The following is a 54,421-nucleotide window of genomic DNA, read 5'->3' as shown; positions in this document are numbered from 1 at the left end:
AGCTGCTGGCGCTGCTGCAAACCACGCTGGCGGCCCGGCCATTGGCGGCCTAGGCGTTGTATAGACGAGTCATCGCGCACGAATATGTTGCCGTGCGGAAAAAATATAGGTAGTCTGCATGGCATTTAACTACACAGGTGCATCATGGATTCCCTGGAACTTGCTGCCCAAACCCCGCAGCCGCACTTCGATACCGATCTTCCCCTGCCCCAACGCACCAGCGCCCCGCAAAGCTGGATGGTGCGCGTGGCCGACGCCAAATACTACTGGTACGACCTGCTGACCGGTTTCGGCGAAAAACCCGAGCTGCGCGATCCCATCGGCCGCTACCTGCGCCGCATGCAGTTCGAGCTGGACGCCACCGCCGAACAACGCCACCTGTTCTTCGCCATCGCCCGCCCGCGCGTGCGCTTCGACATCACCGGCGCGGTGCAATGGGGCTTCTTCTCGCTCAAGCTGACCCTGCCGCTGCTGCTGGGCGCGGAGCGCGTGAAAGACCATGTCACCGTCGAACTCAAGGTGCCGTTCGCGGCCACCATGAAAAAGCCGACCGTCATCCTGAGCGAGAATTTCATCAGCCTGAATTGGGGCGGCCTGGTGGAAGTGTTCTCCGTCCACGACCTGCTGCGAACCTATGCTCCCGCCAGCAAACTGCCCGGCAAGGTGGCGTATGTCGGCCATACGCGCGACCCCGACGGCCGCCTCGGCAAGGGCCGTCTACCGGCCATGCACAAGGTGCGCGCCCAGTTCGGCGACGACTACGACACCCTGCTGTTGGTGGTGGGCGTGGCGGTGGACGTGAGCTGCGCCGAAGGCGATCCGGCCGCGCAGCCGCAGAACGCCCATCCACACGAGGCGGAGGCCCTGCAGGACGAGCGCATCGATGTGATCGAGGCGGCCCTGATCCGCCACTTCGAAGGCGCCAGCCCGCGCAACCATCCCGCCGAGGAATGCAAGCTGCGCCGCGAACGCCTGGGCGCGGTCAAGGATGCCAACAACCTGGTCCAGTACACCATCGACCTGGCGCTGCCGGAAGGCGCCGGTTCCTACAACCAGCTCGGTTCCGAGTTCGCCGGGGCGGCCGATCGCCACCTGCTGAGCTGCTTCATCGCCGACGGCCAGGCCCACGTCAGCGCCATGCCCCTGCCTATCGTGACGAAGCGCGCCAAGGCCTGAGTAGTGTTACATTGAGTGATTTTCTTGCCGCTGCCGACTGTTTCCACATGGAAATGTCGCGCTGAAGGCACTATAATCACGGAACGATGAGACACTTGGAGCGCGCAACATGAGCAATGACGACGACGATTACCCAGATCCGTCGCCGGAAGAGCTGGGCATAGGCGCCCTGTTCGAAGAAGCGCCCGAGCCGTTCCACGACCTGGTCGCCCCGCCGCCCGATGCGATGGAGGAGCTGCTGCCGCTGATGCCGCAGCGCACCGCAGCGCCGCAGACCTGGGTGGTCACCGTGGCCGACGCCAAATTCCACTGGTACGACCTGATCGCCGGCTTCCCCGAGGTGCCGGATATCCGCGACCCGGTCGGCCGCCATCTGCGCCGCATGCAGTTCGACCTCGAAGCGACCAGCGAAAAACGGCTGATCTACTTCGCCGTCAACCGCCCGCGTGTGCGCTTCGATACCAACCGCAGCACCAGCTGGGGCTTCTTCTCGCTCAAGCTGACCGTGCCGCTGCTGGTGGGGCCGGAAGAAAAGAAGGAATCGCTGACCATCGAGCTGACCGTGCCGTTCGCCGCCACGCTGAAGAAGCCATCGGTGGTGCTGACCGACCGCTTCCTCACGCTCAATTGGGGCGGCCTGATCGAAGCGCTGTCGATCCACGACGTGCTGCAGCAGTACGAGAACAATCTCAACTACAAGACCGAAGTGCAGTACGTCGGCCAGACCAAGGATCCGGTGGGCCGGCTGGCGCGCGCGCGCCTGGTGCCGGTGCAGCGCGTGCACCAGCGCTTCAGCGAGGACAACGACATGCTGCTGCTGATCCAGCGCATGAACGTGGAAGTGATCTCGGACGACGGCGACCCGGCGGAAATGGAAGTGAACCAGAATCCGATCGCCGCCGACATGCTGCTCAAGGACCGCATCGACGTCATCGAATGCGCGCTGATCCGCTACTTCGAAGGCCCGGAAATGCACGGCCGCAGCGACAAGGAAGCCGAAGTCCGCAAGCAGCGCCTGCGCGAAGTCCAGCAGACCAACAATCTGGACAGCTTCCGCATCGACCTGCGGCTGGAGGACGCCGGCAAGTACCACGACCTGACCTCGCGCCACACCGGCCCCTCGCGTACCCACATCATCGACTGCCAGCTGGTGGACGGCAACGTCATCGTCACCCGCGTGCCGGACAAGGTCAAAACTTAGTACTTAAAGCAGATTGTGCGACTGCCATTTTGGGCTAGGATGGACCACCAACCACCCCTCCCGAAAGGACTCAGCATGCAGATCGATCTGAAAGGCAAGACCGCCATTGTCACCGGCTCCACGCGCGGCATCGGCTACGCCATCGCGGCGGGTCTGGCCGGCGCCGGCGCCACCGTCGTCATCACCGGCCGCAAGCAGGCCGACGTCGACCAGGCCCTGGCGCGGCTGCGCGACAAGGTGCCGGGCGCGCAAGTGCGCGGCGTGGCGGCCGACCTGGCCAACGCCGACGGTTTCGTCGTCCTGCAAAAGGCGGAGCCGGTGGCCGATATCCTGGTCAACAACCTCGGTATTTTCAAGCTGCAGCCGTTTGCCGAAATTCCCGATGAGGAATGGACCCGCTTCTTCGAAGTCAACATCATGTCGGGCGTGCGCGCCAGCCGCGCCTACCTGCCCGGCATGCAGGCCAAAAACTGGGGCCGCATCGTGTTCATCTCCTCCGAATCGGGCATCAGTATTCCGGCCGACATGATTCATTACGGCTTCTCCAAGACCGGCAACCTGGCCATTTCGCGCGGCCTGGCCAAGAGCCTGGCCGGCACCGGCATCACCGTCAACGCCGTGCTGCCGGGACCGACCTTGTCGGAGGGCGTGCAGGACCTGGTGGCGCCGGGCGCCGACTACGCGGCCGCCGAGCGCGAGGCCAATGCCTTCGTCAAGGAACACCGCAGCGGCTCCCTCATCCAGCGGGTGGCGACGCCGGAGGAAGTGGCCAATATGGTGGTCTACGTCTGTTCGCCGCAGGCATCGGCCACCACCGGCGCGGCCTTGCGGGTGGACGGCGGCGTGGTCGACACCATCGTCTGACGGCACGCTCGCGGGAGCGGTCGGCGAAATCGGCTATGCTTGTCACAAAACCGGACCTTGCTCCGTCTTAGGTTCATGATGACCGATACCGACATTTTCACGGCGCTGCGCACGCGCCTGTTCTCGATTGCCTACCGCATGCTGGGCACCCGCGCCGACGCCGAAGACGTGGTGCAGGACGCCTGGCTGCGCTGGCACGACAGCGACCGCGAAGCCGTGCAGTCGGCGGAGGCGTGGCTGGTGACCGTCACCACCCGGCTGTCGATCGACCGCCTGCGCTCGCGCATGGCCGAGCGTGAATCCTATGTGGGCTGGTGGCTGCCCGAACCGCTCGTCGAGCTCGACGAGCGCACGCCGGAAAGCAATGTGGAAATGGCCAGCGAAGTATCGATGGCCTTCATGTGGGTGCTGGAACGGCTGTCGCCGGAGGAGCGCGCGGCGTTTTTGATGCGGCAGGTGTTCGAGCACGACTACGCCGACATCGCCGGCATCCTCGGCAAAAGCGAAGCGGCCTGCCGGCAGATGGTGCACCGGGCGCAGGAACGCGTGCAGCAGCAAAAGCCGCGCTTCGCGGTGCAGAAAGAGCAGCACCACGCGCTGCTGGGCCGCTTCATCGCCGCCGCGCAACTGGGCGATCGCGCCGCCATGAAAACCATGCTGGCCGACGACGTGCAGCTGGTGGCCGACGGCGGCGGCAAGGTCAACTCCTACCTCCACATCCTGCACGGCGCCGGCCGCGTGGCCGGCTCGTTCTGGTCGTTGGAGCACCAGTATCCGCAACAGGTGGTGTACCGCCAGGCCCGCGTGAACGGCGAGCCGGGCCTGATCCGCTACGTCGACGGCAAACTGGAATCGGCCCAATCGTTCCGCATCGAGAACGACCATATCGTCGCCGTCTTCATCGTCCGCAATCCGGACAAACTGACCGGCGTGCCGCAAACTATTTTCTGAAAGCTGTCACAAGCTGGGCGGGTGGCCCGTCTAACAAGGTATGGAGACGCAATTGTGTGTGCTCCGCTTACCTTGAGAGACCCATCATGACCCAAACCGCCCGCCTTCCCTTCTTCCAACTCGCCCCGGCCAACCTGCAGGCCATGATCGCGCTGTCCGGCTCCGTCAAGAAAAGCTCGATCGGCGTGCGCCTGGTGGAGTTGATCAACCTGCGCGTGTCGCAGATCAACGGCTGCGGCGTGTGCGTCGACATGCACTGGCGCGACCTGATCAAGCAAGGCGCCGAACCGCGCCACCTGAACGCCGTCTCCGGCTGGCGTGAAGCCCCCTTCTTCAGCGCCCTGGAACGCGCGGCGCTGAACTGGGCCGAGGCGGTCAACGCCCTGCCCCACAAGCATCCGACCGACGACGATTTCGCCCAGCTGAAAGAACACTTCACCGACAACGAAATCGCCGAGATCAGCTACACCATCGCCACCATTCGCGGTTGGAACGTCATCAACGCCAGCCTGCTCAACCAGATCCCGGAAGTGCCGGCGCCGGGCTTCTAAGCGACTGACGCCGTCACTCCAGGGCAGCGGTCAGCACCTCGTGCAGCGGCCGGGCCGGCGTGCCGAGCAGGCGCTCCAGCGCCGGGTCGGGCTGATCGAAGGCGCCGGCCGCGATCGCCGCCAGCCAGCTGCCGAAGAACCCGGCCACGGACGCCTGTAGCCCGTCCGCCACGCGCTCGGCCACGTACTGCTCGGGCGTGATGGCGGTGTAGCTGATCGGCACTGCCAGCAACTCGGAATACACATCGGCCAGTTCGCGCATGGAATAGCTGACACCCGCGTTCAGGCTGATCTCGGTGTTCTCATGGCCATCGCGGGCCAGGATGGCGGCGCTGGCCGCAGCCAGGTCCTTGCGACCGGTCAGCGGAATGCGGCCCTCTCCGGCCGGCAGGCGCAGGCCCTTGCGCACCACGCGCTCGCCCACCAGCAGCGGAATCAATTCCGCATACAGCGGATGCTGGACGATCGTGTACGCCATGCCGGAAGCGCGCAGCAGCAGCTCGGTGCCGATGTCGCTGTCGGTCACGCCGTCGATCACGGCGGTCACGCCTTCGCGGCGCTGGATCGACGGATAGACGATGTGGCGCACGCCGGCCGCCTCGGCCGCGCGGATCACGTTGCCGTGCTGGGCCAGGCGGTCGCTGAAGGCCACGGCCGACACCAGGAACAACTTGTCAATGCCCTGCAGCGCTGTCAGCAGGCTGTCGTAGTCGTTGTAGTCGGCGCGGCGCACCTCCACGCCGAGCTTGCGCAGCCCGGCCGCCTCCTGCGGATCGCGCGCGCTGGCGACGATCTGCTGCGGCGGCACGTACTTCAGCAAGGCCTCGACGATGCCCTTGCCCAAATGCCCGGTGGCTCCGGTAACCAATATCTTTTTCATGACGCGACTTCCCATTAGACTTAAGGGAGTCAATATAGTCACGATATTGCGCTTAAAATAGAGGCAATTATTTAAATCACTTTCAAGCGAAATCGCGGAATCCCACGTTGGAAAAGCTCGCCAATATCGAATCGTTCGTGCGCACCGCCGAGGCGGGCAGCTTCACGGCGGCCGCACGCCGGCTGGGCCTGACGCCGGCGGCGGTCAGCCGCAACGTCAAGCGGCTGGAGGAAAGCCTGGGCCTGCTGCTGTTCCAGCGCAGCACGCGCAGCCTGGTGCTGACCGAGGCCGGGGCGCAGTTCCTGGCAGACGTCAGCGCCGGCTTGAGCAGCATCCAGGGCGCGGTGGACCGCCTGGGCAGCAGCGACGATGCCCCGGCCGGCCTGCTCCGGATCAGCGTGCCGATCGGCCTCGGCATGGGACTCTTGCTGCCGATGCTGCCGGCCTTCACCGCCCGCTATCCGGCGGTGCAGTTGGAGCTGAACCTGGACAACCGCCAGGTCGACCTGATTGCCGACGGCTACGACGTGGCGATGGGCGCCGCGCTGGAACTACCGCAAGGCATGGTGGCGCGCGAACTGTGTCCGATCCACGTGGTGGCGCTGGCCTCGCCCGCCTTCCTGCGCACGGCCGGCGTGCCGGTCACCATCGCCGAACTGGAACAGCTGCCGGCGATCGCCATGCGCTCGGGCAGCACCGGCAAGGTGCGCGTGTTTTCCCTGTGTAACGGCGAAGGCGAGAAACGGAATGTCGCCCTCAAGCCGGTGCTGATCGTCAACGATACCGAAGCGCTGTGCCGCAGCGCCGCGCTGGGCATGGGCGTGACGCTGGCGCCGCTGACGCTGGCGACCGCCTATCTCGAACGCGGCGAACTGGTGCACCTGCTGCCCGACTGGCACGGCGAGCTTGGCGTGGTGTCGCTGTATTTTTCCGGCCAGCGCCTGCTGCCGGCCAAGACCCGCGCCTTCGTGGACTTCCTGGTGGCCCAGTTCCGCGAGGCGCGTCTAAGCCAGCGTTTCAACTACGCCAGCGTGGCAAACAGCTCTGCGGACCAGTCGATGAACACCCGCAAGCGGTTGCTCACATAACGGTTGGACGGAAACACCACGTAGAACGGGTACGGCGCCGGCTGCCATTTTTCCAGGATCGGCACCAGCGCCCCGCTGGCCAGGTGCGGCGCCGCCATGTAGGCGAAGGTCTGCATCACGCCGAGCCCGGCCAGGCCGGCGGCGAGGTGGGCATTGCTCTCGTTGACGCCCACCGCGCGCGTGCCATGGATCGCCAGCTTTTCGTTGCGCCGTTCAAAGTTGAGCGGCACGTTGCGGCCGGTGCGCGTGGACAGGTAGTGCGCAATCAGATGGCCCTGTTCCAGCTCCGACGGATGCTGCGGCACGCCGTGCTCGCGCAGATAGGTCGGCGTGGCGCAGGTGACCCACGAGGCGCTGCCGATCTGGCGGCCGATCAGCGACAGGTCGGTCAGCTCGCCGCCACGGATCACGCAATCGACGTTGTCGCCGATCAGGTTGACATGCTTGTCCGACACGCCGAGGTCGATACGGATGTCGGGATAGCGCGCCAGGAAAGCCGGCAGCGCCGGCAGCAACACCAGGTTGGCGATCGAACTGCCGGTGTCGATGCGCAGGTGGCCGCGCGGCCGCGTTTGCGCGGCGCTGAAGCTGGCGTCCACGTCATCCAGCTCCTTCAGCAGGCGCTGGGTTTTCTCATAATACTGCGCGCCCTCGGGCGTGACCGAGACCCGCCGCGTGGTGCGCAACAGCAGCTTGACGCGCAGGTGCGCCTCCAGTTGCTGGATGGCCTTGGTCAGGCTGGCGTTCGGCATGCCCAGCGTATCCGCCGCCCTGGTGAAGCTGCCGGCTTCCACCACGCGGGCGAATGCGCGGATCGACTGCAATTGATCCATGATCCTTCCTTATTATTCATGAATGGAAATAATCCATTCGGTTATAGCTACTTTATTCAATAGTTCGGTCGGCGTAAAGTGGATTCCGTCGTCAACCACATTTGAAAAGGAAGTACATCATGAGCAACGCACAAAAACTGGCAGGTAAAGTAGCACTCGTCACCGGCGGCACCAGCGGCATCGGCCTGGCTTCGGCCCAGGACTTCGCGGCACAGGGCGCGGTGGTGTACATCACCGGCCGCCGCCAGGCCGAACTGGATGCAGCGGTCGCCACCCTGCGCGCCGGCGGCGCCAATGCCTACGGCATCCAGGGCGACGTCGCCAAACTGGACGACCTGGACCGCATCTACGCTGAAATTGAAGAACGCTCGGGCCACCTGGACGTGCTGTTCGCCAACGCCGGCGGCGGCGACATGATGGCGCTGCAAGACGTGACCGAAGAACACTTCGACCGCATCTTCGACAGCAATGTGAAAGGCACGCTGTTCACCGTGCAGAAAGCGCTGCGCTTGCTGAAAGACGGCAGCTCGGTGATCCTGACCGCCTCGACCACCTCGGTGCAAGGCACGGAAAACTTCAGCGTGTACAGCGCCAGCAAAGCCGCCGTGCGCAACTTCGCCCGCAACTGGCTGCTGGACCTGAAACCACGCAACATCCGCGTCAACGCCATCAGCCCTGGCCCGGTGCATACGCCAGGCCTGGCCGGCCTGGTGCCGGAAGAGCAGCAATCCGGTTTGCTGGGTCACCTGGCCTCGCTGGTGCCGATCGGCCGCCTGGGTCAGCCGTCGGAAGTGGCGAAGGCCGTCACCTTCCTGGCGTCGGACGACAGCACCTTCATCAACGGCATCGAACTGTTTGTGGATGGCGGCATCGCGCAGATCTGATGCGGCGGGCCGGCGCGGGGCGGGCCCAAAGCAAAAAGGCCGGACCTCAAAGAGGCCCGGCCTTTTCACATCCGCCCTACCAGGGGCAATGCTTAAGCTTTGCGGCGACGCGCTACCAGGCCCATCAGACCCAGGCCAGCCAGCAGCATGGCGTAGGTTTCTGGTTCCGGCACGGCGGCGGCGACGCTGACGTTGTCCACCAGTGCATCGGTGCTGTCGGTGGTCAGGCTGGTGTCGCGGAACAGCAGACGGGTGCTGGTGCCGGTGGCAACGAAGCTGAACGAGTACGGCGAAACCAGCGCGGCCTGGTTGGTGGTGCCGTAGGCGCTCACGCCCAGGGAACCCAGCACAGTCTGGCCGTTCGACGCTTCAACCGTCAGGGTCTGCAAGGCACTGCCGGAGATGGCGCCGTACGAGAAGTTCACGGTGTAGGTTTGGTTGGCAACGGTGGTCAGATCCTGGAAGAGCGTACCGCCGGCCATCTGGCCCCAGCCGAAGAACGCCGCAGCCACGCCATTGGCGGCTGGATAGGTGTTGCCATCGATGCCGCAGCAATTGATGTAAGCCGAGATCGGCGCAAAGCCTACGGTCGCGGTCGAATCCCAACCTGCGCCGCCGTTTTCAAAACCGCCGTTGGTCACCAGTTCAGCCGCGCTAGCGCCAGCTGCAGCAAAGGCCAGCAAGCTGGCAGCGATAATTTTCTTCATGGTGAGCCCTTCAGTAGTAGACATAGAAACAACAGTGATTTCTATTTTACATCGAAAATTTCCTTTGGGGTAAACTGAAAACCAATCGCCATAGTACGGACGATAGTTCAAGAAGCTCACTGTCCTCTGGCCGCGTTCGTCAATGCCCTCGGAATGAATGCTTATTTAACAACGCTAAGATTGTGAATCTTGCAATTTATTTTCCATGGACTACTCCAAGTATGGCTCCCGTGCGTTTCGATATATTTACCTCGGCCCCCCCTGTCGAGTGCTCGAACGAACCTTGGACAATCCACACCCCACCTCTTAACTCAGCGCGAAAGGGCTTTTGTTTATCAACCTCATCTCTGCCAAAAGGCTTTTGTTTATCAACCTCATCTCTGCCAAAAATTGGTTCAAGAATGGCAAGTGCTATCTTGGTGGCAATTGTCGCATCTGGAACAAATCCGCCGTTCGGTTTTATTCCATCATTTGGCACATGACCTGTTTTAGAAACCTGTCCCTGTTTGAACAGTGTGTCGTTAGCCGCGATTGCCGGCGACGAGATTAATATTAATAAAAAATTGCGAAAAAAGCACGACTCATTTGAGTTCTCCAATTTTAATTGCAATTCCACCATAAGGAATGCCGTTAGGCCCTTTGACAAGTTTATCAAATGGAAGTGTCCAAAGATCTCAGGCTACCTCATGGTCATTTTTCCGTTATCCGTCGCGCTATCAAAGGTCTTGGGACGGAGCGGCGTGCATTCCACTCAATGCTCCATGGCCTGCGCATCTACTACGTTTACGGCGCTACGCTATCGCTCGCGGCAATCGCCTGCGTGCTGCTGAAAATGCCGTTATATGTCGGAGCACTGGCAGGAGCACTCATCGAGTACATTTTCGACCTCCTCATTCTGCTGGAAGCGCGAAGAAGAAGCTAGCTAGGCGACTTGCGCTGCATCTTCAACTTTGATCGCGGAAGTCCACTTGGACTTCGCCTCGGTGAGGATAATCCGGGAATTGGCCACTTGGTCTATGGCGTTGAGCAGATCGACTGCTACGACTTGCTTACTGCCGTCATGCCGCTCGATAAAGACCAGACGAAGAGCAGCGTCCACCAGCTTGGGCACATGGTCATACTTCTCCCACTTGGCAACCGCTTGTTCGGAGTAGCCGAACAGCTTACCGAGCGATTTTTGAGAAAGCAGCAAGGTTCCTCGGATATACCGGAACTCCGCGCCGGTCAGCTTGCCGGGCTTTCGGCACAGCGCACCACAAATCGTCACTACCAGGCCATCAAGATCGTGAAAAGAAACACCGTCACCGTAAGGAGTCGTATGCTCCAGGTAGCCATTGCTCAGCCAAACATTATGCAAACCGCCATCCGTGAAGTGGTACATGCCGATGGACATATGCCTCCTGCTGCGCTTGTGACTGGTCGGCTAGCTTCTTCATCGCCGTGGACCCTATACAAAATATAGTCTCCGGACATGCAAAACACAATGCTGCACGGCTAACTCGCTCGGAACCAATTAGAAAGCTCGAGTCTCCAATGGTGGAGGAGGGATAAAGTCCAAGCTTTGAGCCGCATCAGTCGAGTACATTAGAAATACCAAAACGGACACGCAAAAAAGAAAAGCCGCTGTGGGATCAGCGGCTTTTCAAATTTGATGGTGGAGACGACGGGAGTCGAACCCGCGTCACATCGAGCATTCATGCGGGTTTGCCAAATATCATAGCTCGAATGTTGTCATTAGAGGCCCTTAATTAACGTGTACTCTCTCATACTTGAACTGACACGCAGTGTTCGACTCCCAACGGCAGCATCCCTCAAAGGGCAGTCGAGCCATTTCAGCGATAGAGATCAAATTTAAGTTCAGCCGCGTCCCAGCCGTCGGCGGAGATGTAAGAGAGGACGTCTAGATTACTTGTCTGTTAAGCACGGCAGCTCGAAACAACAAGCAAAACCTCGACCAAGTATTGCGCTAAAAGCTTCGTTTGAGTAAGGTAGCCAAGTTTTAAATAAAACTGGTCTGACTAATGAATACCACGAATAATTTTACTCAACCAAAAGAAACCGACAAGCTCCCACCAAACATCACCTTCTACGATCATGAACTGTATCCGCTCTATTGCGAAGGAAGGGTGACTTGGAACCGCTATATGCTATCGCAAATGATAGCAGGCATTACCGCCGTACCCGACGCAATGAAAGAATTTACTCCACTCAGCGGCATAGAGCGCGCGGCCCTAGCCAGCAAGATTGGAAGTCTTCCTGTTTGGGGAACTGTGATTGGCTTCGGCCAGATCGATTTTTGGGATGAGGTCAACTTTAGCGGATTCTTCTTCCCAACTAACGTTTCTTTTGACACCTGCAATTTTCATAGTCAGGCGAACTTTGACAATACCATATTTTCCAAGCAGGCGAACTTCACCGATTGCACTTTTCATGATAGTGCTTCGTTCGAAAGCTGCGAATTTAGCGGCTTACTCGCTTTTTACAGCGTACGTGCTTTGCAGGCCATATCATTTCGCCATTCGACGTTTCGCCAATGCCTTTTCAGCGCTAATGACACTTCGGCTAGTTTCTGTGATGTTGATTTTACAGGTGCGCGCTTCTTGGAAAGGGTAGGATTTGAAGATGTAGTTTTAGGCGGCGCGGCCAACTTCAACAACGTACATTTCTTGGATCGGACAAGCTTCGAAAGAGTCTCGTTCGTAGAAGTGCCTACATTCCACAACGCGTTGATACACCCTGATACGACATTTCACCGAGCTCGTTTCCCTACGCGCAATCCTCAGATTAGTCAGGCGGATGCGGAGGAAAGAGCTTGGCGTACATTAAAACAAGCGATGAATAAGGTGAACAACCAAGAATCTGAACTGAGATTTTTTTGTCGCGAGATGTCGGCAAGGATTTATAGGTTGCGTGACGAGGGCCGTGTTGCAGAATCGTTTTGCCTTATGCTGTATCGGACCGCGTCTGTGTATGGCACCAGTTTTTTACGCCCCTTGATAGCTCTTGGAATTATGAGCCTGGTGTTTGCGATTTATTACACTTTTGAAATAGTGTTCATTCTGGGTGTCGGCAAGATCGGACATATCTTTTGGCAAGCATTAAGGGTGTCGGCCTCCACTGCCCTGAATCCAACCAATCTGAAAGTTTCCTTCGATCTACTTTCAACGATGGCTGGTCCGACATCTATTACCTCACAATGGTATGTCGCACTATCCATCCAAGTGTTCTTATCGGCAATAGCGTTATTTTTGTTGGCACTGTCCATCAGAAATCATTTCAGCATGAAGTGACCTTGCAGTCCACTTACCGCCCAAAAAGCAGCAGGTGGCCTGTAATTTCTCTCTTCAATGTCAATTACTGAACCCGGTCAGCTCCTCCACTGGCAAATTGCCTCTCTGCCTTGATTCATGCTGTCGGGTTAGCGTCATCCATACAGGTTCCATATACCCTAACAATTATTGTCCAGTCTGTGTAGTCCATCTGTTCGCAACCCACATTGGATGCTCATCAAAGGATAACATCATAATGAGTATGTATGCTGCGTGGGAATAAGGCTTTCGATACCGACACCGATAGAGTTACTCAAAAAAAGGCAGCCTAGCTGCCTTTTTTTAATAATTGTTTTCTTTGAGCCACGCTTTATATTGATCGCTCGGATATCTAGCCTTTGCGAACAACGCAGCAGATCTTTCAACGTATTTTTCGGCTAACGCGGCATCTGACTGTAGATGTGCATCTACATCCAATACGTTTGAGATGAACGGCACTATTTCTGTCGCGAGATCGCACTCGGTTGGTATCTTAGCCTGTTTACCCTTAACCTTGGCAACTAGACCAAAATTATCTTCTGCTGAAATTTTAATAGGTGTAAATTCGAACGCCAATGAAAGCAAGTCGGGATACGTCGCCTCAGGATAAACAGTATAGTGGCATACAGTTTGCAACGAAACCTTCCATTTCGGAGTTGACGACAATCCTAAACTAATCAACCACTTACTAATTCCAGCTGAAAACAGGTTCGAAAATCCTTTTGCGTCTTTAAATAATTCGGCCGCCGCTTCCACATCTCCAAACCCTAGGTGTTTCTTTGCTGATTGAGCAAAGCTTTGACACTGCGCAAGATTATGATTGATCGCATTCTTTAATATTTCAACTGTATTAGGATGGACGTCCTTTATCCCTACACGTGTTGTCAAAAAAAGTAACCAGGGCTCACCACGGCCATCCTGAAGATTGACGAGTTCCTTAATGGCATTGTAATAAGAATCCGAAGTGACACCCGGTTTAGAGGTAAAAAGCCCATCGCACAAATCCACATTCACAATATCAAAGTGGCCAAATTTACGAGCGTTACTCCACGCCATAGAATTTTTTGTACCGAGTGACCGAAAATCGTCCGGCATGACCTTAGATTGTCCATCAACCCGGTCCAGTTCTTTAACTTCGACGGTAGATAACTCTAATTCAAACCCATCATCATCTTCGACTCCGCTGGCATTATTAAATCCCAAGAATCGCATACGGAGATTGTTTGGCTTGCAGATCAGTTCGTGTATCGTGCGGAGATCAAATAATTCATTTCCTGGTAAACCGATATATCTCAATGAGCGTTCATCGAAATCAATACTCTCTATGAGCGTACTAATAGCAGAACACCATTGTTCCTCACGGACGAATTGCTTTCGGGGACGATGCCAAGCACTAAATTCTTTAGGTTTCTTGTGGCCTTTGGGAGCATATGATGCATCCTGGCCAAAGATCGCGGCCATTTCATTTTGTTCGTCGTTGGGCTGTTGAACTTGGTCATTCATTCGTCAGCCCCCGTGCTCATAATGTCACCAATGGCCCGCAGGAGACGCTCTTGTTTACTTTTACTCATGCTATCAAAAACACCATAAGCGGCAAGAACCTGTGCTATCGATTTTAATTTTTCTTCGAAAACCTTCGATCCACTTGTACTAGCTGAAGCCCCACGTTTTCCAGACGTTTCTGAAAAAATAATCTCTCTGCTAAATACATAAGCACCTTCGTCTGACTGAGACGAGAGTAAATCTTTTTTTTCTGACGATTGGAAAACTATTGGTGGAGGTAATTCATCTGGATCATTACCTACATCAACCCATTCTTTCTCTACAACGCTATGTAATCTATCAATAGCATCATCTGTGCGCTGTACAATTGTCGTCTTACGAACATCGGTCGCTACCTTCTTCTGCGTATTGGTAACTTGCTTTAGAGCACTATGCAGCCATCTAGCAAGGAATACATAGTGTGGATGTGCAAAGTTAAAAGATTCACGGTCGATATTCAACGCGCCATCCAACCCTTGTCGGACAAATATTTCGCAAGTAATTTGGTTCATCCTAGCGATTTCAGCTGTCTGATATCGCATGAATGAAGGATCGAACAGGGTTCCACTCGCGCCATTAATTCTAACCAGTGCCCCCCGATGCTCACGAGGAGCTATTTTAGGTGTCCAAAATAGATACGCCTCAAATTCGAGTGGGCCACCGCTTATCTCCTTTGATATCGAAGAAAATGGCTGAAGGCACTTTCCGACGAATATTAATGGATTTTTAATTGCATGAGCAGTTGTTGGAAGATTAGCAAAACGTAATGGGCGAGCTAGTTTGAGCCCGTCCAAAAACACTTCAAATTTATCATGCCCCTCAATAGCATCGGAAAGCTGGAATGTCTGCCTAATTGTTTTTCCTGCGGGCACATCAACCTCTTGGGCAGCACCTTTTTTCTGATAGTTAACTACCGAGTAAGACTTTATATCTTCCTCAAAAGTGACATCAAACAAGTCCCCATCAACATATGGAATAGGAGCGGATAGGCCCAGATTCCATACCATTTGTAAGTAATTATCGAAAAGGTCAGTAATCTTTGGATTCGGATTCGAATGATGGACTTGCTCCCAAACGCTATTCACCAGCTTTTCAAACTTCAATTCGGGGGTATCATCCGTTTCCCACGGCAGCTGCGCAGTATTTGTTATTTGCTCACCCGTCTGCGGGTCAACATGACCAATATGATATAGAGGCGGGTCAATACCAACCATACCATCGTCTTCAGCATCGGCTTCTTCAATGCTTGTCCAGATATCTTTACTACGAAGCGTGTCCCTAGCTTGAGGTTTTAAGTCCGAAAGAATAATCGTTGTCCCATGAGATTCAACGTCCTCAGCATGTTCACTCCAGACTGTTACTCGTCCACTCTCAAATTTTCCACCTGACTCAATCGTTTTCAGGTCTTCTTCCGTATAAGTTTTCATCACCACGGATGCGACAGTACGATAACTGTCGCCTTGAACCTTGGTGATAATCTGGAATTTTTGAGTCAGTTGAGCTACAGAAAACAAACCGATACCGATTTTTCCGATAAGCTTGCGATTCTTGTTCTTGCTGATCGTTGGGTCTACACTTGAAGTAACGCCGTTCTCGCTCCCTTCCATAGTTCGCTTGGAGCTACCACCTATGTGCTCTAAAAGACGTGCTAAGACTTCTGGCGACATACCGACGCCGTCGTCAGTGATCTTTATGGAGCTGAAACGAGGCGCATCCGTGTCAATATAGATCTTCGATGCATCTGCATCATAGGCGTTGGAGATCAGCTCCCGAAGCGCCGATCCTGGCTGCCGATAGATGCCATCGGTAACCCGTGCAATAACGCGATCATCGGTTTTAAGCACTGTCTCGACAGAATTGCCGCTTTCACGGGCGTCGATGATTTTCGCTGAAAGTGGCTTTTCCTTAGCTTTAACATGTTCTTGCGAAGACTTATCAGTTAAATTTTCCATGATCAAATTATCAAAGATTTTCTATTATCGAATACTTGATAGAGAGCGCAATTTCCTTGGCTAATGGGGGCGGAACCGCATTAGACACCTGAGTAACTTGAGCGCTCAATGTGCCTAACAGCTTAAATTTCTTTGGGAAGCCCTGTAAAAGCATTGCCTCGTAAATACTTAAGCGACGAAGCCCAGATGGGTGGACCAAAATTTCTCGATTGCCAAAAGCAATGGTTTTACTTGGTTCGTGCCACTCAACTTTTTTAAAACTGCGTGAGCCTGCTGGAGCCACATAATCAGATGTAAATTTTTTAGATCTTGGCATCATGGTCCAATGATTGGGATGAAATACACTCTCCTCAACTTTTGTACCGCGATTACAGAACACAGGCGACGGAAAATCGGCAATAACATCGCCAACAGTTTTTATTTTTTTATTTTTTTTGGGAAATGAAAATTTAGCAGCCTGATCTTTCCGTAGCCCTACAATCAGCATTCTTTTTCGGTGTTGCGGAACGCCATAATGTACAGAATTCAAAATTTCATGATGAGAACCGAAATTAAGGCTCTCTATTTCTGCAATTATTCCATCAAACGTTTCGGAATGCTTCTCAGCTTTTATGCCGCCGACATTTTCAATCAACAAAAAATGGACGTTATAAACCCCCATCAGTGCCTTAACGATTTGCAGATAGGTTTTAGGTAATGCGTTTCTAGGGTCATCGGCTTTAGAATTGGGATTTGCGCGAGAAAACCCTTGGCAAGGAGGGCCGCCGATGATCCCAATATCTGAACCTCGTGGAATTTTTTTGATAACCAACGACAAAATTCCATCAGCGCCGGCCTTTTCAATGTCAACGACGGTAGCGACTTTTCCGGGATGATTTTTATTAAAAGATTCCACGGCGGACTGATTAAAATCAAAAGCAATTGCGGTAGAAAAGCCGGCCTGTTTGAAACCAAGATCCAATCCACCTGCACCACAAAATAAACTAACTAATTTAATTTGCTTAGAATCCTTAATTAATTTTTTTTCGTAAATATCAATTAGCTCATCTTTTGAGGAACTTTTTTCAGCCGATGATTTATTCATGGATGGCGTGCTATCCATGACGGTAGAGACTGAATTCTCAGTTTCGATCTTAAACATTTGAATCTTATAGGTGAGTGCGCTAAGCACTGTTTCTTGCGGGGATGCGGACATGATGCTCTTGCACAATTATATTACAGCTGCCTGAGTAATAAGTGGCAGTTCATCAATACAGTAGAAAATTATTGCATTTTTTGCATTTCCGCGACAGAAAATATGGTTAGCATATGGCAACTAGGGCACTCGCGAACATAGCACAGTGCGGGGAATTCAAGTGAGCGAGGATGACTTTGTCAATCGTAGAGAGAACAAAAAAGGCTGTCATTTTGTTGTCATTATGGAGCCTGATCCGCCCCAACTGACCCTAAAATTGACAGCCTTCGAACTTCTAACTTACTGATTTGAAAAGAATTATTGGTGGAGACGGCGGGAATCGAACCCGCGTCCGCAAGCACTCTACAGACAGTTCTACATACTTAGCACTATCATTTAATTTAACCAGTACAACACGGATGTGCACGTTTTGGACTAGCGATTCACCTTAGATTTAGCGCGGCTTCAAGTGACCCGTCACAGCGCGATTCCCTGTAAATGACTCCTTGACTTTTAACGGTCCGCCCCAGGGAAGAAGCGTTTAGGAGCTAACAGCCCTTAGGCTGCCAGTGCGTACGAGTTATCGTTTGCAGTTATTGATTTCTGGGTGTATTTACGAGGTAACCAGGCCTCGGTATGCCCTGTTCTGCTTTGCAACCCACGTCGAAACCAGGTCGTCCCCACAGACTTCGTATTCTACAGCACTTTGCACGCCCCTGCCACGCACGTCAAACGCCCGTCATATTTGGCCGTTATGATGGCTGCAGTTCTCACATGGAACGACAAATTAGCGCCCTCCCGGGCGGCTACTACCGGCGCCGGCGGTCGGGAAATATACCGGCACCATATTCCTCACATGACTTTCACCACCAGTGCGGCCACGCCCAGCACGGTGGTGAGCATTAAACCGACCAGCCAGCGAAACTGGGCATCCTTGCTTGAGCTCATTTGGTCCATCCTCGCCTGGAATTCCGTGCGCGTTTGATCCATCCTGGTCAAGAACTCCCTGCTGGATTGGTCCATTCTTGCTAAGGATTCGGAACGCATTTGATCTATTCTCGCTATAGATTGGTCGATCTTCGCTTGGGATTCCTTGCTGGATTGATCCATCCTCGCCAAAAACTCCGAGTGCATTTGGTCCATTCTCGCCTGAGACTCCTTGCGGGACTGCTCTATCGCCGCCCAAGAGTCAGAATGCAGTTTGTCCATCCTCGCCAAGGAGTCGGCGCGCATCTGGTCTATCTTCGCCAGGGATTCGCTAGTCGCATGGTCCATCCTCGCCAAGAACTCTTTACGCGATTGGTCGATACGATCATATGATTCTGTGCGAAAGGCGTCGATTCGGGCATTGACCTCACGAAAGCCTTGCTGTGTCTCGGCCCGCAGGGTATCGACTCGCGCGTTGACCTCACGGAGGCCTTGCTGTGTCTCGGTGCGCAGGGTATCGATCCGCGCGTTGACCTCGCGGAATCCGGCGTCCATTTGGGCGCTTAGCATGTCAATTGCCGTGTCCATCTCTTCATCCTCCGCAGCACAATTGACGCTGTCAAGCTGAGCCGGTGCGTTCATATCGCCTCCTGTGTACCGCCCAGCTTAGGAGGGCCGACATACCACATCCTGATCTGCCGCAAACGTGCGCTGTTGTTGCGCCGCAGCACACGGTAGCGCCGTTTTGTGTTTTCGTTCGAACAGTGCATTAAAATGGACTGTATTCACTCCAGCTACCGACACCGCCATGCCCGATGCCGCAGTCCATGCTGTGCCCCACGCGAAGAAACGCGGGCGTCCCCAGAAGGGCGAAGGCGGTGGCCTGCGCGCCGAGTTGATCGAGAAATCCGCCCAACTGTTCCGCACCAAGGGCTACGAGAACACCACCGTACGCGATATCGCGGCCGCCGCCGGCATCCAGGCCGGCAGCTGGTTCTACCACTTCAAGACCAAGCAGGAGATCCTGGCCGCCATCATGGAGCAAGGCATGCAGCGCTCGCTGGCCGAGATCGAGGCCATCGCCGCCGAACCGCTGTCGCCCAGCGCCATGCTGCACCGCCTGGTCGAAGCCCATCTGCACACCCTGCTCGCCCCGGACCACCATTTCATCGCCGTGCTGCTGTACGAATGGCGCTCGCTCGACGACGCCTCGCGCGAACGCATCACGGCCCTGAAGGACCGCTACGAAGCGGTGTGGGACGATGCCATCGCCGCACTGCACCATTCCGGCGTCTGGGGCGTGCCGTCGCAATTCGACCGCCTGTTGATCTTCGGCGCGCTGAATTGGACGGTGCAGTGGTACAAGCCGGGCAGTGGCGCCGACGTGGCGGAACTGGCGCAACAGGCCATGCGTTTCATCTTGCGCACGCCGGCCGCAGTTGAGGCACAATAGAGCATTCGCCCACTCCCAGGAATGTTCATGATTTACGAGATCGCCGAGCTGTACATCAAGCCCGATGCCCACGTCGCCTTCCAGGCGGCGGTGGCCGAGGCGGTGCCGATTTTCAAGGCGGCCACCGGCTGCCTGTCGATGCGCCTCGATCGCGATATCGAAACGCCGGATACGTATCATCTGGTGATTACCTGGCAGACGCTGGAAAACCATACCGTCGATTTTCGCGGCAGTAGCGGTTTCCAGGCGTGGCGCGGACTGGTCGGCAGTCATTTCGCACTGCCGCCGAAGGTGGAGCATTTCCAGACCGTGGTAGCCGGTTTCTAACGGCCGCCACGCACCATGTGTCTCAGCAGGAGGCCATCATGACCCGCAGCATTCATCGCAATTTCGAGCAACTGGCGGACGCCGAGAGCGCCCGCAGCGCCCTGCTCTCCAACGGTTTTCCACAGTCGAGCGTGAAGCTGACCAAGCACACCACGCTGCCGCCCAATGTGGCCACCAGCACGGTCGGCAATCTGCTGGACGCGCTGACTCCGGGCGGGCCGGCCGCCGCCGCCGCCGCGCGCCAGCGCAGCGGCGCCATGCTGACAGTCGATATCTATGACGAGGATGAGCGCGACAAGGCCGATGCCATCATGGGCGGCTTCGGCGCCCACGACGCCTGACGACGCCGCTCCCGCTGCGTCGGATTAACCGGCCAGCGCGGCCTGGTCGTCATCGGCCGCGCAATCGTCACCGTTGCCATGCTGGCGCTGCATCCAAGCGCCCGCATCGGCCACAGTGAGCGGTCGCGCGTAAAAGAAACCCTGCAAGGCGTGACAACCGGCGTCGCGCGCGGCGATGGCTTGCTCCATGGTTTCGATGCCCTCGGCCACCACTTGCAATTCCAGCGCACTGGCCAGTTGACAGATCGCCCTCACCACCGCCACCGCATCCGGCGCCGGTAGCGGCGAAATCAGGCCACGGTCGATTTTCAGCGTGCTCAAAGGCAGTTCACGCAGCATGCTCAGCGACGAGAAACCTGTGCCGAAATCGTCCATCGCCACCTGGATGCCCAGCGCGCGCAGCTGTTGCAGCTGGCTCTGCGTGTCTTCCAGGTTTTCCACCGCCGCGCTTTCCGTGATTTCCAGCGTCAGGCAATGGGATGGAATGCCTATCTCGCGCAGCATCTGCTCCACCAGTTGTGGGAAACCTTTGTTCAGCAGCTGCATCGGCGAAACGTTGACCGCCACCGGCACGCAGAAGCCGATCGCGCTGCGCCAGGCGGCGATCTGGCGGCAGGCGCGTTCCAGCAGCATGGCGCCCAGCTCGGAGATCAGGCCGGTGCGCTCGGCGATGGCGATGAACTCCACCGGGCTGACCAGCCCGATGCCGGGCCGCTGCCAGCGCGCCAGCGCCTCGAAGCCCAGCAGCGCGCCGCTGACGGCGTCGATCTTGGGCTGGTAGTCGAGATAGATTTCCTGGTTGCGGATGCCCTTGCGCAGCGCCTGTTCGTTTTCCAGCGCGGCGCTCGACATCTGCGCGAAGCGCCGCTCGGCCATGGCCAGCGAGGTGCCCGGTATGCGCTTGGCCTGGTACATGGCGGCGTTGGCGGCGCGCAGCAGCGCGTCGGCATCGACCGCGTGGTCGGGGAAGATGGCCATGCCCATCGAGGCGTCGATCACATACTCGCCGCCGTCCAGCTTGACCGGCCGCGCGCAGGCGAGCTGCAGCCGGTTGGCCAGCTCGCGCGCCTCAAGCACTCCAGCACCGTCCGGATCGACGATGGCGAATTCGTCGCCGCCCAGGCGCATCAATTCCGCGCGCACGCCCAGAACTTCCTTCAATTGTTCGGCGAACTCTTTGAGCAGCTGGTCCCCGGCCAGCAAACCCTGGCTTTGGTTGAACAGCTTGAAGCGGTCGATGTTGAGTACCACCAGCGTGCAGTGCAGCGAGCCTTCGGTCAGGTAGCAGTAATCCTTCAGGCGCTGCATCAGCACGGCGCGGTTCGGCAGGCCGGTCAGCTTGTCGTGGCTGGACTGGTACAGCAACTCGCGTGCGCTGGCGTTGCGCTCGGTGTCGTCGGTGATCAGGACTTGCGTGGCCGGCTGGCCGTCCCACTCCACGCGCCAGGCCTCGAAGCGCAGTTCCAGTTCGCGTCCGCCGGCCACCACGCGCCGGCCCTCCCAGTTGGCCAGCTCGATCTCGCCGCGCTTGATCTGGCCGTGGTAGCGCTGCAGCAGCTCGTCGCTGAAGCTTTCCGGCGGCAGGTCGGCGAACGTGATGTAGTTGCGCAGGCCCAGCGGCATGCCGTAGATCTGCCGCACCGCCGGATTGGCGTACAGGATGTGCGCGCCATCGGTCACCACCACGCCTTGCACCGAGTGCTCGGTCAACATCTGGAAGCGGGTCGCCAGCTTGCTCGACTCGCGCAGCGCGCCGTCCAGCGCCGACAGCAGGAACACCACGCCGATCGCGGTGCGCAGCAAGGTGGCGACGATCAGGTTGAACGCGAAGCCCTGCTCGCCGTACAGCACCAGCGGCAGCTGGTCGACGCCGAGCGCGATCAACAGCAGTCCGGCCAGCCGCACGCTGGCGCCTGTACGCCAGGTCCACAGCGTCACGAGCGCACCCAAGGTGACCAATACCGTCATATTGAAGCTGGCCCAGTAGCGCAGCTTGTCGCCGGTGGGCGGCACCAGCAATACCAGCAGCGCCAGCAGCACGATCACGCCGGCGCCGACGCGCGACAGGCGGCGTCCGGACAACTGCAGCACGCCGGAGGTGAGAAACAGCAGATTCGGAATCGCGCCCAGCACCACCAGCGGCAGGCCCAGCGCGCGCCACGGCGCGGGCAAGACCAGGTGCACCAGATAACCGACCGGCAGCAGGCCGGCAAACAGGGTCGAGCAGCCCATGTCGCGCGCGAAGGTCTGCGCACGGTGGCGCTGCCACACCAGCAGCAGCGTCGTGCCGATGATCAGGTAGACGCCGGCGTTGATGAGGTAGAGGGCGTTCATCCGGCGGCCGGGTGGTTGAAGACCTGGCGCAGGTAGGCCAGGAAGGTTTCATCCTTACACACGGTCTTGCCGGGCGAGTCGGACAGCTTGGCCACCGACTGGCCGTTGCAGCACACCAGCTTCATGACGATGTTGAGCGGCGCCAGGCCGACGTCGTTGGTCAAATGGGTGCCGATGCCGAAGCCGGTCATGATGCGGTCGGCGAAGTGGCGGTACAGGTCCATCGCACTGTGCAGGTTCAGGCCGTCCGAGAACACCAGCCGCTTGGTGCCGGCGTCGATGCGCAGCGCGGCGTAGTGGGCGATGGCTTTCTCGCCCCAGATCACCGGGTCGCCCGAATCGTGCCGCAGGCCATCGAACAGCTTGGCGAAATACAGGTCGAAGTCGTCAAGGAAGGCGTCCATGCCGACCACGTCGGTCAGCGCCACGCCAAGGTCGCCGCGATATTCCTGCACCCACGCCTCCAGCGACGCTTTCTGGAAATCGCGCAGGCGCACGCCGAAGGCCTGGAACGATTGCATGTATTCATGCGCCATGGTGCCGATCGGGATCAGGCCGAAGCGCATGGCCTGGTAGACGTTGGAGGTGCCCTTGAAATACTCGGGCACTTCGCGCGCCAGGCGCTGCACCACTTCGTCGTGCCACACGCCGGAGAAGCGGCGGCGCGTGCCGAAGTCGGAAAACTCGAACGGGAAGCGCCGCGCCGGCTCGGCGCTGAATGCCTTCAGCGCGGCGATCTTGGCGCCCAGGCGCGCGCGCCCTTCCACCAGAGCGGCTTCCTGATCGAAGCGCCGGAAATACAGTTCGTTGACGATGTAGAGCACATAGATTTCAAAGCCCATCACGTGCACTTGCGGGCCGCTGGCGTGGATCACCAGTTGCTCGCCGTCGGCGCGCACCTCGATGAACTTGCGCTGGAAACGGAACACGGTGAGGAAGTCGACGAAGTCGCTCTTCATGTAGCGCAGCGAACGCAGGTAGGCCAGTTCCTCGTCGCGGAAACTCATCGAACAAAGATGGTCCAGCTCGCGCTCGACGTCGGCGCACAAATCGGCCAGAGGAAAGGTCGGCGTGTTGCGGCAGACGAACTCGTACTCGGTGTGCGAATTCGGCTGGCCGTGCAGCAGCGCCTGCCACATGGTGAACTTGTATAAATCCGTCTCCAGCAGGCTGCGGACGATCGGCTCCCTCATGCGCTCTCCAGGGCGCGGCCGGCGTTGTCGAGCAGTTCGGGCAGCACATCGCCCGCTTGCATCAGTTGCACGCCGCGCGCCTGCATCGCTTGCAGGAAAGCCTGATATTGCGCTTCAAAGCCGCCCACCGGGCTGATGCAGTCGGTGATCAGCACCAGCTTGCCGAGCGAGGCGGCGCCGTATTCCCGTTCGAAGTAATCGGCGATGTGTTCGACCGTGGCTTTGACGCAGTGGCTGCCGGCCTCGCCGGCGATGTAGATGCGGTCGGCCTCGGCCAGCCCGCGCACGAACTTGACGTTGAACTGCGTGTCCGGATCATCGGCGTAAGGCACTTCGGCCTGCACAGCGGAGTAGTGTTCGGTCCACGGGTTGGAGCCCTTGGCCAGCTTGGCGACGATGCCGAGCGAGGCTTCCTCCCAATGGCCGTAGGCGGCGCGCACGTCGGCGTGGACGTTGTGGCCCCAGCTGCCGATTTCGCAGTGCACCGGCCACACCATCAGCTTGTAACGGCCGGCCGCTTCCAGCTGGTCCAGATAGTTGAGCGCCAGCGGCAAGGCGGCGGGATGGCGCGGCAGGTATTGCTGCGCGCGGACTTGGGCGGCGGTGATCTCGGTGTACGGAGCGACCGGCATGCCGTCGGCGGCGATCCAGAAGGTCGGATGGGCGATGTCGAAACGGTGGTGGGAATCAAGCGTGAGGCTGATGGCCGTGAGGCCGGCGCGGCCGCGATTGATCAGGCCGGCGAGACGCAACATGTCCTGGTGCGCGCCCGTGACGGGCAGCGCCGGGGTCAGCGGCTGGAGGCTGACCGGGTCCAGCGGGCGGTAGGTATCCGGCAGGTCGCAAAAATCGTTTTGCGGGTCTATCATCAAAAGATGCAGATTCCGTTTCATGGAGGCTCCATTGCTGTGAGCCTCCATGATACCGCAGGTGCTACTTAGGCGGCGATGGCCTCGATCTGGGCACGGCTCTTGGCGATGGCGCTGGCCACAGCTTCTTCACCCATGGCCACGCCTTCGGCGACCACGAAGGTCACGTCGGTCATGCCCAGGAAGCCCAGCACCGAACGCAGGTAGGTGGTGGTGTGGTCGTAGGCAGCCGCAGGGCCTTCGCTGTAGGCGCCGCCGGTGGCGACGAAGACGATGACTTTCTTGCCGCTGACCAGGCCTTCAGGGCCGTTGGCGCCGTACTTGAAGGTGCGGCCAGCGCGCGCCACGTGGTCGATCCATGCCTTCAGGCCGGAGGTCACGGAGAAGTTGTACATCGGTGCGCCGATGACGATGGTGTCGGCGGCCAGCAGTTCGTCCACCAGGGTGTCCGAGGTTTTGATGGTGAAAGCCTGCTCGGCGTTGCGCTGCTCGGCCGGGGTGAAGTAGGCGCCCAGCATTTGCTCGGTCAGGTGCGGCACAGGGGTGCTGGCCAGGTCGCGGGTGACCACGGTGGTGGCTGGGTTCGCCGCAACCAGTTTGGCGATGAATTCGCCGCCCAGTTGGCGGGTCAGGGAGCCGGTGCTGCGCACGCTGCTGTCGATGTGGAGTACGTTTGCCATGATGCTGTTTCCTTTCGGTTAGGGATTGGATGCATCATAAAACGATTATAATATCGATGAAACTGTCTAAATTTAAATCCTACCTATCGATAAAATCGATCATGCGAGATCCCGGCCTCCCCTCCCTCGACCAGTTGCGCGTCTTCATCGCCGTCATCGACCACGGCGGTTTTGCCCATGCCGCGCGCGCCCTGCACCGTACCCAGTCGGTGATCAGCTACACCATCGCCAACCTTGAGGAGCAGCTGAACGTGGCGCTGCTCGACCGCACCAAGCGCAAGCCGACCCTGACCGAAGCCGGCAAGGCCCTGCTGGCCGACGCCCGCGCCGTCTCGCTCAAGGTGGACGGCATGCGCGCCCGCGCCAAGGCGCTGTCGGCCGGGCTGGAGGCGGAAGTGTCGCTGGTGGTGGATGTGATGTTCTCGACCTGCAAGCTGGTGCGCATCCTGCACGCCTTCCAGAAGGAATTCCCCACCGTCTCGATGCGCCTGCGCACCGAAGCGCTGGGCGCGGTGACGCAGCTGGTGGCCGACGGCACTTGCCGCATCGGCATCAGCGGCTGGATGCCGGGCACGCCGGACGTGATCGAACGCCAGGCCTGCGGTTTCGTCACCATGGTACCGGTGGTCGCTCCCGACCACCCGCTGGCGCAGATCGAAGGCATCGTGCCGACCGCCATCCTGCGCGAACACACGCAACTGGTGCTGACCGATCGCAGCACCCTCACCGCCGGCCAGGACTTCGGCGTGCTGGCCCTGCGCGACTGGCGCCTGGGCGACCTCAGCTCCAAGCACGCGCTGCTGCGCAACGGCATCGGTTGGGGCAATATGCCGCTGGAATTCGTGCAATGGGATCTGGATGCGGGTCGGCTGGTGCAGCTGCAGATCGCCGAAGGCAATTCCTTCAGTTTCCCGCTGTACGTGATCCGCCGTGGCGACGAGGAACCGGGACCGGCCACGCGCTGGCTGATGCAGCAATTCCTGGAACTGGACCAGGCCGGCCCGCTGACGCCGCTGAACGAGCGCGAAGCGGCCGAACTGGCCGCCCATCAGGCGCAGATGGCGGTGCAGGCGCTGGCCGCGCCTATTTCACTCCGGCCGCGCTGAGCTTGCCGCGCAGGCGGCGGATTTCTTCCGACAGGTCGACCACCAGCGCCGCCACGTCGTCATTGGCCTCGAACGCGCGTTCGATCTGGCACAGCCGGCGTGCGCGCACCAGGTCGGCGCTGGTGAAGCGCCAGCCGCCCGTGTGTTCGGGCGCGTCCTCCAGCAGGATGCCGGTGCGCACGTGCTGCACCACCCACTCCGTTTCAACCGCACACGCCTGCGCCAGTTCTTCCAGCGTCAGCGCGGCGTCGTCGACCACCACGGCCGTCAAGATAGCCTGTCCCATCATGCTCCTCCCGCGCGCGGATTGAATGCCATCTCGCGCGCCATGGTTTGATACAGTTCGCGGTTCTTGTCGCTATTGGCCGGCGGTAGCACCACCTCCAGCAGCAAATACAAGTCGCCTGGTTCTTTTCCTGGAATGCCGCGTCCGCGCAGGCGCAGCTTACGGCCGCTTTGTGAACCGGCCGGCACCGTCACGGTGACCTTGCCCGAGGGCGTGGCCACGTCGATCTCGCCGCCCAGCGCCATTTCCCACGGCGTCACGGGCACGGTTTCAAACACGTCGCGGCCGTCGATGCGGTAGCGCGTGTCGGGGCGGAACTGGATTTCGAGATACAGGTCGCCAGGCCCGGCGCCGCCCGGCTGGCCCTGTCCTGTCAGGCGCAACTGCTGGCCGGCAGTCACGCCCTTCGGAATATTGACGCTGAGGTTGCGTTCTTTGGTGACGATGCGGTCCTGCGCATCGCGCTCGGCCACCATCAAGCTGATGGTGCGGGTGGCGCCGTTGTAGCTGTCGGCCAGGTCGATGGTGATGCTGGCGTGGCTGTCCTCGCCACGGCGCGGGGCCTGCTGATGCGGCCGGCGCCGTCCGCCGCCCAGATTGGCGAACAGGTCGGCAAAGAAATCGCTGCCCATGGGATCGCCGCCGAAGCCGCCCTGGCCGCCCGCGCCACCACCGGCGCCGCCGAAACCGCGCCCCCAGTCCGGCGGCGGACGGAATTCCTGCCCGGCGCGGTACTGATGGCCGCGTCCCAACTCGTCGTAGGCGGCACGTTTCTCGGCGTCGCCAAGGACACCGTAGGCCTCGTTGATTTCCTGGGTTTTGTTTTGCGCGTCGGCTTCCTTGCTGACGTCCGGATGATATTTGCGCACCAGCTTGCGATACGCTTTCTTGATCTCATCCTCGGAAGCCGTCTTGGCCACACCCAGGGTCTGGTAATAATCCTTGTATTCCACGTTGCGCACTCCCGTTTGGCTAGCCATCAGTCTAACGAAAATCGAACAGGCACGCCGGACTATTAGCAACATAGTAAAATTGACCGTTTCCGCAATACAATTCCCCCATGCCGCATACCTTCACCCTGCCCAACGTCCGCCGCGAAATCTCCTCCCTGTGGAAGCTGGCGTGGCCGGTGCTGATCGGCCAGCTGGCCAATGTCGGCATGGGCGTTGCCGACGTCGCCATGACCGGCCACACCAGCGCCGACGAACTGGCGGCCGTGTCGCTGGGCGCCTCGGTGTGGGGCATCATCCTGGTGACGGTCACCGGCATCATGATGGCGGTCAACAGTATCGTCGCCCACGACGTCGGCGCCGGCGCGCTGGAGAAGGTTCCGCACACGGTGCGCCAGGCGCTGTGGACCAGCCTCGGCGTCGGCCTGGTGTCGGCGCTGTTGGCCAACGTCGCCACGCTGGTGTTCGATTACCTCTACCTGTCCGAGCACGTGCACCACCAGGCTTCGCTGTTCGTCCATATCATCAGCATCGGCCTGTTGCCGCTGGCCGCCTACCGCGCGCTGTACGGCTACAGCACCAGCATCAACCAGACCAAGCCGGTGATGGTGATCGCCCTGCTCGGCCTGATCTTCAATGTCTTCGTCAACTGGTTGCTGGTGTTCGGCAACTGGGGCTTTCCGGCTATGGGCGGGGTCGGCTGCGCGGTGGCGACCGGCTTGTGCATGTGGCTGATGCTGGCCGCCATGCTGCTGTGGATACGCTTCGCGCCGGCCTATCGCGCCACCTACCCGTTCACGCATTGGGAATGGCCGCACTGGCCGGAGATCCGCTCCACCCTGCGCCTCGGCCTGCCGATCGGCGTGACCTACTTCGCCGAAGTGAGCGCCTTCGGCGCGGTCAGCCTGCTGGTGGCGCGTTACGGCGTGGTGGAAGTGTCGGCGCACCAGATCGCGTTGAATTTCAGCTCGCTCACCTTCATGGTACCGCTCAGCTTTGGCATCGCCTTGATCACGCGCGTCGGCCAGTCCATGGGCGAAGGCGACGCGGTGCGGGCGCGCTTTGTGGCCTGGGTCGGGGTCGGCATGTCGCTGGCGTTCGGCGTGCTGTCGGCGCTGCTGATGGTGCTGTTCCGCCACCAGATCGCCGCCGCCTACACCTCCGATCCGGCGGTGCGCGTGCTGTGCGCCTACCTGCTGGTGTACGCCGCCCTGTTCCAGCTGTCGGACGCCACCCAGGTGGCGACGTCGAGCGCGATACGCGGTTACAAGGTCACGCGCCAGCCGATGCAGATCCAGCTGCTGGCGTTCTGGGGCTTTGCCCTGCCGCTGGGCTGCTGGCTGGGGCTCGGCCACGACATGGCGGCGGCCGGCTTCTGGATCGGCCTGACCATCGGCCTGACGGTGGCGGCGGTGCTGCTCAGCTGGTCGCTTAAGCGGCTGTCATGGCGCAAGGTGGCCGAAGGAAAAACGGTTTTCTAGCGCGGATTCAGAATCTTGCCGTCTCGCCACAGGCGGGTCGGTCTGGTATCGTCTTGGATTCCGCAACTGAAAGATACCTATGCGCTTCATACTTTGCTTCCTCGCCCTGCTGGCCGGCACCGCCTCGGCTGAAAAACTCACGCTCGACCGCATCCACAGCGACCCGTCGCTGAGCGGTCCCGGCGTGCGCAGCCTGAAAGTGTCGCCGGACGGCGCCCGCGTGACCTTCCTGCGCGGCCGCGAGGACAACCAGTTCCAGCTGGATCTGTGGGAATTCAACCTGAAGGACAAGACTACGCACCGCCTGGTCGATTCCAAGATTCTGGTGCCGGAAGAAAACCTGTCCGATGCCGAAAAAGCACGCCGCGAGCGCGAGCGCACCGCCAGCCTGAAAGGCATCCTCAGCTACAGCTGGTCGCCGGACGGCAAGCGCCTGCTGGTGCCGATCGCCGGCAACCTGTACCTGATCGACGCCGCCAAGCCCGATGAAGCGCGCATGGTCGCCTCGGGCAATGTGCTCGATCCAAAGATTTCGCCGCAAGGCCGCTACGTGTCCTTCGTGCGCGACCAGAACCTGTTCGTGATCGAACTGGCCACCGGTAAGGAAAAGCAACTGACCACCGACGGCAAGGGAACCATCCACAACGCCGAAGCCGAGTTCGTGGCGCAGGAAGAAATGAGCCAGACCACCGGCTACTACTGGGCGCCGGACGATTCCGCCATCGCCTACAAGCGCTACGACGAAGCGCCGGTGCCGGTGGTGCGCCGCTTTGAAATCTTCGCCGACCGCACCGAAGTGGTCGAGCAGCGCTACCCTGCCGCCGGCGATCCGAACGTGCTGGTGCAGCTGAAGATCGTCTCGCCGACCACCGGTGAAATCCGCGACGTGGCGCTGGGCGCCGAGCAGGATATCTACCTGGTGCGCGCCGACTGGAGCGCCAACAGCAAGGCCTTGCTGTTCCAGCGCCAGACCCGCGACCAGAAGAAGCTGGAGCTGATCTCGGTCGATGCCGCCACCCTGGCGCAGAAAGTACTGATCACCGAAACCTCGCCGACCTGGGTCAGCATCTTCGACGACCTGCGCTTCCTCTCGGATAACAAGGGCTTCATCTGGGCTTCGGAACGCAGCGGCCGCAAGCACCTGTACCTGTACGATATGAACGGCAAGCTCAAGCACGCCATCAGCGCCGGCAACTGGGGCATCGACCGTCTGCTGGCGCTCGATGAAAAGAACGGCCGCGTCTACGTGCAATCGAACCGCGACGCGGTGATCGACAGCCAGACCTACGCGCTCAAACTCGACGGCGGCAGCGCCGACAAGCCGGTACGCCTGACCCAGGGCGACGGCTGGCACGATTCCTCCTTCGCCCGCAACGGCGAAGTGTTTGTCGACACCTATTCGAGCCCGGACACACCGCCGCAAGTGAGCATCCGCCGTCCCGACGGCGCCATGATCCAGTGGCTGGAGCACAACGAACTGAACGCCAGCCACCCTTACGGCAAGTACCTGGACGCGCACCTGAAAACCGAATACGGCACGCTGAAAGCCAAGGACGGCCAGACCCTGTACTACTCGATCGTCAAGCCGAGCGGCTTCGACGCCTCGAAAAAATACCCGGTCTACCTGTCTACCTACGGCGGCCCGCATTCGCAGCACGTCTCGCGCAAGTGGGGCAACTTCTTCGACCAGTACATGGCGCAGCAAGGCTTCGTGGTGTGGCGCCTGGATAACCGTGGCTCCTACCGTCGCGAGCGCGCCTTCACCGACGCCAACTACCTGCAACTGGGCCGCGTGGAAGTGGAAGACCAGTTGACCGGCATCGAGTGGCTGGGCCAGCAAAGCTTTGTCGACGCCAAGCGCATCGGTGTGTTCGGCTGGAGCTACGGCGGCTTCATGACCTTGCGCCTGCTGGCGGAAGCTTCGGACAAGATCGCCATGGGCGTATCGGTGGCGCCGGTCACCGACTGGACGCTGTACGACACCCACTACACCGAGCAGTTCATGGGCACGCCGAAAGACAATGCGGCAGGCTATGCCTACAGCGGCGTGTATTCGCATCTGGATGGGTTGAAGTCGCCGCTGCTGCTGATGCACGGCATGGCCGATGACAACGTGCTGTTCACCAACACCACGCGCATGATCGACGCGCTGGTCAAGCGCAATGTGCACTTCGAGCTGATGACCTACCCGGGTGGCAAGCACGGCATCTCCGGCCGCGCGCCGCAGCGCCATGTGTACGGCAACATCGAAGCCTTCTTCAAGAAGAACCTGAAGCCAGGTGAATAAAAACGAAAAAAGCCGCTGAAATCAGCGGCTTTTTTTTCGAACTTTTTCGAACATCAGCAACGATTAACGGTTGCCTTTGTTGATTTCGTTCACGGTGTCCTTGACGGCTTCTTTAGCGTCGCCATAGCCCTTCTGGATTTTGCCTTCAGCCTGTTTGTTCAGGCCCTTGGCTTGCTGTTCGGAGCTGCCAACCAGTTTGCCGGCTTCTTCCTGAATTTTACCGCCGACGTCTTTCAGTTTACCTTCGACTTGATCCTTGTTCATGATGAACTCCTTTGTAGCGGATGGTCACTCAGCCCAGTGCTGTGTGCATGGATTCCACTATAGGCCACTCATCACTTCGTTTCTGTGCGGTCCCGTACGCAACGCCAAACACTGGCCAACCACGGCTGCTGGTCGCACGGTAAACCAGGTGGACGGTAGTAATGTTGGACTTCGACAAAGCCTGCTGCGGTCAAGTAACGCTTCCAGGTTTCATAGTCGTAGTAGCTGCCGTAACGCGGCCCGTTCCATCCCTCGCGATTGTCGCCGCGCGGATTGGAACTGAACAGCACACCGCCGGTTTTCAGCGTCGCATGCAAGTCACGCAGCACGTGCGGCAAGGCCGCGCTCGGCACGTGGAACAGCGAGGCGTTGGCGTAGACGCCATCAAAATATTCGGCCGGCAAATCGAGCTGGACGAAATCCTGGTGCCACACGTCGCAACCGCTGAACGCACGGGCCATTTCCACGAACCGCGCCGAGCCGTCGATACCGACCGCCTCGTGACCCATGGCCGTGAACGCCTTCAAGTCGCGGCCCGGCCCGCAGCCCAGGTCCAGCAGGCGGAACGGCGCCGCCACCTCGATCGCATCAAGCAAGGCGGCGATGTTCTGGCTCACGTCATGGTCGATGGTGCCGGCAAAGAATTGCTCGGCCGTTTGCTCGTAGTGGCGCAGCGTGGTCTGGGTAATGTCTTCGATATTTTCGGTGCTCATGGCCGCAGTATAAGTGGGCGCATACTGAAAAGCGACGCTTCCCCACCAAATCTCTTCTGTCACGCGAGGAATCGCTATATAGTTAGCCTATAGCAACGCGCTTATCAACGAGGAGATAAATATGAAACTTGATGCCCTGTTCCAGAATCCAACTGCGTTGCCCACCGCGCCTAAAGTCGTGGAAGAGCTGATCAGCAGTTTCGACAAGGCCAGCGTCTCGACCGAAGAGATCGCAAAGAAATTGTCGACGGATCCGGTGCTGAGCGCCAAGCTGCTGCGTCTGGCCAATTCCGCGTACTATCACGTATCGCGCAGCATCGGCACCGTCGAAGACGCCGTGCTGATGCTCGGTTTTGTCACCGTCCGCACGCTGGTCATCAGCTCCGGCCTGGTCAGCGGTTTCAAGACCGTGCCCGGCCTCGACCTGAAGCAATTCTGGAAGTACAGCCTGTACACCGCCGTCTCGGCTAAATGGATCGCCAAGAAAACCAAGGAAAACACCGACCTCGCCTTCACCATCGGCATGATGCACGCCATCGGCCAGCTGGTGATCCACTCGGCCGCGCCGGAACAGGCCATGGCGCTCGACAAAGTGGCCGGTCCGCTGGACTCGCGCCGTCTGGATGCGGAACAGGCCTCGCTGGGCTACACCTTCGCCGACGTCGGCGCGGAACTGGCCAAGCGCTGGAAGTTCCCGACCACCTTCTCGGAAACCATCCTGGCCTTCCCCGAGCCGCACCACAATGGCGAGCTGAACCGTTTGGCGGCCGTGGTGTCGCTGGCGGCCTGGCGCGCGCGCGTGGCGCTGGCCGAGCTGAACGATGACGAAATCGCCGCCTGCTACCCGACCGATCTGGCCGAAGAACTGGGCCTGGAAGACAACGCCCTGATCGACGACATGCCATCGCCGGACGAACTGTCTGCAGGCCTGGAAGAGCTGGTCAAATAAACACGATTGGTTTTAAACCATCGGAATCCGCCTGTTTTTGGTTGCAGGCGGATTTTTTTTCGACTTTTTTCAATTATTTTTCAAAAAGGCCTAAAGTTCCCGTTTAAGGCGACGTTAATCAGGACATGCGGTAATCCGTTTAACCAAGCCAGGTGGAATTATGACCTCTTCCGAAGTTCTCTCGATGTACGAAAATATTGCCGGATTGACCAATCAAATGGCGGCCGCTGCACGCATGGGAGATTTGGACAGTCTGGGCCAGCTGGAAACCCAGTGCGCCGCTGAAGCGCGCGCGGTGAGCACCGGCGTACCGGCATTGGGCGGTGCGCAGCGCCTGCGCAAGATCGACCTGCTGAAACAGATTCTGGCCAACGACCGCGAAATTCGCGACGCTACCGATCCTTGGATGAACAACATCCCTGGCATGTCCCGTCAATAAAAACCGCAGCACCAAAGATAAAAGCGCCGAATCCGGCGCTTTTTTTTCGTCTTGCTAAAAGGTTAGGCAGTCAGCGTCAGACGCAGCGATAGTGCGATGCCCTGCGCCGCTTTGTTGATTTCGTCCAGCGACGGGAAGCTCGGGGCGATACGGATGTGACGGTCCTTCGGGTCCAGGCCATATGGGAAGGCTGCGCCGGCCGGCGTCAGCGTGATGCCGGCTTCCTTCGCCAGCGCCACCGTGCGCTTGGCCGCGCCGTCCGGGGTCACCAGATCGATGAAGTAGCCGCCTTTAGGACGGGTCCACGACACGCCTTCAACGTCACCCAGCAAAGCCTCGAACTGTTCCAGCACCGCATCAAACTTCGGCTTGAGCAGTTGGCGATGTTTTTCCATTAACGCTTCCACGGTCGGCAGGTCTTTCAGGAAACGCACGTGGCGCAGCTGGTTGATCTTGTCCGGGCCGATACTGCGCAGGCCCGCATACTTGGTCCACCACGCGATATTGGCCGGCGAGCCCGCCAGCGCCGCTACGCCCGAACCGGCCCAGCTCACCTTCGACGACGATGCAAACACGATCGCGCGGTCCGGGTTGCCGGCCTGGACGCACGCATCCAGAATGCTGGCCACGGCTTGCTTGCCTTCGCCCAGATGGTGGAAGCGATAGGCGTCGTCCCACATCAGGCGGAAGTCCGGCGCTGCGGTTTTCATGGCCGCCAGACGGGCCACGGTTTTGTCCGAGTACACGACGCCGCCCGGATTGCTGTACTTCGGCACGATCCACATGCCTTTGATGCTGGCGTCCTCGGCCACCAGTTTTTCCACCAGGTCCATGTCCGGGCCGTCTTCGTTCATCGGCACGTTGATCATCTTGATGCCGCGCGCTTCGCAGATGGCGAAGTGGCGGTCATAGCCTGGCACAGGGCACAGGAAGGTGACAGGATTCTGCACCCACGGCGCATGACCGGGCACGCCGTTCAGCAGCGCGTAGACGATCACATCGTGCATCAGCGACAGGCTGGAGCTGCTGTCGACTACCACTTGCGCGGCAGGCACATCCAGCAGCTGGCCAAACAGTGCGCGCGCTTCCGGCAGGCCGATGGTGCCGCCGTAGTTGCGGCCGTCCGTGCCGTCGGCGGCGGTGTAGCCGTCCACTGCATCCAGCAGCGTGTTGGACAGATCCAGCTGCTCAGGTGCCGGCTTGCCGCGCGACATGTCGAGCTTGAGGCCGAGTTGTTTGAAGGCTTGGTATTGTGCTTGGTAGTCTACTGCGCTCATTGGTGGGCTCTTTCAATGTGGGGAAAATACTATACCCCATATTGCCAGAATGAACTCAGAGCTTCCTGCTATATGCTTATTCGGATTGCGCATTACGCGTTGGATGCGGCGGCCTCGGGTGTGTCTTCGGCGACCGGTTCGGTTTTCGGCGTTTCGACTTTTTTCTTGCGGAAGCCTTGCCAGATTTTCAGCGGGCCACGGCCGGCGCTCTTCTTATGCCAGAAGATCAAACCGGCGCCCAGCAGCGCCACCAGGCCGACGCCGCCGGCGATCAGCGGGATGGTGTAGTTGGTCGCTTGCTCGGGCTGTTTTTCCTTTTCCTTCTTGTACTTCAGCTTGGGCAGCACGCGCACCTGCTTGGTCGGCACGGATGCCGCCGAGGCAGCCGATGCCGCGCCACTCGCCGCCGCCTCGCCGGAAGACGCCTGCGCCGCGTGCGACTCCGTCTCACCTTGCGCCGACAAACTGGCCGACGCCTGCGCGGACGAAGCATCTTTACCACCAGCCGCCTTCGCTGGCGCCGAGGCCGAAGCTGCCGACGCGTGGGCGGAGCCCGCTGCCGCTGCCGCTGCCGACGCCGACGCGTGGCCGGAAGCCGCCGCAGGCGCCGATGCTGTAGCTGACGCCGACGCGTGTCCGGGAGCAAGTGCCGACGCGTGGCCCGAGCCCGCTGCGGGCGCCGAGGCTGCGGCCGCCGCCGCGTGGCCGGGGGTGGGCGCCGAAGACGCCGCCCCCGCCGCCGCCCGCGTCGCAGCCGCAGTCGGGGCCGAGGCCGGAGCGGGAACCGACGCTGGCGCTGCGCTTGCCGCCGCCGGAGCGGTCGCCTTCGCAGCGCCGGTCTTCGCCGCCGCGCCGCCGATTGCGCCTTGCACGGCCTTCAGCCTTGCCTCCAGCTCGACCAACTTGCCGGACAATTCCGCATTATGCTGATCCAGCGCCACGCACTCCTTGGCGCTCATCCCGGTGGGCGCGCACGAAGCCGGCGCGGGCCGCTTCACGCCCTTGGGCAACGGCAGCGGCGCAAGCGGCAACAAAGCCTGCGCCACACCCACCGGCACCTCCGAAGACTCTTCCCTGGCAGACGGTTTCATCGGCTTGCCATCCGCCGACACCATCACGCCCGCAATCCTGCGCGCCGCCGCCTTCACCTCGCCCGGCACGCCAACCTGCGCCTCATGCATGGAAGGCAACGGCGCCGGCTTGATCCGATCCCGCGCCGGAGCCGTTGGCGCCGCCACCTGCGCGGCGCTTGCCGACGCTGCCGACGTCGCCGACGTCGACGCTACAGGCCCTGCCGCCCCAGGCGCCGCACTAGTTGCCGCCGCAGCTACCGGCGTTGTGCCAGCGGATGCTGCCGCCGCCCGCGCCGCCCTGGCCTGCGCAGCAATCTGCTCCGCTTGGGCCGGCGTCATGGCGCTAGCCAGCGGCACCGCTGGCGCAGCCGGCACCGCCATCACCACAGGCGCCGGCGGTGGCGGCGGATTCGGATCACGCTGCAACCACACGGTCGCCAAGCGCACCTCCTGCTTGCCCGGCACACCCAACTCCACATACAGATGCACAAAATCCGCATCCACCACCCGCGAGGTGGAAACATGCAGCACCGGCTTGCCGCCGCGCCGCTCCACCGCCATCTGCACCGACGCCAGCGCCGGATTCATCTTCACATTGGCGCCGCGATACACATCCGCCTGCGCCAATCGCACCTGCAAGCCGCCCACCTCCTCCGGCGTCAGCGACATCAGGTCGATATCGACCGCCAGCGGCTGGCCGATATACGAACGCGGCGCGATGTCCCCCAATTCCGCCGCCGACGCCCCGAGGGAGCCGAACGCCAGAGCCAACGTGCACAGCGAAGTGGTTAATTGCTTGTACTGCATCATTTTATGAATCGAGGTCAGGCGATATTTTCTGAAGTGTAACTGCTATAACGGCCAATTTTCCCGATTTTGTAGCCCTCAGATAATTTTTCCGAACTGCGCTACACTAAAACCACCCAATTCCCCGCAAAGGATTCCTCATGAGCACCCGTAGCGAACGCGACAGTTTCGGCCCGATCGACGTCCCCGACCACCAACTGTGGGGCGCCCAAACCCAGCGCTCCCTCGAGCACTTCCGCATCTCCACCGAGAAAATGCCGCTGGAACTGGTGCACGCCCTGGCCAGCGTCAAGCGCGCCGCCGCCCGCGTCAACCTCGACCTCGGCCTGCTGGAAGGACCGAAAGCCATCGCCATCACCCAGGCCGCCGACGAGATCCTGGCCAACCAGCACCCCAGCGAATTCCCACTGGCCGTCTGGCAAACCGGTTCCGGCACCCAGTCCAACATGAACATGAACGAAGTGCTGGCCAACCGCGGTTCCGAGCTGATGGGCGGCGTGCGCGGCGAGCGCCGCGTGCTGCATCCGAACGACGACGTCAACAAAGGCCAATCGTCGAACGACATCTTCCCCACCGCGATCCACGTGGCCGCCGCGCTGGCGCTGGCCCACAACGTGCTGCCGGCGCTGAAACAGCTGCGCGACAGCCTGCACGCCAAGGCCCAGGCCTTCGCCGATATCGTCAAGATCGGCCGCACTCACCTGCAGGACGCCACGCCGCTGACGCTGGGCCAGGAATTCTCCGGCTACGTCGCCCACCTGGACTTCGCCGAACACGCCATCAACGCCGCCCTGCCGGGCGTGCTGCAACTGGCGGCCGGCGGCACGGCGGTCGGCACCGGCCTGAACGCGCACCCTGAATACGCCACCCGCATCGCAGCCGAACTGGAGCACGCGCTGCACCTGCCGTTCAAAACCGCCGACAACAAGTTCGCCGCGCTGGCCGGCCACGACGCCTTGCTCTCAGCCCACGGCGCGCTGAAAACCTTGGCCGCCGCGCTGATGAAAATCGCAAACGACGTGCGCTGGATGGCCTCCGGCCCGCGCTCCGGCCTGGGCGAAATCACCATCCCTGAAAACGAACCGGGCAGTTCCATCATGCCGGGCAAGGTCAATCCGACGCAGTGCGAAGCGCTGACCATGCTGGCCTGCCAGGTGTTCGGCAACGACGTCGCCATCACCATGGGCGGCGCCTCCGGCAACTTCGAACTGAACGTGTACAAGCCGATGATCGCCCACAACTTCCTGCAGAGCGCGCGCCTGCTGGCCGACGGCATGCGCAGCTTCGAGGAACATTGCGTGCACGGCATCGAACCGAATCGCGGCCGCATTGAGGAATTGATGGAGCGCTCGCTGATGCTGGTCACCGCGCTGGCGCCGCACATCGGCTACGACAAGGCCGCCTCCATCGCCAAGCAAGCCCAGCACGAAGGCACGACCTTGAAAGAAGCGGCGCTGGCGCTGGGCTACGTGACGGCCGAGCAGTTCGAACAGTGGATCGTGCCGCTGGACATGACCCGGCCGGGCGCCAAGGGTTAGAAACCGTAGGAGTAGCGCACGCCCATCAGCGCATCGGGCTTGGCGTTGGCGTCGTGGCCGGGATTGATGCGCCACATCAGCGCCCCGGTCACCCTGCCTTGGCTGCCATCACGCCCGAGCAGCCGGGTGTAACCGAATTCCAGGTCGCGCTCGGTGGCGGTCGGGCGCAGGTTGATGGTGGGCGTACCGAAGGCCGCCGCACCGGGTGAGACCGCTTGCGGCAAGGCGCCGTTGAATTCCAGCGAGCCGTTGCGCACCTTGGCCGGTATCGATAGGGTGAAGGCAAGCCGGTCGTCGGCGCTGAACAGCTGGCGCCGCACATAACCGACGCTGTACGCCATCGTGCGCACCGAGGATACCTGCGACAACAGGCTGTCCGGCGAGCCGATGCCGGCGGTGCGGCCATACGAGGCCATCGCCATCAGGGCGCTGCGCGGCGACATCGCATAGCCCAGCGACAATGAAGTGAAAGTAGTCGTCGGACGGGTATTCAGCATCATCGCCATGCTGTGCTGCGTGCCCGGCGCACCGCCCGCCTCGCGCAACATGCCGATGGTCAGGATGCCCGTGCCGCGTCCCATTTTCCGCTCGAATTCCGCACTGCTGAGGAAACGCTTGCCGCGCTCATTGAGCATCGGTCCCAGTGGATCGAGCAGCGCCAGATTGTCCGGCAGCGCGCCGAAGCGCAGGCGCGGCGTGCCGGCCACCAGCGCGTAGCGCCGCGCGCCGTCGTTGACGAAGGAATCGGCCAGCGCCGCCTGACGGTCGGCCGCCCCGAACAACAGGGCCGTGTCGGCGCGCTTTTCAAACAAGGGAGGAGTCTGCGAGAACGCAAACGGATCGGATGCGGCGGCGTCTGCGGCCAGCCAGCCGAATGTCGCCAAAGTCAGAGAAAGCTTATTCATGATGCTACTCGCTACGGTTTGTCCCGCCCTGCCTGAAACGCCAGCAGTTAGTTCAGCATAGCCCTTCTTTTGCCCACTAGCAATCCAAATTACTTTTCGAGGATAAGGTAAACTGCGCGCCTGTCGGAATGCCGCTACACTACCAAAAGACGGACCGACAGCCGATTTCACATCATGGCAACAGAGGATAAAATGCAGAAAGTTAGTTTCGAATTGAACGGTGAATTTGTTGAACTGAATCAACTATTAAAACTGGTTGGGCTGTGCGACAGCGGTGGCGCCGGCAAGATGATCGTCGCCAGTGGCGACGTCAAGGTCGACGGCAAGAAAGAGCTGCGCAAAACCGCTAAAATCCGCGCCGGCCAGCAAGTCACCCTGGGCGACGTTCGTATTATGGTGGTGGCGGCGTAGGCGATGTTTGATCGCGCGCAAACCGGCGCGCGCAGGTGCCGTTATATTGACTTTTTTGACCGATCACAGGGGGACGTCATGGACGGTCCTGCATCAGGTAGCCCTACCCAGGAACGATTGCTGGACGATCTGCGCCAGGTGATCGAAAACGCCGAAGAACTGCTCAAGAATACGGACCAGTATCATGGTGCGCCGTATCAGGCGGCCCGCAACAAGCTGGCCGAAGCGCTGCTGGCCGCCACCGAGGAACTGGCACGCTTCGAAAACGTGCACATCGACCGCATGATCGAACTGACCGCCATCGCCAGCCGGCTGCACCGCGACCTGACCGGCGAAGCCAGGCTGTTACGCGCCTTCCGGCGCGAGGACTGAGTCCACCAATACCGCGTGCGCCAGCCAGTGCTGCAGGCTGGCGGCGACGTCGAAATTGTCATCGTGTTCAAACGCCGCATCCAGTGCGGCGCCGAAATTCCCGCCATCCTGTAGCACTTGCAAGGCCACATGGCTGGCCGCGCTCAGCGGCTGCACGCCCACGCGCCATGCCGGCCGCACCAGCACGCCGTGGCTGGGCGTGGCCATGTCTTCAGGGAAGTCAACGCCGCTGTCCGGCTGGTGGGCGAGCCAGAGCGGGATCACGGCCCACGGCGAGGCCAGCAGTTGCACTGCCGGATGCAGCGTGAACACCGCCGCCTCGATCTGGTCCGGCGCGATGGCGGCCAGCTGTGCGGCGCTCAGGGCTTGCGCCTGCGGCGCGTAGTGGGCGCGGTGCACTTGCCATTCGAGCGTCGCCATGTCCGGCAGGTAGGGAAAGTCGGCCACGTGCGGGAAGTCGCGCAGGAAAGTGGCGAAGTGCGCGCCGAAGCGGTTCAGGTCGCCGTCATCGGATGGATGGGCGCGGCCGTAGGCGCGCGCCAGGCCGCCGAAGAACTCCTCGCCGAGCAGCGCCAGCACCACGGGATAGGCGGCGGCCAGCGTCTTGGTCCAGGTTTCGGTGAGGTTGCCACGATACAGCGCGTAGCGGTAGGCGGTGTCGCCGCTGCCGGCCTTGCATTGCGCCAGCACCTGCGGCGCCAGTTGCGCATCGAACAGCGCTGCGGCGAACAACTGCTGGCCGGCGGCCAGCGTTTGCGCATCCTGCGCCGATGCCGGCGCTTGCGGGCGTGCGGAGAGCGACTGGATGATCTGCGGCGCGGCGCGGGCGTGCAGCGCGGCGGCTTTCGCTGCCTCGCCCAGCAGCAGGTCCAGCGCCGGAATATCGGTATCCCACTCGATCAGGGTCGGCACCGCGCCGAAACGCGCCAGCGCCGCTTCGTACAAACGCCACACCGGCTCGGCCACGCGGTCGCCGTGGTGATCGATCACCGCTTCCGGCGTCACCAGATGGCCAGCCAGATGCATCTCGCCCACCATGCCGGGCTGGATCGCGGCGATGGCCGCCAGCGCATCCTCGCCGTGATTGCATTGGTTGACGTACAAATTATTGATATCCAACAGCAGCCCGCAACCAGTGCGCGCCGCCAGCGCGGCCATGAACTCGGCCTCGCTCATGGCGTCCGCATGAAAGCGCACATAGCTGGAGACATTCTCCAGCAACAACTGCCGCCCCAGCGCATCCTGCACCCTGCCCACACGTTCGCTCATCAGCACCAGCGCCGCGCTATCCAGCGTCATGGGCCACAAATCATTAAGTTGGCGATCCGCCACCGCGCCCCAGCACAAATGCTCGGACACCAGCACCGGCTCCACCTGCCGCACCAGCTCGCGCACGCGCGCCAGATGCGCTTCAGAAAACCCGCGCGCCGAACCCAGTCCCAGGCCGACGCCGTGCAGGCTCACCGGATAATCGCGCCGCAATTCTTGCAGCACGTGCCAGTCCCAACCAGCCCGGTCGAGATAATTCTCGCTATGCACTTCCAGCCACGCCACGCGCGGCCGTTGCTGCATGAACTGCCGGTAATGCGGAGCCCGCAGTCCGACGCCGACACCCGATGCTGTCATTGCTGCGGCTCCGCCTGAGAACAATTACTTCTTGGCAGGCGGCGTGGTCTTGCCGCCGGCTTTCTCGCAGGTGCCCTTGGCAACGAACTTCCACTCATCGGGCTCGTTGTCGGCCTTGGCCTGGCCCGAGCAGGAATGGGCGGCCGTGCCGCAATCGTTCTGGCCGGCCTTGGCGACGCCGTAGCATTTTTCTTTCTCTTCAGCGGCAGCGGCCGTACCCATCTGGGTGGCGCACACGGTGGCCAGGGCGGCGGCGATCAAGGCTTGACGTTTATTCATATTGGTCTCCTGTGGAAAAAATGGAAAAGCACCCGCAGCGTACCAGCAATAACGCCGATACGCACCTGTCGAGTAATCATTGGGGAGTGTGCGCGTACGCGCCGCGCGCCGAATGGCACGCGGAGAAAGTGGCGGCCGCCAGACAAGGGGCCGCGCCAGCCGATCAGGCCTTGGTGTTGATGTTGTTGCCGAGGTGGGCCGGCAGGTTCGGCACCGGCGGGATCGCCTCGATCAAGGCCGATGCGCTGGAGGCCGCGATGTCTTGCGCTTTTTTCAGCACGGCAATACCGACAGCCTGCTTGGTGCCAGTGTCCGCAATCGTGGTTGCAGTCTGAGCAATACCGGTAACGTCCATGGGGTCCTCCAATTTGGGGTATCACCTCATTTACGGCGGCTGCGCGGGGAACTTTAGGCGTTTTTAGCCATTCGCTGAATTTTTTTTCAGATGCGTGAGCAACCAGGCAAGCACCTGCTGCGGCTGGTTCAGGTCGAGCCAGGCGACGCTGGCGCGCAGTCCTTCCGGCCGCGCATGGTCGGCGGCCACCGCCAGCACGTGCTCATCGTGTGGATACAGCGGCGCACGGCCGGCCTCCACCCGATAGACTTCCAGCTTGTCGATGGGATAGGACTTGAATCCCTCCAGCAAGGTCAGATCGGCCGGCGCCATGCGCGCCAGCTGTTCTTCCAGCGACGGTTCGGCCGCGCCGCGCAGCTCGTGGATGATGGCGTAGCGGAATGGCGAAGCCACCATCACCTCGGCCGCGCCGGCCATGCGCAGGCGCGCGCTATCCTTGTGTTGCGGTTCGAATTGCAGGTCGTGGTGGCTGTGTTTGATGACATTGACCTTCAGCCCCTGCTGCGCCAGTTGCGCCAGCAGAAATTCCAACAGCGTGGTTTTGCCGCTGCCGGAGGTTCCGACCACACCGAGAACTTGTTGCATCGCCTGCCCTTCTCCACCGTCCAATGATGTCCAACATTATACGCAGCAACATTTGACGGTGCGGGCCGGCTTATTGTTCCGGCTTGATGACGGCGCTGCGGGCGTGGCCGGTACCGGCCAGAACAACCAGGCTGAGGCAGATAACCAACAAGCTGAAGCCGCTCGGTTCGGTGGTCTGAACCACTTCGGCGGCATGGGTGCGCGGCATGTACGAGACGGCGGCGATCAGGAAAGGCAGAAACTTCAGATGCTTCATGATGGGTTCCATGCAGAGTTTTCAATGATATAAAAATATCATTTTTTCATGACATGGAAATGACAACTCAGTACGGAACGCGGTAGCGGTAACCTTTGAAATTGAAGACGGCTTCTTTCGGCTGCAGCTTCTCCAGGATCAGGCCGGGTGCGACTTCGTCGCCTTCGCGGCGCAGTATCTTATCGATCAGCAATACGCGGTCGGCGGCGTTACGGGAGTAGATGTAGCCGCCCACGCTGACTTGCGGGATGGAGCGTTGGATTGGTTCTGGCAGGTCGCGAAGGTTGACGACCGGTTCTTCTGGCGGTGCGGCTGGTTTGGCGGAGGCCAGGCCAGGCGCAGGCGCGGCCATCGCGACGGGCTGAGGCGCCGACGCTGAAGCGCGCGCAAGATTGGCTACAGACGGCGGCAAGTCCGCCACCGGCGCCGGGAGCGGCGTTGGCGATACGGCCGCGACTGCGGGCTGCTGTTGTGACGATACGGCGGCGGGCTGCGGCGGCGACGACATTGCCGCAACGGCGGACTGCTGCTGCGGCGGCGCAGCAGCCACGGCGGGCGTCGGCGCCTGCTGCGTCTGTGTCAGGGCCGGGGTGGAGGCCGGCGAACGCCACACCAGCACCAGCAACACGCCAATCACCGCAGCCATGCCGCCAAGCGACAGCAACAACGGTTTGCTGACGCGCGCCACCGGCGACGCGCGATCGGCCGCATGCAAGGTGGGCGCATGGATGGTGGGCGAGCTACCCAGTTGACGTTCTGCTTGCGCCTTTTTCAAGGCTTCCAAAATATAGGACATGGCTTTTAATAAATCAGATATCGCGCTATCTTACACGTCACAACAACCGGACGGAGACCCAGCATGAAATACACCGGCAGCTGCCATTGCGGGCAGATCAAATTTGAAGCGGAAGGCGAAATCGACAGCGGCCTGGCCTGCAACTGCTCGATGTGCCAGCGGAAGGGATCTCTGCTGTGGTTCATTCCACGCAATAAGCTGCAACTGCTGACAGCCGAGGCCAAGCTCAGCACCTACCTGTTCAACAAGCACGTCATCAAGCACCACTTCTGCGCCACCTGCGGCATCCATCCCTTCGGCGAGGGCGTGTCGCCCAATGGCGACGCGATGGCGGCCGTCAACCTGCGCTGCCTTGAGGACATCGACCTGAACGCCATCCCGGTCCACCACTACGACGGCCGCGCCAAGTAATCAACGCAGGCGCGGCTCCTGCACGCCGCCCAGCTGATACAGGCGGATGAAGGTCTTGGGGCCGGCGACGCCGTCGGCCTTCAGGTTCTGCGCGCTCTGGAACTCGGTCAGGCGCTTGCGCAATGGCGCGTCCAGCGGCTGGTTTTCCTGCGGCTTGTCCATTTCGTAGATTTGCGACAGGCGCTTGGCCAGCCAATCCACATCCGGGCCGCGATCGCCGCCGCGCACTTCGTCGCGCCAGGCGCGTGGCGCACGCCAGTAAGTAGTGAACTCGCCGTCATAGCGCGCCACCAAGGCTTCCACACTCAGCTTCTGCGACTTGCCACCGGGCGCGGTGATGGTGGCGTGGTGCTCGTCCAGCGCGGTCAGCAACACGTAATTCGGCGCGACGGGATCATCGTTCAGCTTCAGCATCACGGGACGGTCCAGCAGACGCACTTCGTCCAGGCTGCCCTTGGTTTGCAGGCAGCGCAGATTGGCGCGCGCAGCGGTGGCACAAGGCTCGCCATCGGTCAGCGTCAATCCCCACAGGCCGGCCAGCTGACGCAATGCCGATGCGCTGTCGCCGCCCGGCTTGGCGTAGCTGGCACCGGCAGCCGCCGAAGCTGCTGGCGCCGGCCCCGACGCTGGCACGAGCGCCGCTGCATTCGCCGCGCCCGGACGTGCTCCGGATGCGCCAACCGCACGAAGCGCTCCCGCCGTGCCGGCCGCCGCCGCTCCGGCCCCGGCAGACTGCACCGCCGCTTGCGCCTGCGCCACCGGCGCCGCATCGCGCGACACCAATTGCCAGGCCAGCGCACTGATCGCCACGCCGCCCAGCACACCCGCCATCACCAGCGGCCAGCGCGCCATCGTCCCACTGCGCGCGCCCTGCCCCGCGCCCACCGCATCCTGCCCGGCAAACACCTCACTGGCGGCCCGCTTCAAAATCGTCCGCGTCACCAGCGGCTGATTTTCCACATACGCACCCAGCAGCGCCCGGTCGCACAGCAAATTGATCCGGCGCGGCACACCCTTGGTCAAGCCATGGATCAAGCCCATCAGCTTGCGCGGAAACGGCGCAATCGCCGTCGCGCCGGCCACCGTCAGGCGATGCTCGATGTAGGTGCCGGTCTCCGCCTCCGACAGCGATCCCAGGTGATAACGCGCGATCACGCGCTGCGCCAGTTGCTCCAGCTCCGGCCGCGCCAGCATGGTGCGCAGCTCCGGCTGACCGATCAGGATGATCTGCAGCAGCTTGCGCTCGCTGGTTTCCAGATTGGTCAGCAAGCGCAGCTGCTCCAGCACCTCGGCCGACAGATTCTGCGCCTCATCGATGATCAGCACATTGTTGCGCGACTGCGCGTGACTAGCCAGCAGATAGGCATTGATCGCATCCACATAGCCCTTCACGCTGACCGCGCCGCTGCCCTGCGGCGCCAGCTCGATGCCGAACTCGTCGCAAATGGACAGCAGCAGCTCCTCCACCGACAGCTTGGGATTGAAGATATAGCCCAGCTTGCAGTCGGCCGGAATCTGCTCCATGAAGCAGCGGCACACGGTGGTCTTGCCGGCGCCGATCTCGCCGGTCAGCAGCACGAAGCCGCCGCCGCTGCCCACGCCATACAGCAAATGCGCCAGCGCCTCGCGATGGCGTTCGCTCATGAACAGATAGCGCGGGTCCGGCGCGATGGAAAACGGCGATTGCTTCAGATTGAAAAAATGCGTGTACATGAAAGCCCTGGGGATGCGCGGTCGCCTATTTTAGCTGCTGTCGGACCGGCGGCGGCTGCACCGGCGGCAGCGGCTTGTACTTGGCGCAGTAAATCTTGGACTTGGTGTCGAAATACACGATGCGGCTGGCCGGCTTGGCCTCGCGCACCGGATAGGCGGAAGTGTCGATCACGGTATAGCGGGTGCCCACTTGCCGGATGATGGCCTGCTCCAGGTTCTCCGGCGTGGCCTCGGCCACCGCGCCGACGAAAATATAGGGACTGGTATCGTCGCTGACCATCACCTCGGAAATGGTCTGGCCCCACAGCGAAGCGCCGTCGGTACGGAACCAGAACGCGCCGCCCTCATGCTTGTAGGCCGCGCCGAAATGCCGCAGCAAATAATTGTAGAAGTAGATATTATCGGTATGGTCGCGGCACAGCAAGCCGTTGCCGATGATGGTGCCGAAGGTGGTCGGCACCGACTGCGCCGCCGCCGTGCCGCAGCAACACGCCAGCGCCAGCGCTGCGGAAGTCAGACGAAAACGTGTTCGCATTAGGTTTTAGACAACCACGCACGGTTGGCGCTGATGCGCGCCTTGGCCGTGGCGGGCAGTGCCTCGTAGCAGCCCGGATACTGTTTCAAGGCATGCTCCTTGATTTCCTTCTGCAAGCCGTTAATCAAAAAAATATACAGCACGCCACCGTCGCTGGTGTTTTTCGTACCCATGTATTTAATCATATGCGCTCCTTTATGCTGCGCAGGCTGATCGCGTCGCCTATTGATGCGTCCATTATGACATCACGGCCGCAGCGGGGCCACACAATCGGTAACGGCGGCGCGCGGGCAAAGTTGAGCTGCGGCTCAGCCCCGGAATTTTGCAGTTGATCCCCCACTTCCGCGCGTCCATCCCATGGCCAGCGACGGCGGCGCGGTTTTGTCATATCGTCCAGTTCTCGCCACTTCCCACAATCGAGACCAATATGAAGCAGACGATCAAACACGCAGCGCTGGCATCCACCTTGTTGCTGGCCACGGCCATGGCTGGCGCCGCCGATACCAAAGACGACAGCTACGGCAGCGAAACGCGCACCGTCGCGCCGTTCACCAACCTCAACCTCATCGGCCCGTTCCGCGTGATCGTCACCGCGCAACCGGGCAACGCGGTGGAACTGACCGGCCTGCGTCGCCAGTTTGCCGAGATCGAAACCTCGGTCAGCGGCGACACGCTCACCGTGCGCCAGCCGCGCAAGCAAAAAGGCTGGACGCTCAACCTCAGCTGGGGCAAGGAAAGCCGGCCGCCGATGACCATCCGCATCAGCGCAGCCAGCCTGAAAAGCCTGCGCAACGCCGGCAGCGGCGACGTCGACCTGCAGCAATTCCAGGGCAAGGCGCTGACTTTGGTGTCGGACGGCCCGGGCGACATCCGCGCCACCGGCAAGGTGGGCGACCTCAGCATCACCTCCAACGGCAGCGGCGACCTCGACCTGCGCGCACTGTCGTCGGCCAACCTCAACCTGCAGATGGGCGGCCCGGGCGACGTCAACATCGCCGGCGTCACGCAGGACTTGAACCTGGTGGTCAACGGTTCGGGCGACCTCGACATCGGCGACATCCGCGCCAACCGTGTCAACGCCGCGCTGCATGGACCCGGCTCGGTGGCGCTGCACGGCAGCGCCAAGGAAATCCGCGCCGACGTCCACGGCTCGGGCGACCTCGACGCCTGCACCCTGAGCGCCGAAACGGCCAGCGCCACGCTGCACGGTCCGGGCGAAGCGTGCATTGCCGGCCACATCAAGAAACTCGACGCCGAAGTCCACGGTTCGGGCGACCTGACGGTGCGCGGGCTGGAAGCGCAAAGCGTGCGTGCGCGGCTGAGCGGTCCGGGCAACATGGTCCTGTCCGGCAATACCGCCGTGCTGAATGCGCAAGTGAGCGGCTCGGGCGACCTCGACGCGCGCCAGCTGTGCACGCGCCAAACCGACGTCACCGTCCACGGCCCCGGCAACGCGGTCGTCACGGTCGCCGAGAACGCCGACGCCAGCCGCACCCGCCTGGTCACCTACCATCGTTAAATCCGGGGTCAGGTCCTCCATTGCTACACGGGCTCTGCCGTAGGCTCGCCTACGGCAGAGCCCGTGTAGCAATGGAGGACCTGACCCCGGATTGCGGAAGTGGCATTCAAATGCGACATTGGACTGCTGGCCGATAATTTACAGTTTATTCATTAAAAACAATTACTTAGAAAACGATTCCAAGACGACAACCCCAGTCCACTTCAATATTTTTTAATACCAGTTAAATACCTGTTGACAAGCTGGTTTGCCACGCCCTATAGTGCCCTTCATCGCGGGGTATCCCGGCATCAGCTTTCTCAGGTAAACATGATCGAATTTTTCATCGGCGTTGACGGCGGCGGCAGTGGCACACGGGTGCGCCTGGCGCGCGCCGATGGTGTGGAAATCGCTGAAGGCGCCGGTGGTCCGTCCGGCCTCATGCACGGCATCGCCAAAGCCTGGGCCGCCGTGGAAGAAGCCGCCGCGCAAGCCTTCCGCGCCGCCGTCCTGGACTTCCCCGACAAAAGCACCATCGCCATCGGCCTCGGCCTGGCCGGCGTGCACAACAGACAATGGGCCGCCGAATTCGTCGCCGCCAATCCGGGCTACGCCCAGGTGGCGCTGGAAAGCGACGGCCATACCACCGTGCTCGGCGCGCACCAGGGCCAGCCCGGCGCCATCATCGCGCTCGGCACCGGCAGCGTCGGCGAAATCAAACTGGCCGATGGCCGTCACGTCGAAGTCGGCGGCTGGGGCTTCCCCGCCGGCGATGAAGCCAGCGGCGCCTGGATGGGCCTGCGCGCCATCAACCACGTGCAGCAAGTGCTCGACGGCCGCATGCCGGCCAACGCCTTCGCCACCGACGTCGCCAATGCCTGCGGTGGCACGCGCAACGAAATCCAGAACTGGCTGGCGCGCGCCACCCAGACCAATTACGCGCAACTGGCGCGCATCGTCCTCCAGCACGGCGACTGCAACGACACCGCACGCGCCATCCTGCAAGCCGCCGGCCGCGAAGTGGAGTTGATGGCCAATGCGCTCGACGCCAGCGCCACGCTGCCGATCGCGCTGTGCGGCGGCCTGGCCGCGCCGATGCGCCCTTACCTGCCGTCGTCGATGTCGCAGCGCGTGGTCGCGCCGCATGGCGACTCCGCCGCCGGCGCACTGCGCCTGATCCAAACCCGCTTGAAGGAGTGAGTCCGTGCTAGCCCAGTTGAGCGACTTCAGACCGGACGCCGGCAGCGACACGCCGCTGTACATGCAGCTGGCGAACAAGCTGTCCGACGGCATCGCCGGCGGCGACTGGCGCGCCAACGAGGCCCTGCCGTCCGAGCGCGTGCTGTCGGACATGCTCAACATCTCGCGCGTGACCGCGCGCAAAGCCATCGACATGCTGTGCGAACGCGGCATGTTGACCCGCAAGCGCGGCTCCGGCACCTACATCACGCCGAAACTCGAACAACCCTTGTCGCGCCTGACCAGCTTTTCAGAAGAGCTGCGCGAACGTGGCTTCAAGGCCGGTTCGCGCTGGCTGCAGCGCGACATCGGCATCGCTTCGCCGGTGGAGCTGCTGTCGCTTGGCCTCTCGCCGAACATGCCGGTGGCACGCCTCAAACGCCTGCGCACCGCCGACGATGTGGTGATGGCGATCGAAACCACCACCATCCCGGCGCAGTACATGCCGAATCCGCACAGCGTGACCGATTCGCTGTACGGCTACCTGGAGGCCAACGGCACCATCCCGATGCGCGCGCTGCAGCATATCCGCGCCGTCAACGCCAGCGAGGAACAAGCGCGCCTGGCCAATATTCCTGCGGGTGCGGCGATGCTGCATATCACCCGCGTGAGTTACCTCGACAACGGCGCGGCAGTGGAGTTGACCCACTCGTTTTGCCGTAGTGATTATTATGAATTCGTAGCGGAGTCGCGCAGATGAGCGATGCAATCAAAGGCAATATCCTGACACCGGCCGGCTGGATCCACGGTGAACTCACTTTCGACGAGCGTATCGCGTCCGTCATCGGCGCCGGCGCCGATCCCGCGCTGAACGAGGAAGTCTATATCCTGCCTGGGTTTATCGACCTGCACGTGCACGGCGGCGGCGGCAAGGACGTGATGGAAGGCGGCGATTCCGTGCGCACCATCGCCGCCATCCACGCCAAGCATGGCACCACCAGCATGCTGGCCACCACCATGACCGCGCCGCCCGAGGACATCGACCTTGCATTGAAAGGCATCGGCGCAGCGGCGGCACAGCGCGGTGTCGGCGAAGCGCGCGTGCTCGGCGCCCACCTGGAAGGCCCGTTCATCAACTCCGGCAAGCTCGGTGCGCAGCCGCCCTACGCGCGCTCGGCCAAGCTGGCCGACGTGCGCAAGCTGGAAGAACTGGCGCCGCTCAAGCTGATCACCGTGGCGCCGGAAATCGAAGGTCACCTGGCGCTGGTGAAGGAATTATCGGAAGCCGGCATGCGCGTGCAGATCGGCCACACCCTCGGCACCTACGAGGACGGCGTGGCCGCGCTGGAGCACGGCGCGCACGGCTTCACCCACCTGTTCAACGCCATGACCGGCCTGCATCATCGCGAGCCCGGCATGGTCGGCGCGGCGCTGGCCCATGCGCGCTTTGCCGAATTCATTCCCGACCTGCTGCACGTGCATCCAGGCGCCATCAAGACCGCGCTGCGCTGCATTCCGCACCTGTACTGCGTTACCGATTCGACCTCCGCCACCGGCATGCCGGACGGCGAGTATATGCTGGGCCGCCATACCGTCATGAAATGCATGGGCGGCGTGCGCCTGCCCGACGGCACGCTGGCCGGCAGCACCCTCACCATGGACCAGGCGCTGCGCAACCTGGTCGGACTCGGCCTCGATCTGGCGGACGCCTCGGCACGGGTCTCAACGTATGCGGCCGATTACCTCGGCCTCTCCGAGCGGGGCCGCCTGGCCCCCGGCGCTTTCGCCGACTTCGTGGTGCTCGACCGTGACCTGAACCTCAAAGCCGTCTATATCGAAGGAGAATTGTTGTGACCTCAATGATGTTGAAAGAAGCCCTGTCCGCAGCTGATTGCGTCGCCCTGCAACTGGCCAACGACGGCGACCGTTACGCGGAGCTGGGCCGCAAATTGAGGAGCACGTCCTTCTCGACCGCCCTGACCATCGCGCGCGGCAGCTCGGACCATGCCTGCGCCTATGCGGCCTACCTGATCATGGCGCGTCTCGGCCGTGTGGTGGCGTCGCTGCCGATGTCGCTGGTGACCCTGAACAAATCGCCGCTGATCACGCGTGACACGCTGGCGATCTCGATTTCGCAATCGGGCCAGAGCCCGGACGTGGTCGAGCCGATCCGCTACTTCCGCGACGGCGGCGCCACCACCATCGCGCTGGTGAACGACATCGATTCGCCGCTGGCGCAAGCCGCCGAATTCGCCATGCCGCTGCGCGCTGGCAAAGAGCAGAGCGTGGCCGCGACCAAGAGCTTCATCACCAGCCTGGTGGCGAGCGCACGCCTGGTGGCCGCATGGCAGAACGATCCGGAGCTGCTGGCCGGCCTGGAAGCCCTGCCGGAATCGCTGCGCTCAGCGACCAATGAGGACTGGTCGAAGGCGATCGAGGTATTGACGCCGGCCCGCAACATCATGGTGGTGGGACGCGGCATCAGCTTCCCGGTGGCGCTGGAAGCGTCGCTGAAGTTCAAGGAAACCTCGGCGCTGCAGGCGGAAGCCTTCAGTGGTGCGGAGATCAAGCATGGTCCGATGGCGCTGATCGAAGAAGGCTACCCGCTGGTGATCTTCGCCACGCGCGGCCCGACCCAGGCCAGCCTGCTGGCGCTGGCGAGCGAAATGCGCGGCCGTGGCGCACGCGTGCTGCTGGCCGCTCCGGCCGACGTGGCGGAACGCGACCTGACCTTGCCGATTGCGGCGACGCCGGATCTGGACCCTATCGTTGCGATCCAGGCGTTCTACGTGATGGCGGCCCAGCTGTCCGCCGCGCGCGGCCTGGACCCGGACCAGCCGCGTCACCTGAGCAAAGTCACCAAGACTAACTAAGCATGCTCGCTCGCCCGCCGTCGTCCCGGCGCACGCCGGGACCCATAGAACGCGTGCCCTCACGCTCAGCATGGATCCCGGCCTTCGCCGGGATGACGGTGGCGCTGCTGCTGGCGGCGAGCGCTTTCGCCGCCGACAAGATCGAGTTCTGGACCTTCAGCATGAAGCCCAAGTTCACGCCCTATTACGAGACGCTGGTGAAAAACTACGAATCAGCGAATCCGGGCGTGAAGGTGGAGTGGGTGGACTTCCCTTGGGATATCATCCAGACCAAATTGGTCACCCGCATCGTGGCCGGCACGCCGCCCGCGCTGGTCAACCTCAACGTCCCATGGGCCGACGAATTCGCCCGCGATGGCCTGCTCGCACCCATCGACAACCTGCTGGCCGACGCCCGCCCACGCTACATCGCCAGCACGCTGGAGGATCTCACCTTCAACGGCAAGACCTACGGCTTCCCGATGTACAGCAACGTCGCCGTCATAGCCTACAACACACAAATTTTCAAGGCCGCCGGCATCCCGCACGCGCCGCGCAATCTCGACGAGCAACTGCTGTTCGCCCGCCAGATCGCCGCGCGCACCGGCAAGGCCGGCCTGTGCCCCGCCCTGTCCAAGATCGACGGCCTGATGATGCAGCAAGGCCTGCCCGTCATTACCAACGGCAAGGCAGTCTTCAACTCGCCCGGCCACGTGGCGCTGATCCGCAAGCTGGCCGAAACCTACAAGGCTGGCGGCCTGCTGAAGGACGCGCTGTTCGCCGAAGATAACTTCCCCGCCGCGATCGACGCCTACAAGGGCGGCCGCCTCGGCATGCTACTGGCACCACCAACGGCGGTCAAGCGCATCGAAAGCGACGCCAAAGACATCTACGCCATCACCGACGTCGCCCCGGCGCCGCTCGGCCCGACCGGCATCGCCGATGGCGGCTGGTTGATACACTACGCCGTGCCGAAGAACGTGGATCCGAAACTGATGCCGGCCATCGGCAAGTTCGCGCGCTATCTCACCAACGACGCCAATCAGCTGGCCTTCGCCAAACAGGCCAGCGTGTTCCCGGCGATGGCGCAGGCGGCCAACGATCCCTTCTTCACCAACGTGCCGCCAGGCGCCGGCGCGGCGGAAAAGGCCGTGGCGGCGGGCGCCGTATCGATGCCGCATGCGCACACGCTCTACGTCGCCGGCATCACCGACTACGACGAATTGCGCCGCTACCTGGTGAAAGCCGTCGAAGCCGGCGTCACCGGCAAGCAGGACATCCAGCAGGCGCTGGACCAGGCGGTCGCGATCTGGAACAAAAAACTCGCCACGCAGCGGAGTCACTGAGATGAGCGCCGAACAAGCCGCCGTCGTTCCTGCGCACGCAGGAACCCATGCTGAGCATCCCGGTTCGCTCGGTATGGGCCCCCGCATGCGCGAGGACGACAGTGCACGCCGTCGCCTGAATATCACGGCTTGGCTGTTCCTCGCGCCCGCGCTGATTCTGCTGGCCGTGTTCTCGTTCTGGCCCGTGGCCTTCGGATCGCTGCTGGCATTCACCGACTACAGCCTGATACGCGAAACGCACTGGGTCGGCCTGGATAACTTCCGCTACATCTTCGACAACGAGATGTTCGTCACCGGCCTGAAAAACTCCCTGCTGTTTTTGCTGATGGTGCCCTTCGTGCAAATCGGCGCCCTGAGCCTGGCCGTCCTGGTGAACAACAAGCTGCCCGGCATCCGCTACTTCCGCGCCGCGTTCTACGTGCCGGTGGTGACGACTGTGTCGGTGGTCGGCATCATGTGGGGCTTCATGTTCCACGAACAGGGTACGCTCAACTACGTGCTGCAAACGCTGCAACTGGTGAATGCGCCGGTCGGCTGGCTGTCGAATGACACCATCGCTCTCTTCGCCATCATGTTCGTCACTCTGTGGCGCGGCCTGGGCTGGTATATGGTGATGTACCTCGCCGCATTGCAAGCCGTCCCCGCCGACATGCAGGAAGCCGCCATCCTCGACGGCGCCAATCGCTGGCAGCGCTTCTGGAAAATCACCGTGCCGATGCTGCGACCGACCATCATGATCTGTTCCGTGCTGTCCGTGCTGGCCGCGCTCAAGGCCTACCAGGAGGTCGACGTGCTGACGCAGGGCGGGCCAATGAATTCCACCTTCACCGGCCTGTATTACGCCTACGACCAGGGCCTCAAACACCTCAAGCTGCCGCGCGCATTGGCCGCCAGCTT

General features: G+C 61.1%; 58 protein-coding genes and 1 other RNA gene (2 of these 59 cut by a window edge). 29 read left to right on the top strand and 30 right to left on the bottom strand.

Annotation, left to right across the window (positions count from 1 at the left end; translation table 11 throughout):
- The 6 genes from ACXZ1M_RS21285 to ACXZ1M_RS21260 all read left to right on the top strand — a co-directional run.
- Window positions 1-53, top strand: the 3' end of a protein-coding gene (locus ACXZ1M_RS21285) for an HAD family hydrolase (protein ID WP_459054057.1). Its footprint begins 637 nt before the window's first position; the window shows 53 of its 690 coding nt (coding positions 638-690); its start codon lies beyond the left edge, outside the window; the stop codon is at window positions 51-53.
- A gap of 91 nt (window positions 54-144) precedes the next feature.
- Window positions 145-1,176, top strand: a complete 1,032-nt coding sequence (locus ACXZ1M_RS21280) for a hypothetical protein (protein ID WP_459049624.1) — start codon at window positions 145-147, stop codon at window positions 1,174-1,176.
- Window positions 1,177-1,285: 109 nt separating this feature from the next.
- Complete coding sequence (locus tag ACXZ1M_RS21275) at window positions 1,286-2,377, top strand: hypothetical protein (RefSeq protein WP_459049623.1); 1,092 nt, start codon at window positions 1,286-1,288, stop codon at window positions 2,375-2,377.
- Window positions 2,378-2,452: 75 nt separating this feature from the next.
- Window positions 2,453-3,241, top strand: coding sequence for an SDR family NAD(P)-dependent oxidoreductase (locus ACXZ1M_RS21270; protein WP_459049622.1), 789 nt, complete (start codon window positions 2,453-2,455; stop codon window positions 3,239-3,241).
- Between the two features lie 78 nt (window positions 3,242-3,319).
- Window positions 3,320-4,192: an RNA polymerase sigma-70 factor gene (locus ACXZ1M_RS21265; RefSeq protein WP_459054056.1), complete on the top strand. Its 873-nt coding sequence runs from the start codon at window positions 3,320-3,322 to the stop codon at window positions 4,190-4,192.
- 86 nt (window positions 4,193-4,278) lie between these two features.
- On the top strand, window positions 4,279-4,743 hold the full coding sequence (locus tag ACXZ1M_RS21260; protein ID WP_459049621.1) for a carboxymuconolactone decarboxylase family protein: 465 nt from the start codon (window positions 4,279-4,281) through the stop codon (window positions 4,741-4,743).
- 13 nt (window positions 4,744-4,756) lie between these two features.
- Here ACXZ1M_RS21260 and ACXZ1M_RS21255 read toward each other — a convergent pair whose 3' ends face one another.
- Window positions 4,757-5,623: an NmrA family NAD(P)-binding protein gene (locus tag ACXZ1M_RS21255; protein WP_459049620.1), complete on the bottom strand. Its 867-nt coding sequence runs from the start codon at window positions 5,621-5,623 to the stop codon at window positions 4,757-4,759.
- Window positions 5,624-5,730: 107 nt separating this feature from the next.
- On the opposite strand from ACXZ1M_RS21255, the gene ACXZ1M_RS21250 reads away from it, so the two are divergent.
- Window positions 5,731-6,711 (top strand): LysR family transcriptional regulator, encoded by a 981-nt coding sequence (locus ACXZ1M_RS21250; RefSeq protein WP_459049619.1) that lies wholly within the window; start codon window positions 5,731-5,733, stop codon window positions 6,709-6,711.
- Here ACXZ1M_RS21250 and ACXZ1M_RS21245 read toward each other — a convergent pair.
- A complete protein-coding gene (locus ACXZ1M_RS21245; protein ID WP_459049618.1) occupies window positions 6,645-7,544 on the bottom strand; it encodes a LysR family transcriptional regulator in 900 nt (299 codons plus the stop codon). The genes ACXZ1M_RS21250 and ACXZ1M_RS21245 overlap by 67 nt on opposite strands.
- Window positions 7,545-7,663: 119 nt before the next feature.
- Here ACXZ1M_RS21245 and ACXZ1M_RS21240 point away from each other — a divergent pair, with 119 nt between their 5' ends.
- A complete protein-coding gene (locus tag ACXZ1M_RS21240) occupies window positions 7,664-8,428 on the top strand; it encodes an SDR family NAD(P)-dependent oxidoreductase (protein ID WP_459049617.1) in 765 nt (254 codons plus the stop codon).
- A 92-nt stretch (window positions 8,429-8,520) separates the two neighbouring features.
- On the opposite strand, the gene ACXZ1M_RS21235 is transcribed toward ACXZ1M_RS21240, so the two are convergent.
- Together ACXZ1M_RS21235 and ACXZ1M_RS21230 are read right to left on the bottom strand one after the other, a co-directional pair.
- Window positions 8,521-9,135 carry a PEP-CTERM sorting domain-containing protein gene (locus tag ACXZ1M_RS21235; RefSeq protein WP_459049616.1) on the bottom strand — a complete coding sequence of 205 codons (615 nt, stop codon included), beginning with the start codon at window positions 9,133-9,135 and terminating at the stop codon, window positions 8,521-8,523.
- A gap of 196 nt (window positions 9,136-9,331) precedes the next feature.
- A complete protein-coding gene (locus ACXZ1M_RS21230) occupies window positions 9,332-9,754 on the bottom strand; it encodes an NTF2 fold immunity protein (protein ID WP_459049615.1) in 423 nt (140 codons plus the stop codon).
- Between the two features lie 36 nt (window positions 9,755-9,790).
- Between ACXZ1M_RS21230 and ACXZ1M_RS21225 the strand changes: the two genes are divergently transcribed.
- Window positions 9,791-10,057 (top strand): hypothetical protein, encoded by a 267-nt coding sequence (locus ACXZ1M_RS21225; protein WP_459049614.1) that lies wholly within the window; start codon window positions 9,791-9,793, stop codon window positions 10,055-10,057.
- Here the strand turns inward: ACXZ1M_RS21225 and ACXZ1M_RS21220 are convergent, their stop codons facing one another.
- Window positions 10,058-10,528: a hypothetical protein gene (locus tag ACXZ1M_RS21220; protein WP_459049613.1), complete on the bottom strand. Its 471-nt coding sequence runs from the start codon at window positions 10,526-10,528 to the stop codon at window positions 10,058-10,060.
- A 628-nt stretch (window positions 10,529-11,156) separates the two neighbouring features.
- Between ACXZ1M_RS21220 and ACXZ1M_RS21215 the strand changes: the two genes are divergently transcribed.
- Window positions 11,157-12,425 carry a pentapeptide repeat-containing protein gene (locus ACXZ1M_RS21215; RefSeq protein WP_459049612.1) on the top strand — a complete coding sequence of 423 codons (1,269 nt, stop codon included), beginning with the start codon at window positions 11,157-11,159 and terminating at the stop codon, window positions 12,423-12,425.
- A 321-nt stretch (window positions 12,426-12,746) separates the two neighbouring features.
- Here ACXZ1M_RS21215 and ACXZ1M_RS21210 read toward each other — a convergent pair whose 3' ends face one another.
- The 5 genes from ACXZ1M_RS21210 to ACXZ1M_RS21190 form a co-directional block, all read right to left on the bottom strand.
- Window positions 12,747-13,946, bottom strand: a complete 1,200-nt coding sequence (locus ACXZ1M_RS21210) for a PP_RS20740 family protein (RefSeq protein ID WP_459049611.1) — start codon at window positions 13,944-13,946, stop codon at window positions 12,747-12,749.
- Entirely contained in the window at window positions 13,943-15,937 is a 1,995-nt protein-coding gene (locus ACXZ1M_RS21205; protein WP_459049610.1) for an ATP-binding protein, read from the bottom strand. The genes ACXZ1M_RS21210 and ACXZ1M_RS21205 overlap by 4 nt, the downstream gene beginning before the upstream one ends.
- 10 nt (window positions 15,938-15,947) lie before the next feature.
- On the bottom strand, window positions 15,948-17,132 hold the full coding sequence (locus tag ACXZ1M_RS21200) for a DNA cytosine methyltransferase (RefSeq protein WP_459049609.1): 1,185 nt from the start codon (window positions 17,130-17,132) through the stop codon (window positions 15,948-15,950).
- A gap of 301 nt (window positions 17,133-17,433) precedes the next feature.
- Window positions 17,434-17,793: a transfer-messenger RNA gene (gene ssrA, locus ACXZ1M_RS21195) on the bottom strand.
- A gap of 170 nt (window positions 17,794-17,963) precedes the next feature.
- The gene (locus ACXZ1M_RS21190; protein WP_459049608.1) at window positions 17,964-18,680 is read right to left on the bottom strand and encodes a hypothetical protein; all 717 of its coding nucleotides are present in this window, start codon (window positions 18,678-18,680) and stop codon (window positions 17,964-17,966) included.
- Window positions 18,681-18,846: 166 nt separating this feature from the next.
- Here ACXZ1M_RS21190 and ACXZ1M_RS21185 point away from each other — a divergent pair, with 166 nt between their 5' ends.
- Genes ACXZ1M_RS21185 through ACXZ1M_RS21175 form a run of 3 tightly spaced genes read left to right on the top strand, consistent with a single transcriptional unit; the run spans window position 18,847 to window position 20,159 of the window.
- On the top strand, window positions 18,847-19,491 hold the full coding sequence (locus tag ACXZ1M_RS21185; protein WP_459049607.1) for a TetR family transcriptional regulator: 645 nt from the start codon (window positions 18,847-18,849) through the stop codon (window positions 19,489-19,491).
- Window positions 19,492-19,518: 27 nt separating this feature from the next.
- Window positions 19,519-19,818: an antibiotic biosynthesis monooxygenase family protein gene (locus ACXZ1M_RS21180; protein ID WP_459049606.1), complete on the top strand. Its 300-nt coding sequence runs from the start codon at window positions 19,519-19,521 to the stop codon at window positions 19,816-19,818.
- A gap of 38 nt (window positions 19,819-19,856) precedes the next feature.
- Complete coding sequence (locus tag ACXZ1M_RS21175; RefSeq protein ID WP_459049605.1) at window positions 19,857-20,159, top strand: hypothetical protein; 303 nt, start codon at window positions 19,857-19,859, stop codon at window positions 20,157-20,159.
- Window positions 20,160-20,183: 24 nt separating this feature from the next.
- On the opposite strand, the gene ACXZ1M_RS21170 is transcribed toward ACXZ1M_RS21175, so the two are convergent.
- Genes ACXZ1M_RS21170 through ACXZ1M_RS21155 form a run of 4 tightly spaced genes read right to left on the bottom strand, consistent with a single transcriptional unit; the run spans window position 20,184 to window position 25,235 of the window.
- Window positions 20,184-22,493, bottom strand: coding sequence for a putative bifunctional diguanylate cyclase/phosphodiesterase (locus ACXZ1M_RS21170; RefSeq protein ID WP_459049604.1), 2,310 nt, complete (start codon window positions 22,491-22,493; stop codon window positions 20,184-20,186).
- Entirely contained in the window at window positions 22,490-23,686 is a 1,197-nt protein-coding gene (gene pncB / locus ACXZ1M_RS21165; protein WP_459049603.1) for a nicotinate phosphoribosyltransferase, read from the bottom strand. Before pncB ends, ACXZ1M_RS21170 begins: the two co-directional genes overlap by 4 nt.
- Window positions 23,683-24,579, bottom strand: a complete 897-nt coding sequence (locus ACXZ1M_RS21160; protein ID WP_459049602.1) for a cysteine hydrolase family protein — start codon at window positions 24,577-24,579, stop codon at window positions 23,683-23,685. Before ACXZ1M_RS21160 ends, pncB begins: the two co-directional genes overlap by 4 nt.
- 44 nt (window positions 24,580-24,623) lie before the next feature.
- Window positions 24,624-25,235 (bottom strand): FMN-dependent NADH-azoreductase, encoded by a 612-nt coding sequence (locus ACXZ1M_RS21155; protein ID WP_459049601.1) that lies wholly within the window; start codon window positions 25,233-25,235, stop codon window positions 24,624-24,626.
- A gap of 101 nt (window positions 25,236-25,336) precedes the next feature.
- Here ACXZ1M_RS21155 and ACXZ1M_RS21150 point away from each other — a divergent pair, with 101 nt between their 5' ends.
- Window positions 25,337-26,341: a LysR family transcriptional regulator gene (locus ACXZ1M_RS21150; RefSeq protein ID WP_459049600.1), complete on the top strand. Its 1,005-nt coding sequence runs from the start codon at window positions 25,337-25,339 to the stop codon at window positions 26,339-26,341.
- Here the strand turns inward: ACXZ1M_RS21150 and ACXZ1M_RS21145 are convergent.
- On the bottom strand, window positions 26,319-26,630 hold the full coding sequence (locus tag ACXZ1M_RS21145) for a MerR family transcriptional regulator (protein ID WP_459049599.1): 312 nt from the start codon (window positions 26,628-26,630) through the stop codon (window positions 26,319-26,321). The genes ACXZ1M_RS21150 and ACXZ1M_RS21145 overlap by 23 nt on opposite strands.
- Complete coding sequence (locus ACXZ1M_RS21140; protein WP_459054055.1) at window positions 26,627-27,580, bottom strand: DnaJ C-terminal domain-containing protein; 954 nt, start codon at window positions 27,578-27,580, stop codon at window positions 26,627-26,629. The genes ACXZ1M_RS21145 and ACXZ1M_RS21140 overlap by 4 nt, the downstream gene beginning before the upstream one ends.
- Before the next feature lie 107 nt (window positions 27,581-27,687).
- Between ACXZ1M_RS21140 and ACXZ1M_RS21135 the strand changes: the two genes are divergently transcribed.
- Both ACXZ1M_RS21135 and ACXZ1M_RS21130 read left to right on the top strand, forming a co-directional pair.
- Window positions 27,688-29,058: an MATE family efflux transporter gene (locus tag ACXZ1M_RS21135; protein ID WP_459049598.1), complete on the top strand. Its 1,371-nt coding sequence runs from the start codon at window positions 27,688-27,690 to the stop codon at window positions 29,056-29,058.
- 79 nt (window positions 29,059-29,137) lie between these two features.
- On the top strand, window positions 29,138-31,345 hold the full coding sequence (locus ACXZ1M_RS21130; protein ID WP_459049597.1) for a S9 family peptidase: 2,208 nt from the start codon (window positions 29,138-29,140) through the stop codon (window positions 31,343-31,345).
- A gap of 63 nt (window positions 31,346-31,408) precedes the next feature.
- On the opposite strand, the gene ACXZ1M_RS21125 is transcribed toward ACXZ1M_RS21130, so the two are convergent.
- Window positions 31,409-31,609, bottom strand: a complete 201-nt coding sequence (locus tag ACXZ1M_RS21125; protein WP_459049596.1) for a CsbD family protein — start codon at window positions 31,607-31,609, stop codon at window positions 31,409-31,411.
- 71 nt (window positions 31,610-31,680) lie between these two features.
- Window positions 31,681-32,322 (bottom strand): class I SAM-dependent methyltransferase, encoded by a 642-nt coding sequence (locus ACXZ1M_RS21120; RefSeq protein ID WP_459049595.1) that lies wholly within the window; start codon window positions 32,320-32,322, stop codon window positions 31,681-31,683.
- 121 nt (window positions 32,323-32,443) lie between these two features.
- On the opposite strand from ACXZ1M_RS21120, the gene ACXZ1M_RS21115 reads away from it, so the two are divergent.
- Together ACXZ1M_RS21115 and ACXZ1M_RS21110 are read left to right on the top strand one after the other, a co-directional pair.
- Entirely contained in the window at window positions 32,444-33,271 is an 828-nt protein-coding gene (locus ACXZ1M_RS21115) for an HDOD domain-containing protein (protein WP_459049594.1), read from the top strand.
- Window positions 33,272-33,431: 160 nt separating this feature from the next.
- Entirely contained in the window at window positions 33,432-33,710 is a 279-nt protein-coding gene (locus tag ACXZ1M_RS21110) for a flagellar protein FliT (RefSeq protein WP_459049593.1), read from the top strand.
- A gap of 62 nt (window positions 33,711-33,772) precedes the next feature.
- Here the strand turns inward: ACXZ1M_RS21110 and ACXZ1M_RS21105 are convergent, their stop codons facing one another.
- Together ACXZ1M_RS21105 and ACXZ1M_RS21100 are read right to left on the bottom strand one after the other, a co-directional pair.
- Window positions 33,773-34,987, bottom strand: coding sequence for an aminotransferase class I/II-fold pyridoxal phosphate-dependent enzyme (locus tag ACXZ1M_RS21105; RefSeq protein WP_459049592.1), 1,215 nt, complete (start codon window positions 34,985-34,987; stop codon window positions 33,773-33,775).
- A 92-nt stretch (window positions 34,988-35,079) separates the two neighbouring features.
- Entirely contained in the window at window positions 35,080-36,870 is a 1,791-nt protein-coding gene (locus tag ACXZ1M_RS21100; protein WP_459049591.1) for a type IV pilus assembly protein FimV, read from the bottom strand.
- A gap of 137 nt (window positions 36,871-37,007) precedes the next feature.
- Here ACXZ1M_RS21100 and fumC point away from each other — a divergent pair, with 137 nt between their 5' ends.
- Entirely contained in the window at window positions 37,008-38,405 is a 1,398-nt protein-coding gene (fumC, locus tag ACXZ1M_RS21095; RefSeq protein WP_459049590.1) for a class II fumarate hydratase, read from the top strand.
- Here fumC and ACXZ1M_RS21090 read toward each other — a convergent pair.
- The gene (locus ACXZ1M_RS21090; RefSeq protein ID WP_459049589.1) at window positions 38,402-39,310 is read right to left on the bottom strand and encodes a hypothetical protein; all 909 of its coding nucleotides are present in this window, start codon (window positions 39,308-39,310) and stop codon (window positions 38,402-38,404) included. The two genes, fumC and ACXZ1M_RS21090, sit on opposite strands and share 4 nt — an antisense overlap.
- Before the next feature lie 192 nt (window positions 39,311-39,502).
- On the opposite strand from ACXZ1M_RS21090, the gene ACXZ1M_RS21085 reads away from it, so the two are divergent.
- Window positions 39,503-39,721: an RNA-binding S4 domain-containing protein gene (locus tag ACXZ1M_RS21085; protein ID WP_459049588.1), complete on the top strand. Its 219-nt coding sequence runs from the start codon at window positions 39,503-39,505 to the stop codon at window positions 39,719-39,721.
- 78 nt (window positions 39,722-39,799) lie between these two features.
- Complete coding sequence (locus ACXZ1M_RS21080; RefSeq protein ID WP_459049587.1) at window positions 39,800-40,093, top strand: hypothetical protein; 294 nt, start codon at window positions 39,800-39,802, stop codon at window positions 40,091-40,093.
- Here the strand turns inward: ACXZ1M_RS21080 and bufB are convergent.
- From bufB to ACXZ1M_RS21050, 6 genes are all read right to left on the bottom strand, one after another.
- A complete protein-coding gene (gene bufB / locus ACXZ1M_RS21075; protein ID WP_459049586.1) occupies window positions 40,067-41,719 on the bottom strand; it encodes an MNIO family bufferin maturase in 1,653 nt (550 codons plus the stop codon). The genes ACXZ1M_RS21080 and bufB overlap by 27 nt on opposite strands.
- 24 nt (window positions 41,720-41,743) lie before the next feature.
- A complete protein-coding gene (locus ACXZ1M_RS21070) occupies window positions 41,744-41,998 on the bottom strand; it encodes a BufA1 family periplasmic bufferin-type metallophore (protein ID WP_459049585.1) in 255 nt (84 codons plus the stop codon).
- Between the two features lie 163 nt (window positions 41,999-42,161).
- Window positions 42,162-42,353, bottom strand: a complete 192-nt coding sequence (locus ACXZ1M_RS21065; protein WP_373991014.1) for a YjfB family protein — start codon at window positions 42,351-42,353, stop codon at window positions 42,162-42,164.
- A 63-nt stretch (window positions 42,354-42,416) separates the two neighbouring features.
- Window positions 42,417-42,938 (bottom strand): molybdopterin-guanine dinucleotide biosynthesis protein B, encoded by a 522-nt coding sequence (gene mobB / locus ACXZ1M_RS21060; protein WP_459049584.1) that lies wholly within the window; start codon window positions 42,936-42,938, stop codon window positions 42,417-42,419.
- 70 nt (window positions 42,939-43,008) lie between these two features.
- Window positions 43,009-43,194: a hypothetical protein gene (locus tag ACXZ1M_RS21055; protein WP_459049583.1), complete on the bottom strand. Its 186-nt coding sequence runs from the start codon at window positions 43,192-43,194 to the stop codon at window positions 43,009-43,011.
- Between the two features lie 67 nt (window positions 43,195-43,261).
- Window positions 43,262-43,990 carry a general secretion pathway protein GspB gene (locus ACXZ1M_RS21050; protein ID WP_459049582.1) on the bottom strand — a complete coding sequence of 243 codons (729 nt, stop codon included), beginning with the start codon at window positions 43,988-43,990 and terminating at the stop codon, window positions 43,262-43,264.
- A 63-nt stretch (window positions 43,991-44,053) separates the two neighbouring features.
- Here ACXZ1M_RS21050 and ACXZ1M_RS21045 point away from each other — a divergent pair, with 63 nt between their 5' ends.
- Window positions 44,054-44,401: a GFA family protein gene (locus ACXZ1M_RS21045; protein WP_459049581.1), complete on the top strand. Its 348-nt coding sequence runs from the start codon at window positions 44,054-44,056 to the stop codon at window positions 44,399-44,401.
- Here the strand turns inward: ACXZ1M_RS21045 and ACXZ1M_RS21040 are convergent, their stop codons facing one another.
- The 3 genes from ACXZ1M_RS21040 to ACXZ1M_RS21030 are packed head-to-tail and all read right to left on the bottom strand — an operon-like array spanning window position 44,402 to window position 46,822.
- The gene (locus ACXZ1M_RS21040) at window positions 44,402-46,114 is read right to left on the bottom strand and encodes an ExeA family protein (protein ID WP_459049580.1); all 1,713 of its coding nucleotides are present in this window, start codon (window positions 46,112-46,114) and stop codon (window positions 44,402-44,404) included.
- 25 nt (window positions 46,115-46,139) lie between these two features.
- On the bottom strand, window positions 46,140-46,649 hold the full coding sequence (locus tag ACXZ1M_RS21035) for a hypothetical protein (RefSeq protein WP_459049579.1): 510 nt from the start codon (window positions 46,647-46,649) through the stop codon (window positions 46,140-46,142).
- A complete protein-coding gene (locus ACXZ1M_RS21030; RefSeq protein WP_459049578.1) occupies window positions 46,649-46,822 on the bottom strand; it encodes a hypothetical protein in 174 nt (57 codons plus the stop codon). The genes ACXZ1M_RS21035 and ACXZ1M_RS21030 overlap by 1 nt, the downstream gene beginning before the upstream one ends.
- A 254-nt stretch (window positions 46,823-47,076) precedes the next feature.
- On the opposite strand from ACXZ1M_RS21030, the gene ACXZ1M_RS21025 reads away from it, so the two are divergent.
- The 7 genes from ACXZ1M_RS21025 to ACXZ1M_RS20995 form a co-directional block, all read left to right on the top strand.
- Entirely contained in the window at window positions 47,077-48,168 is a 1,092-nt protein-coding gene (locus ACXZ1M_RS21025) for a GIN domain-containing protein (protein ID WP_459049577.1), read from the top strand.
- Window positions 48,169-48,477: 309 nt separating this feature from the next.
- Window positions 48,478-49,347: a glucosamine kinase nucleotide-binding domain-containing protein gene (locus ACXZ1M_RS21020; RefSeq protein ID WP_459049576.1), complete on the top strand. Its 870-nt coding sequence runs from the start codon at window positions 48,478-48,480 to the stop codon at window positions 49,345-49,347.
- 4 nt (window positions 49,348-49,351) lie between these two features.
- A complete protein-coding gene (locus ACXZ1M_RS21015) occupies window positions 49,352-50,086 on the top strand; it encodes a GntR family transcriptional regulator (RefSeq protein WP_459049575.1) in 735 nt (244 codons plus the stop codon).
- A complete protein-coding gene (gene nagA, locus ACXZ1M_RS21010) occupies window positions 50,083-51,180 on the top strand; it encodes an N-acetylglucosamine-6-phosphate deacetylase (RefSeq protein WP_459049574.1) in 1,098 nt (365 codons plus the stop codon). The genes ACXZ1M_RS21015 and nagA overlap by 4 nt, the downstream gene beginning before the upstream one ends.
- Window positions 51,181-51,185: 5 nt before the next feature.
- Window positions 51,186-52,199 (top strand): SIS domain-containing protein, encoded by a 1,014-nt coding sequence (locus tag ACXZ1M_RS21005; RefSeq protein ID WP_459054054.1) that lies wholly within the window; start codon window positions 51,186-51,188, stop codon window positions 52,197-52,199.
- A 53-nt stretch (window positions 52,200-52,252) separates the two neighbouring features.
- Window positions 52,253-53,524 carry an ABC transporter substrate-binding protein gene (locus ACXZ1M_RS21000; protein ID WP_459049573.1) on the top strand — a complete coding sequence of 424 codons (1,272 nt, stop codon included), beginning with the start codon at window positions 52,253-52,255 and terminating at the stop codon, window positions 53,522-53,524.
- A 1-nt stretch (window position 53,525) separates the two neighbouring features.
- On the top strand, window positions 53,526-54,421 hold the 5' portion of the coding sequence (locus ACXZ1M_RS20995; protein ID WP_459049572.1) for a carbohydrate ABC transporter permease. The gene runs 70 nt beyond the window's last position; the window shows 896 of its 966 coding nt (coding positions 1-896); its start codon is at window positions 53,526-53,528; its stop codon lies beyond the right edge, outside the window.

This window comes from Duganella paludis (genome assembly GCF_054461335.1).
Note: the sequence above shows the minus strand (reverse complement) of the source record. Positions and strands in the feature narration are given on the sequence as shown.

What these genes read in the sequence shown, in the direction of transcription:
- ACXZ1M_RS21055 (WP_459049583.1), bottom strand. Translation starts at nt 43,194, where the DNA reads ATGAAGCATCTGAAGTTTCTGCCTTTCCTGATCGCCGCCGTCTCGTAC.
- ACXZ1M_RS21260 (WP_459049621.1), top strand. Translation starts at nt 4,279, where the DNA reads ATGACCCAAACCGCCCGCCTTCCCTTCTTCCAACTCGCCCCGGCCAAC.
- ACXZ1M_RS21175 (WP_459049605.1), top strand. Translation starts at nt 19,857, where the DNA reads ATGACCCGCAGCATTCATCGCAATTTCGAGCAACTGGCGGACGCCGAG.
- ACXZ1M_RS21185 (WP_459049607.1), top strand. Translation starts at nt 18,847, where the DNA reads ATGCCCGATGCCGCAGTCCATGCTGTGCCCCACGCGAAGAAACGCGGG.
- ACXZ1M_RS21210 (WP_459049611.1), bottom strand. Translation starts at nt 13,946, where the DNA reads ATGAATGACCAAGTTCAACAGCCCAACGACGAACAAAATGAAATGGCC.
- ACXZ1M_RS21155 (WP_459049601.1), bottom strand. Translation starts at nt 25,235, where the DNA reads ATGGCAAACGTACTCCACATCGACAGCAGCGTGCGCAGCACCGGCTCC.
- ACXZ1M_RS21030 (WP_459049578.1), bottom strand. Translation starts at nt 46,822, where the DNA reads ATGGGTACGAAAAACACCAGCGACGGTGGCGTGCTGTATATTTTTTTG.
- ACXZ1M_RS21110 (WP_459049593.1), top strand. Translation starts at nt 33,432, where the DNA reads ATGACCTCTTCCGAAGTTCTCTCGATGTACGAAAATATTGCCGGATTG.
- ACXZ1M_RS21120 (WP_459049595.1), bottom strand. Translation starts at nt 32,322, where the DNA reads ATGAGCACCGAAAATATCGAAGACATTACCCAGACCACGCTGCGCCAC.
- pncB (WP_459049603.1), bottom strand. Translation starts at nt 23,686, where the DNA reads ATGAGGGAGCCGATCGTCCGCAGCCTGCTGGAGACGGATTTATACAAG.
- ACXZ1M_RS21035 (WP_459049579.1), bottom strand. Translation starts at nt 46,649, where the DNA reads ATGCGAACACGTTTTCGTCTGACTTCCGCAGCGCTGGCGCTGGCGTGT.
- ACXZ1M_RS21150 (WP_459049600.1), top strand. Translation starts at nt 25,337, where the DNA reads ATGCGAGATCCCGGCCTCCCCTCCCTCGACCAGTTGCGCGTCTTCATC.
- ACXZ1M_RS21205 (WP_459049610.1), bottom strand. Translation starts at nt 15,937, where the DNA reads ATGGAAAATTTAACTGATAAGTCTTCGCAAGAACATGTTAAAGCTAAG.
- ACXZ1M_RS21180 (WP_459049606.1), top strand. Translation starts at nt 19,519, where the DNA reads ATGATTTACGAGATCGCCGAGCTGTACATCAAGCCCGATGCCCACGTC.
- ACXZ1M_RS21230 (WP_459049615.1), bottom strand. Translation starts at nt 9,754, where the DNA reads ATGGTGGAATTGCAATTAAAATTGGAGAACTCAAATGAGTCGTGCTTT.
- ACXZ1M_RS21115 (WP_459049594.1), top strand. Translation starts at nt 32,444, where the DNA reads ATGAAACTTGATGCCCTGTTCCAGAATCCAACTGCGTTGCCCACCGCG.
- ACXZ1M_RS21130 (WP_459049597.1), top strand. Translation starts at nt 29,138, where the DNA reads ATGCGCTTCATACTTTGCTTCCTCGCCCTGCTGGCCGGCACCGCCTCG.
- ACXZ1M_RS21190 (WP_459049608.1), bottom strand. Translation starts at nt 18,680, where the DNA reads ATGAACGCACCGGCTCAGCTTGACAGCGTCAATTGTGCTGCGGAGGAT.
- ACXZ1M_RS21020 (WP_459049576.1), top strand. Translation starts at nt 48,478, where the DNA reads ATGATCGAATTTTTCATCGGCGTTGACGGCGGCGGCAGTGGCACACGG.
- ACXZ1M_RS21235 (WP_459049616.1), bottom strand. Translation starts at nt 9,135, where the DNA reads ATGAAGAAAATTATCGCTGCCAGCTTGCTGGCCTTTGCTGCAGCTGGC.
- ACXZ1M_RS21105 (WP_459049592.1), bottom strand. Translation starts at nt 34,987, where the DNA reads ATGAGCGCAGTAGACTACCAAGCACAATACCAAGCCTTCAAACAACTC.
- ACXZ1M_RS21270 (WP_459049622.1), top strand. Translation starts at nt 2,453, where the DNA reads ATGCAGATCGATCTGAAAGGCAAGACCGCCATTGTCACCGGCTCCACG.
- ACXZ1M_RS21170 (WP_459049604.1), bottom strand. Translation starts at nt 22,493, where the DNA reads ATGAACGCCCTCTACCTCATCAACGCCGGCGTCTACCTGATCATCGGC.
- ACXZ1M_RS21135 (WP_459049598.1), top strand. Translation starts at nt 27,688, where the DNA reads ATGCCGCATACCTTCACCCTGCCCAACGTCCGCCGCGAAATCTCCTCC.
- ACXZ1M_RS21040 (WP_459049580.1), bottom strand. Translation starts at nt 46,114, where the DNA reads ATGTACACGCATTTTTTCAATCTGAAGCAATCGCCGTTTTCCATCGCG.
- ACXZ1M_RS21065 (WP_373991014.1), bottom strand. Translation starts at nt 42,353, where the DNA reads ATGGACGTTACCGGTATTGCTCAGACTGCAACCACGATTGCGGACACT.
- bufB (WP_459049586.1), bottom strand. Translation starts at nt 41,719, where the DNA reads ATGACAGCATCGGGTGTCGGCGTCGGACTGCGGGCTCCGCATTACCGG.
- ACXZ1M_RS21255 (WP_459049620.1), bottom strand. Translation starts at nt 5,623, where the DNA reads ATGAAAAAGATATTGGTTACCGGAGCCACCGGGCATTTGGGCAAGGGC.
- ACXZ1M_RS21275 (WP_459049623.1), top strand. Translation starts at nt 1,286, where the DNA reads ATGAGCAATGACGACGACGATTACCCAGATCCGTCGCCGGAAGAGCTG.
- ACXZ1M_RS21080 (WP_459049587.1), top strand. Translation starts at nt 39,800, where the DNA reads ATGGACGGTCCTGCATCAGGTAGCCCTACCCAGGAACGATTGCTGGAC.
- ACXZ1M_RS21280 (WP_459049624.1), top strand. Translation starts at nt 145, where the DNA reads ATGGATTCCCTGGAACTTGCTGCCCAAACCCCGCAGCCGCACTTCGAT.
- ACXZ1M_RS21220 (WP_459049613.1), bottom strand. Translation starts at nt 10,528, where the DNA reads ATGTCCATCGGCATGTACCACTTCACGGATGGCGGTTTGCATAATGTT.
- mobB (WP_459049584.1), bottom strand. Translation starts at nt 42,938, where the DNA reads ATGCAACAAGTTCTCGGTGTGGTCGGAACCTCCGGCAGCGGCAAAACC.
- ACXZ1M_RS21145 (WP_459049599.1), bottom strand. Translation starts at nt 26,630, where the DNA reads ATGATGGGACAGGCTATCTTGACGGCCGTGGTGGTCGACGACGCCGCG.
- ACXZ1M_RS21005 (WP_459054054.1), top strand. Translation starts at nt 51,186, where the DNA reads ATGATGTTGAAAGAAGCCCTGTCCGCAGCTGATTGCGTCGCCCTGCAA.
- fumC (WP_459049590.1), top strand. Translation starts at nt 37,008, where the DNA reads ATGAGCACCCGTAGCGAACGCGACAGTTTCGGCCCGATCGACGTCCCC.
- ACXZ1M_RS21025 (WP_459049577.1), top strand. Translation starts at nt 47,077, where the DNA reads ATGAAGCAGACGATCAAACACGCAGCGCTGGCATCCACCTTGTTGCTG.
- ACXZ1M_RS21085 (WP_459049588.1), top strand. Translation starts at nt 39,503, where the DNA reads ATGCAGAAAGTTAGTTTCGAATTGAACGGTGAATTTGTTGAACTGAAT.
- ACXZ1M_RS21090 (WP_459049589.1), bottom strand. Translation starts at nt 39,310, where the DNA reads ATGAATAAGCTTTCTCTGACTTTGGCGACATTCGGCTGGCTGGCCGCA.
- ACXZ1M_RS21050 (WP_459049582.1), bottom strand. Translation starts at nt 43,990, where the DNA reads ATGTCCTATATTTTGGAAGCCTTGAAAAAGGCGCAAGCAGAACGTCAA.
- ACXZ1M_RS21160 (WP_459049602.1), bottom strand. Translation starts at nt 24,579, where the DNA reads ATGAAACGGAATCTGCATCTTTTGATGATAGACCCGCAAAACGATTTT.
- ACXZ1M_RS21200 (WP_459049609.1), bottom strand. Translation starts at nt 17,132, where the DNA reads ATGTCCGCATCCCCGCAAGAAACAGTGCTTAGCGCACTCACCTATAAG.
- ACXZ1M_RS21125 (WP_459049596.1), bottom strand. Translation starts at nt 31,609, where the DNA reads ATGAACAAGGATCAAGTCGAAGGTAAACTGAAAGACGTCGGCGGTAAA.
- nagA (WP_459049574.1), top strand. Translation starts at nt 50,083, where the DNA reads ATGAGCGATGCAATCAAAGGCAATATCCTGACACCGGCCGGCTGGATC.
- ACXZ1M_RS21045 (WP_459049581.1), top strand. Translation starts at nt 44,054, where the DNA reads ATGAAATACACCGGCAGCTGCCATTGCGGGCAGATCAAATTTGAAGCG.
- ACXZ1M_RS21070 (WP_459049585.1), bottom strand. Translation starts at nt 41,998, where the DNA reads ATGAATAAACGTCAAGCCTTGATCGCCGCCGCCCTGGCCACCGTGTGC.
- ACXZ1M_RS21215 (WP_459049612.1), top strand. Translation starts at nt 11,157, where the DNA reads ATGAATACCACGAATAATTTTACTCAACCAAAAGAAACCGACAAGCTC.
- ACXZ1M_RS21240 (WP_459049617.1), top strand. Translation starts at nt 7,664, where the DNA reads ATGAGCAACGCACAAAAACTGGCAGGTAAAGTAGCACTCGTCACCGGC.
- ACXZ1M_RS21100 (WP_459049591.1), bottom strand. Translation starts at nt 36,870, where the DNA reads ATGATGCAGTACAAGCAATTAACCACTTCGCTGTGCACGTTGGCTCTG.
- ACXZ1M_RS21225 (WP_459049614.1), top strand. Translation starts at nt 9,791, where the DNA reads ATGGAAGTGTCCAAAGATCTCAGGCTACCTCATGGTCATTTTTCCGTT.
- ACXZ1M_RS21245 (WP_459049618.1), bottom strand. Translation starts at nt 7,544, where the DNA reads ATGGATCAATTGCAGTCGATCCGCGCATTCGCCCGCGTGGTGGAAGCC.
- ACXZ1M_RS21265 (WP_459054056.1), top strand. Translation starts at nt 3,320, where the DNA reads ATGACCGATACCGACATTTTCACGGCGCTGCGCACGCGCCTGTTCTCG.